The sequence below is a fragment of the Sporomusa sphaeroides DSM 2875 genome (genome assembly GCF_001941975.2).
GTDB lineage: Bacteria > Bacillota > Negativicutes > Sporomusales > Sporomusaceae > Sporomusa > Sporomusa sphaeroides.
Genome location: NZ_CP146991.1, coordinates 3,727,056 through 3,784,726, shown reverse-complemented (window position 1 = coordinate 3,784,726; position 57,671 = coordinate 3,727,056). Strand labels below are relative to the sequence as shown.

Sequence of the window (57,671 nt, the reverse complement as noted above, 5' to 3'; positions counted from 1 at the left end):
CCAGTTCACGGGTAGGCGCCAGGATAATTCCATAGATGGCGCCGGAAGCGGTTTTAATATTTTCCAGTAACGGGATACCAAAGGCAGCCGTTTTGCCTGTACCGGTTTGGGCTTGTCCGACTAAATCCTTGCCGGATAATAATGTGGGAATGGCCTGGGCCTGTATGGGGGTCGGCTCTTCGAAGCCCATATCACTAAGAGCGCGAATGATTGTATCACTAATACCTAACTCTTTAAATTTTTCCAATATGTATAGCCTCCTTTATTTTCACTGCGGCCTGTACCTTCACCAGCGGCTTGGTACAAGCCATTTTTTCTTTAGTATCGACAGTTTGCAACCGGTTGTATACACCCGGCCGCAGTGCTAAAATAGGGTATAGGGAATGAGGTGCAGCATTTATTATGGAAATAAAAATTGTTACCGCCAAGCAGACGTGGGAGTTGCGGCAAAAAGTTTTGTGGCCTGATAAAGATATTTCCTGTGTACAATTACCGGACGACAATGCGGGAACACACTATGGTTTGTATGACGGCGGCCGCCTGATAGCGGTGGTTTCAACCTTTGCGAAGCAGGGTGAGATTCAATTCCGCAAATTTGCCACAGACCAGGCATATCAGGGGCAAGGGTATGGCACAACTTTGCTGCAGCATGTTATTTGCGCGGCCGAGGCCGGCGGTGCCACGGCTATATGGTGCAACGCCAGGCTGGATAAGACGGCGTTTTACCAAAAATTTGGGTTGGAAAAAACTGCTGAAGCATATGAACGGGACGGATTACAGTATATCATAATGCGGAAACAATTGGTAGCTGTCAGGCTTAGTGAACGGCTGGAACAGCAAATTAAGTTTATCGTCGAGGTAGATAAACTAAAAAACATTTACCGCAAAAACCTGGTCATTGGCAGTGAACGACCCGAAACCGATGCCGAACATTCGTGGCATTTGGCCATGATGGCCATGCTGCTGGCAGAGCATGTTACCTCCTGCCGGATTGATGTGCTGAAGATTATCAAAATGGTACTTATTCATGATATTGTGGAAATTGATGCCGGCGATACCTATTGCTATGATCAACAGGCCGGGCTGGATAAAGCCGCCAGGGAACAAGCGGCAGCCGACAGGCTGTTTGGGCTTTTGCCTGCCGGCCAGAGCCAGGAATTGCGGGCCTTATGGGATGAGTTTGAACAAAAGCAAAGTCCGGAGGCACGTATGGCCGACGCTCTGGACAGATTGCAGCCGTTATTGCTGCACTATCATACAGGCGGAAAATCCTGGCTGGAAAATGGCATCAACGCCGACCAAGTCAGGGAACGCAACCGGCAAACCAGGGAAATTGCGGCAGAATTAGGCTTGCTTGTCGAGCAAATCATTGAGGATTCTGTCGCCAAAGGCTATTTGCCCAAATAGGCCCGGACAGCGGGTATAGTTGGAAGCCGCCACCGGTGCGATAGCACCGTTATGGCGTAATATTTCTTGGGAGAGAGGTTTAGACAATGGCAACAAAACCGGATTATAAACGTTACGGATTTATTCCTCAGCGTCAGCAAGGCTTGCTGCTTATGCGGCTGCGCAATCGAAGCGGTAATCTCACGGCAGCAGATTTGCGCAAGATGGCTGAACTGGCTGAGCGATTTGGCACAGGCGAAGCCCATGTGACCATCAGGCAGGGAATTGAGATTCCCGGTGTAAAAGAAGAAAGGTTTGAAGAGGCGCGCCAGGCTATCCTGGACGCCGGGCTGCTTCCCGCGGTTTGCGGGCTGCGCGTGCGGCCGGTGGTGGCTTGCCCCGGCACCGCTACTTGTCCCTATGGCTTAGTGAATACGCGGGCGCTCTCCGACCAATTAGACCGGCAATATGTTGGCAAAGACCTGCCGGCTAAAACTAAACTTGCCGTCAGTGGCTGTGCCAATGCCTGTACCAAGCCGCAAGCACATGACATCGGCTTTAGAGGCGCGGCTGAGCCGGTAATTGATCAGGAACTGTGTGTAAAATGCGGCGCTTGCGTAAAGCGCTGTCCGGCGGCAGCCATGACCCTTGATGACGATGGTTTAGCCATTGATTTGGATACCTGCCTGAGCTGCGGTGTTTGTGTTGCCACCTGCCCGAAGCAGGCGTTGGCCTATACACAAGTTGGCTACCATATATATATCGGCGGTAAAGGCGGCCGCTACACCAATACAGGCGAATGTATCGCCACTTTTGTGGCAGAAGAAGAAGTCATACCGTACCTGGAAGCCATTTTGGCCGCTTATCAGGAACTGGCAGACAAAGGTGAGCGGCTCAGCAAAGTGGTGGCCAGAGTGGGCTTAGCAACAGTCAAAGCTAAGATTGCAGATAAGCTGTCCGGTTAATCTCCGGTAAATAAAGAAAACACGGCTTTAAGAAAGTTATACTTTCTGTTAGGATAAAAATATTAAACGAGTCCTATTCCGGCGCGGAATAGGACTCGTTTAATTATCTTGCATTAATTTTTCCAGCCGGTAGGAGAGCGACCGGCGGGACAGACCCAGATAGGAGGCGGCAGCCGATTTGTTGCCATTGTGCATTTCGAGAGCCGCGACAATGATCTGGTCCACATAATCATCCAGTTTAAACGGCCTGGATGGGAGGGAGACCGGGGCATCCGGTATAAGGGTATTGGTCTGGGGGCCGGAACGAAGCGGTTCGTTGCTGGCTGTTATCTTTAGATGTTTGGCCCTGAGTTCTGTATCATCAAACATAAAGACCGACCATTCGACGACATTCTGCAGTTCACGGATATTTCCCGGCCAGGAATGGTGAAGCAAAATCTGGACGGCTTCGCTGCTCACAGAGCGGAAGCACTTACCCTTTTGCTTGGCAAAACGATGGAGAAACATTTCGGCAAGCGGCACAATGCTATTGCTTTGTTCTCTGAGAGGGGGGATAAAGATTTGCCCTACATTCAGGCGGTAGTACAGGTCGCGGCGAAAGGTGCCTGCTGCGACAGCCTGGGACAGGTTGCGGTTAGTAGCGCATACGATGCGCACATCGGATTTGATTTTTTTCAAGCCGCCCACGCGGTAGTACTCTTTTTCCTGCAGTACCCGCAGGAGTTTGGCCTGCATTTCCAGCGGCATTTCACCAATTTCATCCAGAAATAACGTACCGCCTGCCGCTAAATCCAGCTTGCCCTTCTGGCCCTTGGTAAGGCTGCCGGTAAAAGAACCTGCCTCATAACCAAATAGTTCACTCTCAAACAAACTTGGGGTCAAAGCCGCGCAATTAATGTCCACAAAGGGGGCGGCAGCCTCCTCGAACTCAGCATAGTGGATGAGTTTGGCAATCATTTCTTTGCCTGTACCTGTCTCGCCCTGGATTAAAACCGGGATAGACCGGTCGCGGTGATACATGAGGGCCTGGGCGTAGATATTCTGCATAACGGTACCAAAGAGGCCAATTTCGCCAATTCCTTCAGCTTTGGCTGCCAGCATGCGCAACCGGGAATTCTCTTTGGTGGTTTCCAGGGTGGCGGCTTGCACCTCCTGATCGAAGTGGTCGGTGAGGCGCCGGTTTTCGCGCAATAAGCCCTGATGTTCGGCTACCTTTTCGATAATAATGGATAGCTCCTGAATATTGATAGGCTTCAGCAGGTAGTCGAAGGCGCCCATGCGCAGGGCTTCAATGGCAGACTCCATAGAACCATGGCCGGTAAACAATACAATGTCGGTATAGGTGCCGCAGGGCATATCTTTAATATGTTTAAGCAAATCGATGCCGGACATGGCAGGCATTCTGATATCTGTTAAAATCATAGGGAAGCTTCCGGCTAAAAAGGCAGCCAGCGCTTCCTCCCCATTGCTGCACTCGGTTATTTCATGTCCATGCCGGCGCAGGAATTTGCCGACCGACGTACGGCTGCCGGTATCGTCGTCTACTAACAGGATATTCAACAGGCATCCTCCTCTTTTAGGTTATCCGATGCTTCAATCAGGGGAAAGGCCAGCCGGAAGGTGGCCCCGCCGCGCTCATTATTCATAATGGTTATCTGGCCGCCGTGAGAGGTAACCACCGATTTGACAATAGCCAGTCCCAGCCCCATTCCATTGTTTTTGGTTGAAAAAAACGGGGTGAATATTCTTTTGCGCAGTTCTTCAGTAATGCCTGTGCCATTATCGGAAATCTGCACAATGATTTTATCGTGCAGCAGTGTTTCGATTTCAATCTCTTTTACCGGTTGCTCTAAACCGGTCAGGGCGTCGATGGCATTACTTATCAGATTGAGAAAAACATGCTCCATATGTGCCAGTGAGCCGTACATTTCCAGCGGATCTTCGGCAAGCTTCAGCGTCAGGGATATATCGGCCGCGCCTGCTTGGGAAAAGGTCATTTTGACTGCATTGGTGATGGCGCCGGTGAGGCTGAAACTTTGATTGGTGCTTTGCTGGCTGGTGCGGATGAGGTCGCGGATATAATTGATGATATTGGCGATTCTGGCCGACTGTTCGGAGATGGTCTGCACATCTTCCAGGAACTCTTCCACCTGGTAGGTCTGCCCTTCCTTGTACCACATTAAGATACTGTCGGCAGTTACTTTGATGGAATTGAGCGGCTGATTAATTTCATGGGCAATGCCTGCCGCCATATTGCCTAAAAAGGCCAGTTTTTCGGTCCGGCTGATTCTGTTTCTGGCAGCCGAGAGTTCAGCCTCAGCCTCTTTCCGGTCAGAGATGTCGCGGGAAATGCAGAGCCCGACAAGCTCCTCGTTAAGGGCAAATATGTGCGCATTCACCTCCGAGGGGATGGGTCTTTGGTCCTTGGTTAAATGATCAAATTCAAAAATAGCCTGCCGTGAGGTCAGTAATTTCTCCATGTGTGAGGTGGCAGCAGCCTTTCCCTGGCCTGACATGGTATCCAGCATCGACAAGGATAAGAGTTCATCGCGGCTATAGCCCAGCCGGCGGCAGGCAATATCATTTACTTCGATAATTCGTCCGGGCAGGCCCTGGGGAGTGATTTTCCAAACAAAAATGGAATCCTGCACACTGTCAAACAATTGACGGTAACGCTTTTCCACAGCTCTTCTCGTAAATATTTCCTGAGCCAGTGTAGCATTTGCATTAGCCAACTGGCGGGTTTGCTCTTCGATGTTTTTTTCCAGCCGCCGGTAGGAGCGCTGCAATGCCTTATCGGCTTCCTTGCTGTCGTGAATATCCAGGCAGCAGCCAATATACCCGGCAAAGGAGCCATCCGGGGTCTGCCGGGGGATACCGATAAGCTGAACCCAGCGGTATTCGCCGTCATGGCGCAGCATCCGGCATTCATAGTCAAATTTTTCCCGGTTAAGCGGTTTGTCGGGGTGCTTCTCCTGGGGATGAAGGCGGCAGTCCCAGGAGATATCGCTGCCTTCTTCCCAGGTCAGGCCGGTATATTCCTGCCACTGTTTATTGACAAACACGCAGCGGCTTTCCCGGTCCTCCATCCACACCATGAAGGGGATATGGTTGGCCAGGTAGCGGAATAACTCCTGGCTTTCACACAATGCCTGCTGAGCCTGCTTGCATTCGTTGATGTCGGTCATTGTGCCAATGATGGCCGGCTTGCCGCCGATTTCAAAGTAACTGCTCTGGACCTTTACATAGCGGAGGCCGCCTGCCTGTGACAATAATCTGAGCTCATAGGTGACAGGCGCCGTCTGATTGGTTAGTTTTTGGTGGATAATTTTATGCACTGACGCCCTGTCATCCGGGTGGATATAGTCATATACGTTGGTGATGGCCAGCAGCTGCGCGCGGGAGTACCCGGTGATAGCAGTAAAGCCCTGGCTGACATATACCAGTTTGCTGCCTTGAATAACATAAATACCTGTCAGTGAGCTTTCCACTAAACTGCGGTATTTGACTTCGGCTTCGGCCAGCAATTCAGTAAAGCTTTGATGGCTTTGCAGATAGATAATCAGCCGGTGCAATAGTATTGTGCCGGCGATATGGCCGATAATTATGAACAGAAAAATATAGCCCCAGGAATTCAGGACTGTGCCGCCGTTTATTGCCGGAAAAGAAAGATATACATAGGCCAGTGAACACAGGCAGGCAAACAGGGCTGCCTGTCCCAGCTTCCGGCAGGTAAGCCGGTTGCCGAAGCGTTTGAGCATACAGGCTGTAATGAGTCCGCAAAAGGGCGAGCCCATTGCCCAGGGAACCCAGTCGACACTGCCAATGGCCAGGAAAATGGCAGTGGTGGTTAGGCCGACCAGCGCGGCTTCAATTAGCCCGACATGCACAGCTGTCAGCAAGACAGCAACCATGCTGAGGTTTGCGCCAAAGCTTTCTTTCGCCAATAGAGGGATGGCGGCAATAAGGGCCAGCAGCGAAAAAAGGAGCAGCCCGGGAAAATTGATTCTGGTGGTTGTACGGTAAATTGCCAGAGGAAACCAATGTAAAAACAGCAAAAGGATGGCCGCCATAGCGCCGATATTCTCTAATAATTGCAGGAGTGCAATTACTATATCTGTCATTCATAACACCTCAATATGCTTCTATTCGCGGTCATTCGTCAGAATCCTTGAGAAAATTGGCGAAATATAGAAATTGTATATCAGTCAATCTTGAGGTAACTAAAAAATAAGAATTGTCGCAATTTGCAGAAATGTATACTTTGACTTACGAATCTTGCTGTAATATAATAACAGTGCAATAGTGATAAAAATAACGTACTCGCAGGTGATTGTTTTGAGTAAAGACATTTTATTAACCAGGGAAGAACTGTGTGCCGGCTGCAACAAGTGTATAGCCAAATGTCCGACAAAAGCCAATATCGCTTATGAACTTAATGGGGAAAACAAGGTCAGGGTGGATCAGGAACGCTGTATTCACTGTGGGGAATGCCTGGATGTGTGTGATCATAAGGCCAGGGATTTTACCGACGATACGGAGCGCTTTTTTGCCGAGCTCAAGCAAGGGACAAGCATCTCGGTCATTGCCGCACCGGCTGTGCGTTTTAATTTTGGCAATTATAAACGCTTGTTTGGGTATCTTAAATCCTTGGGGGTCAAGGTGATTTATGATGTATCCTTTGGCGCCGACATTACCACCTGGGCCTATCTGAAAGCCATCAGAGAACAACAGCTGCGTTCGGTGATTGCCCAGCCCTGTCCGGCAATTGTCAACTATGTCCAGAAATTCCGGCCTGAACTTATAAACAGTCTGGCGCCCATTCACAGTCCCATGATGTGTACGGCTGTTTACTTGAAACAATATAAGAATGTCCAAGACAAGCTGGCATTTTTATCACCCTGTATCGGTAAAATTGATGAGATTCATGAAAAAAACACCAACGGCTTAGTGCATTATAATGTAACTTATGCCAAACTGGAGCAGTATCTGGAGAAAAACGGAATTAACCTGGCTAATTATCAGGAAGCCGACTTTGAAGACGCAGGCTGTGGTTTGGGCTTGACCTTCAGCCGGCCGGGCGGTCTCAGGGAAAATGTTGAATTCCATGTCAAGGATGCCTGGATACGGCAAATTGAAGGGCCGGGGCATGTGTATCATTATTTGGATGAATATGCCCGGCGCAACCGGCAGGGTAAGCCTGTCCCGCTGCTTGTCGATGTGCTTAACTGCCTGTGCGGCTGTAATATTGGCACAGGCACCAATAAGGCTATTGCTATTGATGATATCGACTATAAAATGAATGAGCTTAAACAAGCCAAGATAAAAGAGCAGAGCAAACATAAGCTGTTTAAGAAAGCCTACGCTTTATTTGAGCAGTTTGACAAAGAGCTGCGGCTAACGGATTTTGTCCGCCGGTATGAGAATAAGTCGGTTGCCACGGCTGCGGCAAATGCGCAGGCGCTGGAGCCTGTTTTTGCCAAACTGCATAAACCGGACGAGGCCTCACGCAGTGTCAACTGCTATGCCTGCGGCTTTGGCAATTGCCGTGATTTTGCCGCCGCTGTGGAGCAAGGCATCAATCATGTGGAAAACTGTATTGACTTTAACCGCAAAGAAGTGGAAATCGAGAAAAAACTGCTGGCGAAGAGCACCGAGGAAGTTCAGGACATGCTGGTTAAGACCAAGACCCTGGCGGAAGAGCGTGAACGTTCCGGTCAGGAACTCCGTGAGCGGGTAAAGGATATCCTTGACGCCATCAATGAAGTTTCGCTGGGCAGCAGTGAAAATGCCAAGAGTATTGAGAACATCAGCGGGGAAGTGCATTATATCTTCAAAACAGCCACCGAGCTGAGAGACAGTGTCTATGAAGTGGAAACCAAACTGACTGAATTCACTCAAGCATCAGACGAAATTGTGGGTATCGCCGGTCAGACTAATCTTTTGTCGCTGAATGCCAGAATTGAAGCGGCGCGGGCTGGTGAGCAGGGCAAAGGCTTTGCCGTTGTGGCTAACGAGGTTGGCGTACTGGCGGACAGAACCAAAACGGTGGTTACCTCGACTAAAAGCAGTGAAGGCGATATCAGGCAGCAGGTGGCTAAAATCATCAGTATTTCCGATGATTTGGAACAGAAGATGGAAACCGTCAATAATGAAATTACCAATATCTCAGCAACTGTGCAGCAGGTAACTGCCAAATGCCAGGAGATTGCCGCAACAACGGCAATGCTGAGATAAATGGATTGAGAGCCGGCATCCGGAACCTTGCGCTTAAGGTTCCGGATTCTTTTCTTTCAATACAAAGCCCGGCACAGGCGGCCGCTATGCAAACGGTGAAAGCAGGCAGAGCAGGGAAATGTTAACAAATGGAGAAGATAATAACAAACAAACCGGGAAACATAGACGGGGAGGATAACCTTGGAAACTGTAAAATTTAAGTATCTGCTGGATGACCATCTGCCACCTGCCGAAACGGCTGTGTATGGCTTGCAGTGGTTTTTGGTCACGGTTCCCTGCATTATTATCCTTGGGGCCATTGCAGGCGGCATTGCTGACGGTGATTCCGCTGCCGGGCAGCTACGGTATCTGCAAAAACTATTTTTTCTCACAGGCCTGATTATGCTGGTGCAAGTGCTGCGAGGACACCGGCTGCCGCTGATTGTGGGTCCGGCTGCCGTGCTGTTGAGCGGCATTGTGGCAACCCAGGCCACCACCGGTGGAGCGGCTTATTTCTCTATGGCGTTATGTGGCTTGGTATTGGCCGGCTTGAGCTGGTTTAAGCTGCTGCATCGCCTAAGCCGGTTGTTTACGGTGCGGATTGTCGGGATTGTGTTGCTGCTGATTGCTTTTACCCTGCTGCCGACAATTCTTAATCTAATTACGGCAGGGTCGGATAACCCATTTACCCAGCTGGCCTTTGCCATGATTATGATTCTGCTGCTGTTGTTAGGTCAGCGACTATTGCCTGATATCTTAAAATCGACTTTGGTAGCCTGGGCGCTGCTGGTTGGCAGCCTGGCGTATTACACCCTGGTTGCCGGTGCCTGGCCGCAGACAGCGCCGACGCCGGCAGCGGCCGGTGGCTGGCAGTTGGCTGTTGCCGGTTTTCAATTTGACTCTGTGGTTTTTATCTCTTTTCTCTTTTGTTTTTTGGCACTGACAGCCAATGACCTGGGCTCAATTCAAAGTATTGCCGGCTTACTGGGGGTTACTGATGCTGCCAAACGCAGTAATGACGGCTTGTTTGTGACCGGGCTGGGAAATGCGCTTGCCGGCTTACTGGGAGTTATTGGTCCGGTTAACTATTCGCTCAGCAGCGGCATTATGCTTGCTACCGGCTGCGCTTCCCGTTTCCCTCTGGCGGTGGCTGCGGGCGCGCTCATTATTGTCGCTTTTATACCGGCCATTATCAGTGTTTTCTCTTATGTGCCGCCGGTTGTAATCGGCAGTCTCTTATGTTTCATTATGTGTTCGCAGGTTGCGGCAGGGATGCTGGTATTGGGCAAAGATTTGGAGACGTCAGGGTTTGAGACCGGTATGATTGTAGGCTTGTCGCTGATGCTTGGCACCCTGGCGGCTTTTTTGCCCGCCCAGGTGACCACCGCTATTCCCGCAGTTGTCAGGCCGCTGGTCACCAACGGCTTTGTTGTCGGCATTACGGCGGCTCTTTTACTGGAACATGTGATATACGCCCAGACGGGTAGTAAAGCAAAGCAAAGGCGGTAACAGCATGGTAAAGCTAACCGATATTCCTGGCATCAAAATCGGGCATGCCCATGACCTGGCAGCCCCTACCGGCTGCACGGTCATCCTTTGCCCTGAGGGCGCAACCGGCGGGGTGGATGTGCGTGGCGGCGCACCCGGTACCCGTGAGACCGACCTCTTAAACCCGGTAAATTATGTGGATAAGGTGCATGCGGTATTGCTGGCAGGCGGCAGTGCCTTCGGCCTGGATGCGGCGGCCGGAGTTATGCAGTATCTGGAAGAACAAGGTATTGGTTTTGATGTCGGTGTAACCAAAGTGCCGATTGTCGCCGGTGCGGTGTTGTTTGATCTAACCTGCGGCAGCTATCTGGTCCGCCCGGACAAGGCGATGGGGTATGCGGCCTGTCTGGCTGCCGGCACTCAGGCTTTGAGTGAAGGCTCGGTGGGAGCCGGGGCGGGAGCCACTGTTGGCAAGGTGTTTGGCCTGGAGCATGCGATGAAGGGCGGGATCGGTGCCGCCTGTCTGACTGCCGGTGAGCTGATGGTGGGGGCGATTGTCGCCGTTAACTGTCTGGGCGATGTGGTTAATCCGGCTGACGGCAGTATCGTGGCCGGAGCGTTTCAACAAGAACCGTTTGCCTTTTTGCGCTGCGAGGACGGCATGTTGGCCAACGCGGAGCAAACAGGCAGCCGTTTTGCCGGCAATACCACCATTGGTGCGGTTGTCACCAATGCCGTCCTGACCAAGGCGCAAGCGACCAAGGTGGCGTCAATGGCGCACAATGGCTATGCCAGAACCATTCGTCCGGCCCACACCCTGTTTGACGGTGATACGATATTTGCCATCGGCACCGGGCAGGTGGCTGCCGATATGAATGCCATCGGCGTACTGGCGGCAAGAGCGGTGGAACAGGCTGTGCTGCGCGCGGTGACTCAGGCGACGGCACTGGCCGGGTTTAGGTGTTATCAGGATATCAGCCGTGAGTAACCAAATAAAAGGCGAGATTGCAGACTAATGTCTGCAATCTCGCCTTTTTAGTCCTAACAGAAAGTATAACTTTCTTAAAAGCAGGATAAGGGCAGCATCGACTTGTGCTGTCGCCAAAGGCTCGGCGCAAAGCCGTGTTTTCTTTATAATTTTACCATACCCTGGTAACTCCCGTGACCCTCCGGCCATTGCCGGGAAAAGCGTTCCGCAGGAGAAAAGCCGGGCAATATTCCGTTAAAAATCAGTACTCTTCGTCTCAGTATTACAGCCGCTGCTTCACAAACCGGCCGATTCGTTCCAAGGCTGTGGTCAGGTTGCTGATGGAGGAAGCATAGGAGCAGCGGACAAAGCCTTCACCGCTTTCACCAAAGGCATCACCGGGGACTACGGCGACTTTTTCCGCTTTTAGGAGCTCTTCGGCAAATTGCAGTGAGCCTAAGCCGGTTTCTTTGATGGAAGGAAAGATATAGAAGGCGCCTTTGGGCTCAAAGCAGCTTAACCCCAGGCTGCGCAGACCGTCGACCATCAGTTGACGGCGGCAGTTATACTCGGCCACCATTTTTTCCATATTGATTTTGCCGTTCCGGAGAGCTTCGACGGCGGCAAGCTGGGCGGTGATGGGGGCGCAGAGCATGGTATACTGGTGGATTTTGTTCATGGCGGCAATAAAATCAGGATTGGACAGCGCATAACCGATGCGCCAGCCGGTCATGGCATAGGCTTTGGAAAAGCCGTTTAACAGAATTGTGCGGTCACGCATATCAGGCAAACCGGCAAAACAGGTATGGGTGCCCTCATAGGTCAGGTCGGCATAGATTTCGTCTGAGATGACAATTAGGTCATGCTTTTTGGCAAATTGGGCAATGGCACTCAGTTCCTGTTTGGGCATAATGGCTCCTGTCGGGTTGTTGGGATAACCGATCAGGAGGGCTTTGGTGCGGGGGGAAACCAGCTTTTCCAGCTGCTCTACGGTAACGCGGAATTCATGCTCCATGCTTGTCGGTACAGGCACAGGGGTGCCGCCGGCCAGCAGGACACAAGCCTTGTAGGAAACATAGCAGGGTTCAGGAATGAGGACTTCATCCCCCGGGCTGAGGATGGCCCGAATGGCTAAATCAAGCGCTTCGCTGACGCCGACAGTAACCAGCGCTTCTTTGCGGGGGTCATAGCTAACCTTATAGGTATCATATATAGTGCGGGTAATTTCTTCTCTAAGCTCCAACAGGCCATAGTTGGAGGTGTAAGCGGTATATCCCTTGTGCAGGCCGTGGACGCAGCTTTCTCTGATATGCCAGGGAGTGACAAAGTCAGGCTCGCCGACACCCAGGGAAACGACGCCTTTCATTTCGGCGGCAATGTCAAAGAACCGTCTGATGCCTGAGGGCGGGATGGCTTTAACGGTAGGCGAGATTCGTTCAGCCCAGCTCATGGTGACACCACCAATCGATGGTCTTCTTCACGGTCATCAATAATAACACCGGCATATTTGTAAGGTTTGAGCATAAAGTGGGTGGCGGTGCTGAGAACACCGTCAATGGTGGATAATTTGGTGGCTACAAACTTGGCGACTTCTTTCAGTGATTTTCCTTCTACCATTACACTGAGGTCATAGCCGCCGGACATGAGATACAGGCTGGTAACCTCGGGAAACCGGTAGATGCGCTCGGCAATGGCGTTAAAGCCCACTTCCCGCTGGGGAGTGATTTTAACCTCAATCATGGCGGTTACTTTGTCGACACCGGCTTTTTCCCAATTGATGATGGGATGGTACTTGACAATGATTTTTTCTTCTTCCAGCTGTTTAATTTGTGAAGCTACCTCTTCTTTTGAACGGTTGAGGATGGCTGCTAATTGTTCCACCGGCTGGGCACAGTCTTTTTCTAAAAGCTCCAATAATTCTCTCACAGTAAATCCTCCTAATTTATGATTTGTGAAATAAAAAAATCCCGTCCTTGAAAAGGACGAGATTATTGTTCCCGCGGTACCACCTAAATTAGCCATACGGCTCACTTGATCCTGTTAACGCCAGGTACGGTAAAGCTTACTAAGTTTCAGCCCACAGCTCAAGGGTGGCTTTCCCAAAATTGTCTTCCGCCGGTTTTCACCCTAGCCGGCTCTCTGGTGGGTAAGACAGTTTTGCTACTTTCCCTATCATCACGTGTTCCTATGTTAAGTTTTTTATAGAATAGCATAAAAAATGGCCGAGAGCAAGCAAAATGTTAAGTTTTTTTAATTTTCTTACGCGATCTTGTCATGGGTATAATTTAGCCTTTCAGCAAGGGAGTAAGCCTGCCCTGATGGAAGATATGCAGGTAATACATGGCCCGGGACATGGCGACATAGAGCAGCTTGGCATCCTGGTAATCGGCGGTGAATTTCCTGTCAGAAGCATTCCAGATAATAACACCGTCAAACTCCAGTCCCTTAGCCAGCAGTATGGGGGCGACGGTGATGCCGCCATGGTAGCTCAACTCGCTGCTGGTAATCAGATGGAGATTGGCAAGCTGGGCAGCGGCGGCTTGCAGCCCCTCGTAGAGTTTGTGGCTGTCGGCTTCTGCTTTGGTCAGGATGCCGATAGATTTACAGCCCAGGCTTTGAAATTCTTCAATGGTCTGGATGGTTCGCTGCAGGGCGGTCAGGGCGGTGGGGGCCTCTTCAATAACCGGCTGCCGGCCGATCTCATAGACCGGAATGGCCTTAGAGCGGTCGGCAGGCATGACCTTGTTGAACAAATCGACAATTTCTTTGGCTGAACGATAGCTGAAATTGACTTCATAGTAGCGGCATTTGGCTTCGGCAAATACCTCTTTTAAAAGTGACTGCCAACTGGTAAGTCCCCGGTCGGTATGGATGGCCTGGGACATGTCGCCCATGATGGTAAAGGAGGTATTGCGGGAAAGGCGTAAGAGGATGAGGTACTCCAACAGGTTGATGTCCTGGCCTTCGTCAATGGCAATATGGTCAAACCGTTCCACATGGTTGAAGCCGTCCAGCAGGTATTTGAGATAACATAGCGGTGCCAGATCGTCGCGGTCGACCTGGCCGGACTCAAGGTTTGCCAGGGTGTGGGCTGTCAGTATATCGACGTTAACGCCAGGCGGTTTTACCTTGCGCCAGGCGGCTTTGTCCTGCATAAGTTCGGCATAAGCCGGTAATAATTCCAGAAACGGCCATTTGGTAAAATGCTTTTTATCAAATGCTTCACTTTCGGCAGCATAACGGGCTGCCGTTTTTTCGTCGGCGTGTGCTTCGCCCCGTTTATAGCGTGCTTCATAGACTTCCACAAAGTTTTTTAGCCGGAAGCGAATATATTTTTGCAGGGATTGCAGCCGCTCGTTATAGGGAACAGAAGCGCCTTCCAGAACTTTTTCCAGCTGCTGTTCCCTGGTAATGGTGAGCTGATTGTCAAACAGGCTCAGCGCTTTCAGTTTTAGGCAAAATTTTTCTAACCGTTTTTCCAAAAATATGTTCATTACCTTGATAAATTCCGGTGTGCCTTTCCACCTGGCTGCGGCGGCAAGCTCTTTGCTGTTAGGCGCTGTGTGGCTGATAACCGGAGCAAGCTGCATAATGGCGGCCGCCATGTCGGGAAACGTTGTCTGGTTGACATCCTGGGCATCAATTTCAGGCAGCAGGTCGGAAATATAGTCTAAAAAGATTTTATTGGGAGCCACAATGACCAGTTTTGCCGGGTTGAGCTTTTCATTGTACAACAGGTAGGACAAACGGTGCAGGCCGATGGTGGTTTTGCCTGAGCCAGCTACCCCCTGAATGATGGTGACTTGATTTAGCGGTTCGCGGATAATCTGGTTTTGTTCTGACCGGATGGAGGTAACAATATCTTTCAGGCGGTCGCCGGCACCCTGCAATAGCCGTTCAAGCAGAAACGGGTCGGCAATCAGCGATTCTTGCTGCCGGGACATGATTTTGCTTAGAATGTTGTCCTCCGACATGGAGATAAGCTGCCGGTCTTCAATCTTATACTGGCGTTTGAGGCTGACATCACCGGTGTAGGTGTAGCGGCCCAGCACTTCATAGCTGGCGCGTCCGTCCTGGGCTTCGTAGAAAATAGTGGATACCGGATCGCGCCAGTCGAACACCAGGATATCCCGGACACTTTCAATATCCAGTTTAGCCACTTTTGTCCGGCCGATGTAATACTGATCAAAAGTCCCGGCCCCGTCTTCCCGGAAATCCACCCGGCCAAAATAGGGACAGTCCAGTGCCTGGGCGATATCGGCAGCTTTACGTGCATGGTCGCTCTTCATGAGGGAGTGGACATAGGCGCTGACTTCATCTTTGGTGGACAGTGACTTGTTAATTTGGTGCACCCGGTTGTCCATATCGTTTTCCAGATCTTTAATAATCTGCTGCATGTTTTTGATGGTTTCGGATAAATGCTGTTGTTCATGGAGAAAATCAGGATGATTGCTCATGGCTGTTTACCTCGCGTTCGCTTCTTCAGTACCTTAACATTGTGTTTCAGGTCTGCTAAAATAGTATAGGACGATGGTATACTATTTAGCAAGTGGTTTTGTCTTGTCTGGGTAATTTGACAGGTCTGTATACCGATAATGAGAGGAGTAGCCGCGTGCAAGAAAGGCTGCAAGGTTATAGCTATTATAAATGGCTGATTTTTGGTGTTGTTGGCACCGGAACGTTCATGTCCACCCTGACTGCATCGATTGTTAATGTGGCTTTGCCGCCCATTACCACCGCGTTACATAGCAATATTGCCACAGCCCAGTGGGTGGTAACTGCGTATTTGCTGGTGATTACCAGCCTCTTGCCGCTGATGGGACGGCTGGGTGATGTACTGGGGCGCAGTAAACTGTTTGGCTATGGTTTTGCCGGCTTTACGGCAGCCTCATTATTATGCGGGACAGCCAGTTCCATTGGGATGCTGACCGCCTTTCGCGTGCTGCAGGCCATTGGTGCCTCTGTGTTAATGGCTAATGCCATGGCCATTGTCACCAGTTTTTTTCCGCCCAACGAACGGGGAAAGGTGCTGGGAATGATTGGCACTATCGTGGCGTTGGGCAGCCTGTGCGGACCGGGCTTAGGCGGCCTGCTGGTGGAAGCTTTTGACTGGCATGCTATATTCTTTGTCAATATTCCCGTAGGTGTGCTCGGTTATGCCGGAGCACGGCTGATTTTGCCTGTTGACCGGGAGCGGCGGCAGGAGACGATCGATTATTTAGGTGCCGCCCTGTTTGCGGCAGGCATGGCCAGCTTGCTGCTGGCCCTGAATAATGGCACCGAGTGGGGTTGGCTTTCGCTGATGACACTTGGCTGTATCCTGTTTTCCCTGGTCCTGTTTGTGCTGTTTATCCGGTATGAAAAGCGTGTAGCGCAGCCAATGCTGGAATTATCGATATTTAAGAACCGGGATTTTTCCACAGGCAATTTGGCAGGACTGCTCTCCTTCATGGCCATGTTCAGCAGCAGTTTGCTGGTACCGTATTTTCTGCATGATATAATGGCTTTTTCGCCGGGCAAGATTGGCCTTATTATGTCGGCCTTTCCTTTGGTTATGGCGGTGGTTGCCCCGCTCAGCGGCATGTTGTCGGACAAGGTCGGCCCGGTGGCGTTAACCACCTCAGGTCTGGGAGTGCTGGCAGCGGGGTTGGTGATTACGGCAAATCTGCAGGCTGGTTCGGGTTTGTGGTTGATTTTAGCTTCCCAGGCACTTATGGGTTTGGGTAACGGTTTGTTTCAGTCTCCTAATAATAATAGTGTGATGAGTGCTGTCGAGCCCCGGCAGTTGGGGGTGGCCGGCGGCATCAATGCCCTGGCGCGCAATTTTGGCATGGTCTGTGGCACCGCTTTGGCGGTAGCTATTTTGGAGCACCAGCGTATGGTCAGCCTGAGCGGGCTTAGCCAGCCAACACCGGCGCAGCAGGCGGCCGCTTTTATGGACGGGTATCAGGCGGCGCTGTTTGTCGGTGCCGGCCTGGCTGTCGCCGGGATGCTGATTTCCTGTAAGCGGGCCGGCAAGACGGTGTCAGGGCAGTAGAACTGGTGTTAAGCAAGGCCGGTGGATTGCGGGAATTTTGCTGTTAGGTTGGTGATAGTGTGAATAAGGGAGCACGCCTGTTTCAGTTTGGAGTCTGGCTGAAGCTTTTGCGGGATAATGGCATGATCTTATATTATGCCTGGCGGCATCCCCTGACTCCTAATTATCTTAAAGGCATATTGGCGGCGCTGGTTATCTATTTGCTTAGCCCGATCGATCTGCTGCCCGATTATTTGCCTTTGCTGGGCATTGTCGATGATGCTGCCCTGGCTACCGGTGCGCTGCTGTATTTGACCAGGCTGCTGCCTGCGCCGGTATTGGCGGAAAGCAGGCGGCAAAGTGAAAAATGGGGCAGACGGATGCCCTATATTATTGGCATCCTAGCCATAGCTGCCATAGGCTGGATTGTTTTGGTGATAGCCCTTTTCCGTAAGGTTTTCTTTGAATAGTGTAAACTGTATACAGGGATAGTGAGAAGAGTGTTTATTTACACCGATATAGTAGAGCAATTTTCCTGTCAAATGTGTGGCGCCTGCTGCCGCAATCAGTGGCAGGTTACCCTGAGTGAAACCAGCTACCGGCGAAATGAAGCGCTGTTTGCTGGTACCGGGCGCCAGGCCGAATTTGATCAGGCGTTTATCAGGCTGCAGGAGTCGGCAGGGTATGGTGAATATGCCTATATCGCCAAACAGGCCGGCGGCGGTTGCTGGTTTTTGGATACCGGCAACCGGTGCCGGCTGCATCGTGAGGCCGGTCACAGCCAGCTTGACGCTGTTTGCCAGACCTTTCCCCGCTACCCCATGAGCACGGCGCGGGGGATTGAACTGACGCTCAGCTTCAGCTGCCCGGCGGTTCTGAAACTGGCTGACCGGGAGGCGGCGCTGAGCATTGTCAAAGCGGAGAAACAGCCAACCGCAGTAGCCGATGACAGCTATGCGGTTGCGGTGTACCCTGTTCAGCAGCCGGCCAGGAAGCCGCTGCATTATTACTTTGAACTGGAAACCCATTTTATTGATATCCTGCAATACCGGGGGTTGCCGCTCAGTGAGCGGTTAGACTTTCTTGCCGATACCGTTAATGCGGTAAATGGCTTAGCCCGGGATGAGACCATCGGGAGAGCGCTGACAACCTTATTCCGCAGCAATTATGATTATTTGGACAGGCTGGCTGTTGCCCGGACGCCGTCTGTGACGGCGCCCGGAGCCGGGTTGCTTGAGAATTTTCTGGTGAGCTTTGTCTTTAAAAAGCCTTTTTATATTTACGGGCTGGACAAGACTCTCTATTTGCTGCAGCGCATGTGGCAGCAAATTGTGAATGCCGATGATATGACGGCGGCCATTAGGAAACTCGAGTTTCAATATGGCCATGACCGCAAGGTATTGTTGGGTTAGCCGGGAAAACCAGGGCTGTTACCTTGTATGCAAGGTATAGTTGTTCAGCACAGTTCCGTTTTGGTCGATGAATTTGATTTGGATGGGCTTGTTGAAGTTCAGGGATAACCGGTCAAGGGGAATCATTTCGTTGGTGACAGAGGGGAACCACATCCGGTTATCTGACGGGCTCTTGGTTCTGACACTGACAGTCAGGTCGTTGCCTGTCTGCACAACCCTTTCGATGGCAATGCCATAGCCTTGGTCGGCTACCGAGCCGATATGGGCGTACAGCACCAGCTGCCGGCCAAAATCAATGTCGGCGGCTTTTTCGATAATTGCATCAGGGATGCCGAGCGGATTGGCCGGATCAGGCTTTGCCAGCAGAACTCCCAGCTTCATATTGGCCGGGTAGCCGCTTTCCCGCCAGCTCCAATCGGTATAATTGCTGTTAAGGTACAAGATCCGCTCGCCGACCGGCACCACCGGCACGGCCGTGACTGAGGTCCGGTAACCGAACAGGCTGGCCGGACGATAGGTGGCAGGATACTGGCTGTTGCCGATGCCGCGAATGGTAGTAATCACCCACCTGGCACCGCTGCGTTCCAAATCAACTTTGAAGGTTTGGCCGCTGGTTTTTACCTGGACAACCGCCTTGTTGCCGGCTACCGATAATAAGCTGAAACGGTCTTTGACTTTGTCAAAGCCAAAGACGCCGGCATTGTCTCTTACCACCTCCACCGGATCACTGGAATGGATACCGCCGCTGACTATGGTTTTAACGCTGGTAATGCTCCATTGGTCCCTGGTTTTGTTTAACAGGACCTTGAAGGTTTTGCCGCTGGTGGTGTGCACGAGAACGACTGCTTCGGTTGAAGTGCTTGACTGCAGGGTAAAGTTGTCACGCCGGGCATCAAACCCATAGGTTGCGGCGGCTGCTTTAACCACTGCCACCGGTGAGCCGGAACCCTTGTGCTGCTCGGTGGGGCGGTCACGGTCTTTATCGCCTTGCTTATTGGGCTGTTCCTTATTTGGCTGCTGCTTATCAGGCTGTTCTTTGTTGGGGCGTTCCTTATTCGGCTGTTCCTTATTGGACTGCTCCTTATTGGGTTGTTCCTTAACAGGGGCGGGAGCTTTGCTTTCCTCAACCGTGGGGGCAGGTGCGGCAACCTGGGGGTTTTCGGCAGCATAGGCCGTGGTTATGGGGAGGCCTGGCAGCAAAGCCGAGCTTACAATAGCGGCGCCGGTAAGCGCGGCAAGTAAGCGTTTGTATTTACGCTTGGCACTTTTTCTGCGGCTGGTGTGCTTCATAACATGCTCCTTTCATTGCAAGGATTTGATAGGATTTTTATTATTGTCTGCGAAACTGTTTGAGAACAATCTAAGTATTTTATGGCTGATTATCCAGTTAAGTTTTTATCCCGCCAAAACCTGTGATCTTGACAAAAATAAAGTCCGGGTACTAAGCTAATAGTAAAACGATCAAGGAGGAAACCACTATGCCGCAACTGATTATCAAAGGCATGAATATCGAAACAATTAAACAGCTAAGCAAGCCGCTGGTTGACGAGTTGACGCAGATTATCGGCTGTCCGCGTGAATATTTTACTATCGAGGCCGTACAGAGTGTTTTTATCCAGGACGGCCAGGAACAGCCGATTACTCCGTTTGTGCAGGTGAACTGGTTTGACCGGGGGCAGGCAGTGCAGGATCAGGTGGCGCAGGCTATTTGCCGGCAGGCACAGCGCGCCGGCAGCCCGCAGGTGGAGACTTTTTTTGTAGTTTTAGAGGAAAGCAGGTATTACGAGAACGACAGACATTACTAAGGCGTCTTGGCGCAGGACAGGGAGGCTGGCCGGATGAAACAGTCGGAATTGCAGGAAATCCAGGATACTGTACGGCAATATGCCCAGATCATTTCCCAGGTTATTAAGGTCGATGTAGAGATTGTTGACAACTGTTTGGTACGGATTGCCGGTACCGGGATCTATCAGGACCGTATCAACGAAGATATGTCGGCAGAAGGTTTGGTGTACAAGCAGGTGCTGGCGACCGGTGAGCCGCAGGTTATTCAAACGCCGGGAGAGCATCCGCTCTGCGTGTTATGCCCCAAACATGGCTGTTGCAGTGAAGAAATGGAAATGTGCACCCCGATCAAACTGGGCAGCGAAATTATCGGGGTTATCGGCCTGATTTGCTCCACCCCGGAACAAAAACAAAATCTGCTGGGAGACTTTGAGACTTACCGCCAGTTTTTGCTCCAAATTGCTGAATTCATTAGTGCCAAGGTGTATGTGCAGCGGGAAAACGAACGTTACCAGGCCATGATGCAGCTCTTGAGCCAGGTTGTTGACGGGGTGGACAAAGGGGTGCTGGTGTTGGATTCTCACGGCCGGATAGCCCACAGCAACAGCACTGCCGTTAAACAGCTGCTGCTCAGGCCGGATACGATGCAGCAGGCCATCGGTATTGAAGCCACCGGCGACTCTTTGTTAGGGGTTGAGGAATATAAGGTTACTGTTGGCGACAGAACCTTTAAACTCATGGGTGAAATGCTGCTGCTGGAACCGGCATTGGCTCCCTTTGAAAGAATTTTTATCTTCAACGAAATGAAAAAATTTAAGTCAGGCATTTATGGCCTTACGAATGTAGGTCCCCATGTAAGTCTGCAGAATATTGTCGGTTCGTCGGAGGCTATTTGCCAAGTCAAAGACAAAATTCTTAAAATTGCCGACTCTAACTCTACTGTGCTTATTACCGGCGAGAGCGGCACAGGCAAGGAGTTGATTGCCCGGGCAATTCATGCGGAAAGCAGCCGGCATGACAAGCCGTTTATTGCTATAAACTGTGGCGCAATTCCGGACACACTCTTGGAAAGTGAGCTGTTTGGCTATGTGAAGGGCGCCTTTACCGGCGCCGACCCGCGTGGTAAAATCGGGAAATTTGAGCTGGCCAACAAAGGGATTATTTTTCTTGATGAAGTCGGCGATATGCCGCTGTATTTGCAGATTAAGCTTCTCAGAGTGCTGCAGGAGCGCAAGCTGGTAAGGATTGGTTCCAACCAGGTGATTGAACTGGATGTGCGGGTAATTGCCGCCACCAATCGAAATCTTAAGGCTTTGATCAGAGAAAATAAATTCCGCGAGGACTTGTATTACCGCCTGAATGTTATTCCGATCGAAGCGCCGCCGCTGAGGAACCGGCTTGAGGACATTCCTGCCATAGTGAACAGCATGATTGAAAAGTATAGCGGGTTGTTTAACAAAGCGATTAAGAAGATTACCCCGGAGGCCCTGGCTATATTAATGCAGTACTCCTGGCCGGGCAATGTGCGGGAAATGGAAAATACCATAGAGTTTATGATTAACATGGCTGATGAATCAGGCCTGCTGACAAAAGATACCTTGCCTAAGAATGTGATGGAGCTGGCCGAACCGGTGGCCGTGGATACCAGCCCTTCTATCCGCCCATTGCGGGAAATAGAGCGTGAACATATTTTGCGGGCCGTTAAGGTGTATGGCCCAACCACCCAGGGCAAACAATTGGCAGCCAAACAGTTAGGTATCGGTATTGCCACTTTGTACCGTAAACTAGAAGATATAACATAATCTGAATTTTTTATCAATATGATAAAAATGACGGAAAACGACAGAACAAACCATTATCAAAATGATATTTTTTATCATTTTGATAATGGTTTGTTCGCTGTTGTGCCAGGAAAAGAAGATGGCAAAGGCTAATTTACTGTGTCATTGCGGTAAAAGTATGGGATATTTTCCAAGGGCCTGCAGGGTGCCAACAGGCTTAAACGGCGGGAATTTATTGTGTTAATTTATGATGGATAAAAAAAATCCAATCTAATCATGCTAACAACAGGAAGAATTGGCATAAAATTTGCAATTAATGTTAGCCAGAAGCATGTGAAAGAGGTGTAATTTACAGACATGGAAACTAAAATTAAATGGGCAGCTAATACCAGGCTGGGAGGCAAGGCTTCCACCCATTTTCTAAGTCAGCAGGAAATTGAGAAGGTCAAAAAATTTCATCAGAGCTTTCCCGAATACAGCCGTACTCCGCTCCGCAATCTGAGCAATTTGGCTAAATACCTGGGGGTAGCCGGTGTTTATGTTAAAGACGAATCTTACCGGTTCGGCCTAAATGCGTTTAAAGTACTGGGAGGCTCCTTCGCGATGGCTAAGTATCTGGCACAGCGTTTGGGTAAGGATATCGCCGACCTGGATTATGCCACCCTGACTTCTGATGCCGTGCGGGCTCAGTTGGGAGAAATTACTTTTGTTACCGCCACCGACGGCAATCATGGCCGGGGTGTGGCCTGGACTGCCAACCGGCTCAAGCAAAAATCAGTGGTGTTTATGCCCAAAGGCTCCTCGCTTACCCGTCTGGAAAACATCCGGGCCGAAGGTGCGGAGGCGTCTATTATTGAAGGCAACTATGATGATGCCGTGCGTTTGGCTGCTGAAAATGCCGAGAAATACGGCTGGGTGGTAGTACAAGACACCGCCTGGGACGGCTATGAAGAAATTCCTGCCTGGATTATGCAGGGGTATGGCACTATGGCCGCGGAAGCAGATGAACAGCTGGCCGAATATGGGGTTGCGCAACCTACCCATGTATTTTCTCAAGCCGGCGTAGGTTCACTGGCAGGTGCCGTACAGGGATATTTTGCTGAGAAATATGGCGCAGATTATCCAACCACTGTTATTGTCGAACCCGACCTGGCCGATTGTTTGTATAAATCCGTGCTGGCTAATGACGGCAAACCGCATGCGGTAACCGGCGATATGCCGACAATTATGGCCGGTCTGGCTTGTGGGGAACCTAATACCATCAGTTGGGAAATACTCAGAGATTACAGCCATATGTTCTTCTCCTGTCCTGACTGGGTAGCCGCTAAAGGCATGCGTTTGCTAGGCAATCCGCTTGCCGGCGACGATAAAATAATCTCCGGCGAATCAGGTGCAGTACCGGCAGGCCTGTTGGCCCAGCTGCTGCTTTGCCCCTGCCTGGCGGAAGCCAAGGCCAAACTTGGTCTTAACGAAAAATCGCAAGTTCTCTTGATTAGCACCGAGGGGGACACCGACCCGGACAAATATCGCAGCATTGTTTGGGATGGCGAGTATCCAAGCTTTTAGGGAGCCGTTATATATTAAGAATGGAGTGATAATCATGATGACCAAAGAAAGAGAAAATGTCCTGGTGGCATTATGCCAGGAATTGATCCGTCAGCAAAGTTATTCAGGTGAAGAAGATAAAGTAGTTAACAGTATTGAGCATGCATTTAAAGAGCTGGGTTTCGATGATTGGACTGTCGATGATTACGGCAATGTAATCGGTCATATTAAAGGCAGCAAGCCTGGTAAAAAAATCTTGTTTGACGGTCATATCGACACCGTACCTGTTCCTGATGACTCCAAATGGCAGCATGCTCCCTTTGCCGGTGAGATTGCCGATGGCCGGATCTATGGCCGGGGCGCGTCCGATATGAAGGGGTCTGTCAGTGCCATGATTGCCGCCGCTGCCTTCTTTGCCCAGGACACCAAGCGCAATTTTGCCGGTGATATCTATGTGGCAGGCGTCGTTCACGAAGAAATATTTGAAGGTGTTTCCGCCCGCTTGATCAGCAAAAATGTAAATCCTGATTATGTGGTTATTGGCGAAGCCTCTGAGCTTAACCTCAAACGGGGGCAGCGCGGCCGGGCCGAAATTGTGGTGGAAACCTTCGGTAAACCCGCCCATTCAGCCAATCCCGACAAAGGCATCAACGCCGTATATAAAATGGCCGGACTCATTGAACGTATCCGCGGGCTTGAGACTACTTCCATGCCGGTTCTGGGCAAAGGCATCCTCGAACTGACTGATATCAAATCCAGCCCATACCCTGGCGCTTCGGTTGTACCTGACCACTGCCGCGCCACCTATGACCGTCGCCTGCTGGTTGGCGAGACCAGAGAATCTGTCATTGCCCCCATTCAAGAGCTCATTGCCAAGATGGAGCAGGAAGACCCTGAGTTTAAAGCCAAAGTTTCCTATGCCGTGGGTGTAGAAAAATGCCATACCGGAGAAATTATTGAAGGCGAACGTTTCTTCCCCGGCTGGTTGTATGACGAGCAAGACGAATTTGTTCAAGCTGCCTACAAAGGATTGAAAGAGGCCGGCATTAACCCTGAAATCACTCAGTATTCCTTCTGCACTAACGGCAGCCACTATGCTGGCGAAAGAGGGATAAAAACCATTGGTTTCGGTCCGTCCAGAGAGAATCTGGCCCACACTATTGACGAGTATATTGAAATTGAACAGCTGGTTAAAGGGGCCGAAGGCTTTTATGGCATCATGAAATCAGTATTAAAGCCAGAGTAGGTGAAAACATGCGAATACTTATAAAAAACGGTATGGTCGTTGACGGCACAGGCGCAAAAGCCTTTGCCGCCAGCGTAGCCATTGAGGGTGAAAAAATTACCGCCATCGGTCAAATCCCGGAGCAGCCGGGCGACAAAGTGATTGATGCTGCCGGTTTGGTAGTTGCCCCCGGTTTTATTGATACCCACAGCCACTCAGACTTAAAAGTGCTGGTGGACCCTTATGTTGAACCTAAAATCCGCCAGGGTGTCACCACCGAGGTGCTTGGCCAGGATGGCATATCTATGGCGCCGCTGCCTAAGCAGTATATCAGTCCCTGGCGCAAGAACCTGGCCGGACTTGACGGTGACAGTGACGACATCGACTGGACCTATGAAACCACAGCAGGCTATCTGGCACTCATGGAGCGCCAGGGGGTTGGTCTAAACCAAAGCTATTTGGTGCCCCATGGCAATATCCGCATGGAGGCCATCGGTCTTGGCAACTGTCAGCCCAACGCCGAAGAAGTCAAAACAATGTGCGCTATCACCAGACGGGAAATGGAAGCAGGAGCCTATGGCTTATCAACCGGTCTTATCTATATGCCTTGCGCCTATTCCGAGACTCAGGAAATTATTGAAATGTGCAAAGTGGTGGCCGAGTATGACGGTGTGTTTGTGGTTCATCAGCGCAGCGAAGCCGACACCATCCTTACTTCGATGGAAGAGGTTATTGAGGTGGGCCGCCAGTCAGGCGTAAAAATTCATTTCTCTCATTTTAAAGTGTGCGGCAAAAAGAACTGGCAGTATATTGACCAGGTCATTGAACTTCTGGAGCAGGCACAGGCCGAAGGCATCCGGGTATCGTTCGACCAGTATCCGTATGTGGCAGGCAGCACCATGCTGGGCGTTATTTTACCGCCCTGGGTGCATGACGGCGGCACTGACAAATTATTGGAACGCTTGCAGGACGCTGAGCTCAGACAAAAAATGATTTATGATATGGAACACGGAATACCCGGCTGGGATAATTTTGTTGATTTTGCCGGCCTTGATCAGATTTTTGTTACCAGTGTCAAAACCGCTGCCAATCAGGACCTTGTAGGAAAAAATCTGGTTGAGATTGGCAAAATCCGTGGTAAAGATCCATATCAGGCTACTTTTGACCTCTTATATCAGGAAGAAAATGCTGTGGGCATGGTAGATTTTTATGGTAAGGAAGAACATGTCATCCGTTTCCTGACCCGTCCTGAACAAAATGTCTGCACAGACGGCCTGCTGGCCGGCAAGCCCCATCCCCGCGTGTTTGGCTCTTTCCCGCGGGTTTTAGGCAAATATGTACGCGAGGAACAGGCGTTGCCGTTAGAAGCGGCTATCCACAAAATGACCGCAAAGCCCGCAGAGGTTTTTGGCTTTACCGGCCGGGGCCGCCTGATGGCGGACTATTACGCCGATATTGTCGTATTTAATCCGGAAACAGTAAACGATCAGGGCACATATATAGATCCTGTCCAGTATCCGGTAGGCATTGAGCATGTTCTCATCAACGGCAAGCAAGTGATTGAGAACGGGCAATACCATAAAGTGCTGGCAGGGAAAGTACTTCGCAAGTAAATGCGGCGCATTAAAATTGCGAATATTTAAAATGAGGTGTAAATATGGAAAATAAAGTAGCTCCAGTTGATGAAATGCTACCAAAAGGCCAGTTGTTTACTTATGGATTGCAGCATGTTATGGCCATGTACGCCGGTGCTGTCGCAGTACCGCTTATTATCGCCAATGCATTAAACCTGCCGCGTGAACAAGTAATTTATCTCATTCAATGCGACTTGCTGGTGGGTGGGATTGCTACTCTGATCCAGGCGCTGGGCTTTCTCAATATGGGGATTAAAAGCCCGATTATGCAGGGCGTATCCTTTGCCGCTGTCGCACCGATGATTCTGGTGGGGCAAACCCACGGTTTGCCGGGAATTTTTGGCGGCACGATTGCCGCCGGTTTGATCGGTTATCTGATAAGTCCCTTTTTTAGCCGGCTCATCCGCTTTTTCCCCCGGGTGGTAACAGGCACCATCATTACCCTGATTGGTGTTTCACTGCTGCCGGTTGCCGTGCGCTGGGCCGGTGGCGGCAATGCCGCCGCACCTACCTTTGGCGATTTGCCCAATATTGGCCTGGCCTTTACCGTGCTGGCCATTGTTATTGTCCTGTACCGTATGCTCAAAGGCTTCTGGAGCAATATTGCCGTGCTTCTGGGGCTGGTAATCGGCACAATTATCGCCATTCCGCTCGGCATGACCAACTTTGCGCAGGTTTCAACAGCCTCCTGGTTCCAGCTTGTTACCCCGCTTGCCTTTGGTATGCCGATCTTTGATATAACCGCCATTGTTGCCATGACCCTGGCGTTCCTGGTCATCATGACCGAGACCACCGGCGACATTATTGCCGTGGGCGAGATTGTCGACAAACCGGTCACGCGCGATGATTTGACCCGCGGTTTGCGCGCCGACTCGTTTTCCACCTTGCTTGGCGGCATCATGAACACTTTCCCGCATTCGGCTTTTGCTCAAAACGTAGGCCTTTTGGCCCTGACAGGTATCAGAAGCCGCTATGTCGTAGCCGCTGCCGGCATCATCTTAGCCGCACTTGGCCTGTTCCCTAAAGCGGCCGCCATAGTTGCCGCCATCCCTAATCCGGTGCTTGGCGGTGCGGGTATTGCCATGTTTGGTATGGTAGCCACCAGCGGTATCCGTACCCTGGCGAAAGTTAAGTTTGAAGGCAATCACAATGCCATGATTGTAGCCATTAGTTTGGGAGTCGGTCTTATCCCGCTGGCTGCTCCGACTTTCTATCATAAACTGCCGCAATTTGCCCAGTTAATTCTGCACAGCGGCATTACGGCCGGCAGCATTGCCGCCATCGCGCTCAACCTCTTCTTTAATGAACTTGGTACCAAAACTGCTGATGCTGAGCCTGTTGACTCGGAAACGGAATTCAGCAATGACCATAGCTAATTACGGGAAAGGGGAGTAAGTAGATATGGGAATTGTGCTCAGAGGCGGAACAGTCATTACCGCCGATAGTGAGTACCTGGCCGATGTCCGGATTGAAGGCAGCACGGTCAGTACCGTCGGTCAAGGCCTTGTCCGGTCCGGTGATACCGTGATCGACGCAGCTGGCTGTTATCTGCTGCCAGGTGGTATTGACCCGCATACTCATTTCGATTTGGATGTCGGCAGCACCAGGACCGCCGACGACTTTGCCAGCGGTACGCAAGCAGCCATCGCCGGCGGTACAACGACAATAATCGATTATGCTGCCCAAGCGCGGGGCGGAACACTGCACGCCGCACTTGCCGAGTGGCATGCAAAAGCTGACGGGAATTGTTATGCCGACTATGGATTTCACATGGGCATTACCGACTACAATCCTGCTGTTGCCGACGAAATGTCGCAAATGGTTGCTGCCGGTGTGACCTCATTTAAAATGTATCTGGCCTATAAGAGCTTAAAGGTTGATGACAAAACTGTCTTCCAGGCTTTACGGCGCAGCCGCGAAATCGGGGCGCTGGTGGGGTTTCACTGCGAAAACGGTGATGCTATCGACATGCTGGTGCAAGAAGCCATCGAAGCCGGTAATACTTCTCCCCGCTATCATGCCCTGACAAGACCGGCAATCGCCGAAGCGGAAGCCACTAACCGGGTTATTGCCCTGGCTGAAATGGCCGGCGCACCGGTATTTATTGTTCACCTTACTTGTAAGGGAGCATTAGAAGCTGTTATCAGAGCCAAATCCCGGGGCATCGCCGTGTATACCGAGACTTGTCCGCAGTATCTGCTGTTAGATGAGTCCTGTTATGCCGCCGACGGTTTTGAGGCTGCCAAATATGTTATGTCGCCGCCGCTGCGTACACTTACCGACCAGGCTGCACTATGGAACGGATTATCTGCCGGATTCTTTGATTGTCTGGCCACCGACCACTGCTCGTTTAACTACCAGAGACAAAAAGAGCTGGGACGACAGGATTTCAGCAAAATTCCCAACGGTGGCCCGGGTGTGGAACACCGGCTGGCGCTTATCTACACCTATGGCGTATTGACTGGTAAAATCACCCTGCAGCAAATGGTCGCACTTACCTCGACCAATGCTGCCAAACTGTTTGGCCTGTTTCCCAGGAAAGGAACCATTGCCCCCGGCAGTGATGCCGACATCGTGGTTTGGAATCCTGATGCGTCCTCAGTGATTACCGCCGCTGCCCAGACGCAGCGGGTGGATTATACCCCTTATGAAGGGTGGCGGCAGCGTGGCAGAGCCGAATATGTATTTCTGCGAGGCCGCGAAGTGGCAAAAGGCGGCACCATCCGCCAAGAGGCGCTGGGAGAATATCTTAGCCGCAAACCTTTCCCGATCAGAAGGGAGGATTAATTTATGTATACTTTTAGGCTTAACGGCCAGGAAACAACCGTTGACCAGGATATAAACCTAATGGAATACCTCAGAGATTACGCCCGGCTTACTTCGGTAAAAAACGGCTGTGGCGAAGGCGCCTGCGGCGCGTGCATGGTACTGCTTGACGGTAAAGCCATGCGGGCCTGTATTTTGACCACAGCTAAAACCAACGGCAAAACCCTGCTGACAGTCGAGGGCTTGTCGGAGAAGGAAAAAAATATCTACAGCTGGGCGTTCGCGACCGCCGGTGCGGTCCAATGCGGTTTCTGCATTCCGGGAATGGTCATCAGCGCCAAGGGGCTGCTGGACAAAGTGCCTGACCCGAGCCGCGCCGAAGTTAAAAAGGCGCTGCATAGCAACCTGTGCCGCTGTACCGGGTATGTAAAAATCGAACAGGCGGTGTTGATGGCTGCCAAAGCCCTGCGTGAAGGCTTTGAGCCGCCGGCCAGCACCGCCTACCGGGTGGGCGATAGAATGCTGCGGGTGGATGCCAAGGAAAAAGTGCTGGGTACTGCCGAGTATATTGACGACATGTATCTTGACGGTATGCTGCACGCCGCCATCTTACGCGCCCCCCGGGCCCGGGCATTAATTAAAAAAATCGATATTTCGGCGGCACTAGCCTTGCCGGGTGTGGAAGCCGTCATTACCGCAAAGGATATTCCCGGCCGCCGCGAACAGGGCCACATCATTCCCGACTGGCCGGCCTTTATTGCCGAAGGCGAAGAAACCCGCTATATTGGCGACGCGCTGGCCGCTGTGGCCGCCACCAGCAAAACAATAGCCCAGGAAGCTGTTAAGCTGATCAAACTGGACTATGAAGAACTGAAACCGCTGACTTCGCCGCGGGAAGCTCTGGCTGAGGATGCACCCAGGATTCATGCCAAGGGCAACCTGCTGGCCAAAACCGTGCTTACACGCGGCAATGTCGATGAAGCTATTGCCAAAGCCCAATATGTGGTAACCCAGCGGTATACCACGCCGGCAACCGAGCATGCCTTTCTGGAGCCGGAAAGCTCTGTTGCTGTGCCTAACGCCGACGGTACCCTGACAGTATATGCCGGCGGACAGAATGTTTACGACGATCACCATGGTATTGTTTCCCTGCTGGGTGTCGGGGACAGTCAGGTGCGGGTCATGGCTAAGATGATCGGCGGCGGCTTCGGCGGCAAAGAGGATTTGTCCGTACAGCACCATGCGGCGCTGCTGGCCTGGCATACCAAGAAACCGGTGAAAAATACCTTAAGCAGACAGGAAAGCATTAATGTGCATCCCAAGCGTCATGCCGCAGAAATGACTTTCACGACAGCTTGTGATGAAAATGGCATACTTACCGCCATGAAAGCCGAGATTATTGCCGATACCGGCGCTTACGCCTCCTTAGGCGGACCTGTGCTGCAGCGGGCCTGCACCCATGCCGCCGGGCCATACATAATCGAAAATGTCGACATTGTCGGCTTGGGCGTATATACCAACAACCCGCCTGCCGGCGCTTTTCGCGGCTTTGGCGTAACCCAGTCCTGCTTCGCCATGGAATGCAATATCAATATGCTGGCCGAAAAAGTCGGGATTTCTCAGTGGGAAATTCGCTGGCGTAATGCCATTGAACCAGGCAAGGTACTTCCCAATGGTCAGATTGCCGACGACAGCACGGCGCTGAAAGAGACTCTGCTGGCTGTTAAAGAAGTCTTTGAATCCAGTCCGTATGCCGGGCTGGCCTGTGCCATGAAAAATGCCGGCATTGGTGTTGGCCTGCCGGACATTGGCCGGGCTAAAATCAGAATCGAAAATGGTAAAGCTGTCATCCTGACAGGCGCCAGCTGTATCGGACAGGGGCTGATTACCGTCATGACCCAGATTGCCTGCGAGACAACCGGCCTGGACGACGAGCTGTTTACCTATATTATGCCGGACACGTATTTGACTCCCAATGCCGGCACCACCACTGCCTCCCGCCAGACGGTATTTACCGGTGAAGCCGTACGGCAAGCGTCCCTGCTCTTTAAGGAAGCTCTGGCAGCGGCAACCCTGGCAGAACTGGAAGGCAGGGAGTTTTATGGAGAATTTTCCGGCATTACCGATCCCATGGGCTCAGATAAGCCCAATCCGGTCAGTCACGTAGCCTACGGCTATGCCAGTCAGGTGGTTATTTTGGATGACGAGGGCAAGCTGGTGAAAGTGGTGGCCGCCCATGATGTCGGCAAACCCATTAACCCGACAGGTGTTGAAGGCCAGATTGAAGGCGGTGTTGTTATGGGACTGGGTTATGCCCTGACCGAAGACTTCCCGCTCAAAGACGGCGTGCCGATGATCAAATATGGCACACTTGGCCTGTTCCGCGCCGGCAATGTGCCGGAAATTGAGAACATAATCATCGGCAAAAATGAAGCCGAATTAGCCTATGGTTCCAAAGGCGTAGGGGAAATCACCACAATTCCGACAGCCCCGGCGGTTGCTGCCGCCTATTACCGCAAGGACGGCAAACTCCGCCCCGATCTGCCGCTGGCAGACACTCCCTACAGCCGCAAAAAATAAATTGCGCAACACAACTACTATATAACCTAAATCTTAAGGAGGTAATTTTACTATGAAAAAAGTTGTTAACACTGAGAAAGCACCGGCCGCCATCGGCCCCTATTCCCAAGCTATTAAAGCCAACGGTTTGATTTTTGTCTCCGGCCAGCTCCCGGTTAATCCGGCGGATGGCAGCATTCCCGCCGATGTGGAAGCCCAGGCGAAACAATCCCTGGAAAATGTGGCTGCCATCTTAGCCAGCGAAGGTCTTACTACCGACGATGTGGTTAAAACCACTGTGTTTATCAAGAATATGAATGATTTTGCCGCTATTAACGGTGTATACGCCCAATATTTCACCAAAGATTTCCCGGCCCGTGCCTGCGTGGAAGTGGCGCGTTTGCCGAAAGATGTGCTGGTGGAAGTAGAAGCCATCGCCTTGTGCAAATAAGGATAGAGCCCTACTGTTGACAGCAAGGTTGCCGCGTAACAGCGCGGCAATCTTACCCCGCCATATTATTATTAGGAGGAATCATACATGGGAGATTTAATGAGACCTGTCCCCTTGAAGGAGCTTGTTGCCCGGATTTTTGAAGAATATGCGGCCGAGCGCGCGGTTTTCGGACTGCCAGCCAGCCAGTTTTTCCAAAAAGATAATAATAAAACCTTCTCGCTCTTTGGTGAAACCATTGAAACCGCAGTAGGACCTGCAGCCGGCCCGCACACCCAGCTGGCCCAAAATATTGTTACTTCCTACCTTGCCGGTGCTAGGTTCATTGAGCTAAAAACCGTGCAGGAGCATGAACCGCCGGTTGCCAAACCGTGCATTGATGCCGATGATGAGGGGTTTAACACCGAGTGGTCCAGTGAGTATCCTGTGGAAAAAGCCTACGAAGAATATATTAAGGCCTGGGTATTGCTGCATCTGGTGGAGGAGGCTTTTGGACTTGCCAAAAGCGGCAAACGCTCCTTTATTTTTAACATGAGTGCAGGCTATAACCTGGAAGGCATTCAATCACCGCGTATGGACGCCTATCTTACCGATATGCGGGACGCTTCCCGGCATCCGTACTTCAAGCAATGTTTAGCCGAGATCGGCGAACTGATTGCCGACGGCAGTTTCTTAAAAGGCACCGGCTTTGAGTTCCGCCTGCCGGCACTGCAGGGCTTGCCTGAGCGCATTTCCCCCAATGTCTGTCAGTCCATTACCTTATCGACAATGCATGGCTGCCCGCCTGCGGAAATTGAGCGGATTTGCGTATATATGCTGACTGACAAGAAAATTGATATGTACGTAAAACTCAACCCCACCCTTTTAACCTATAAAGGTGTCCGGAACATATTGGACAGCATCGGCTTTGATTATGTTGAACTGTCGGAAGAAGCCTTTGATCATGACCTGCAATACACCGACGCTGTCCCGATGCTCAAAAGACTGAAAAAAATCGCTGCCGACAATAACCGTTTCTTCGGTGTTAAGCTGACCAATACCTTGGGTTCGGTCAACTTCAAGGGCAAACTGCCGGGCGGCGAAATGTACATGTCAGGCCGTGCCCTCTTCCCGCTGGCCATTAATCTGGCCGCCAAAATATCGGCCGAGTTTGACGGACAGATGCCTATCTCCTTCTCCGGCGGCATTACCGAACACAATGTGCGCGATGTATTTGCCACCGGTATTAAACCGGTAACTCTGGCGACAGAGGTGCTCAAACCCGGCGGCTATGCCCGGATGGCAGCCATTACCGCCAGTCTGGAGACGGAAAAAGGCTGGGAATTGGACAACATTGACGTAGCAAAGCTGAAAGATTTGGCAGTCAAAGCTTTGACTGCCGACTACTCGCAAAAACAGTACCGCGGCTATACCAAAGTCTTTATTAATAAAGAGCTGCCGCTGTTTGACTGCTATGCCGCGCCCTGTAAAACGGCTTGTCCCATCAACCAGGATGTACCGGAATACATCCGGCTGGTAGGAGAAAAACGCTATACCGAAGCACTGACGCTCATTTATGACAAGAATGCGCTGCCCGGCATCACCGGCGCAATCTGCGACCATGCCTGCCAGTACAACTGTACCCGTCTGGACTATGAAGGCTGTGTGCGCATCCGCGAGGTTAAGCGACTGGCTGCAGAGCAAGGCTGGGAAGAATACCGCAAAAACTATGCAATGCCCAAAACGAAAAATGGGGTAAAGGTGGCTGTTATGGGCGCAGGCCCGGCAGGACTGGCCTCCGCGTTTTTCCTGGCCCGCCAGGGCTTTAGCGTAACCGTGTATGAAACCCGTGAAAGTGCCGGCGGCACGGTGAAGCATGTGATTCCTCATTACCGCATCAGCCGTGACACCATTGAGCAGGATATCGACTTTATCAAAGAGCATGGGGTGGAATTTGTCTTTAACTCCAGCCCTGAGCTTACGCCGGCCCAGCTCAAAAAACAAGGCTACGACTATGTTATTGTTGCTGTAGGCGCAGGCGCCGACAAACCCTTCCAGCTTAAAGCCGAAGGCGACAAAAAGCCGCAGATCATTACGGCGCTGAATTTCCTGGCCCAGTTTAACAAAGATGCAGCCGCTCTTGATTTAGGCAAAACCGTTGTGACAATTGGCGCCGGCAATACGGCCATGGATGCCAGCCGCACCGCCTTGCGGATCGCAGGGGTGAAAACCAGCTCCATCGTCTATCGCCGATCCATTAATGAAATGCCTGCCGACCATGCCGAATACAACCTGGCTGTAGCTGACAACGTCGATTTTAACTTCCTGGTTAATCCGGAAAAAATCGATGCCCAGGGCAACCTGGTCTGCCAGGTCATGAAGCTGGGTAAAGCTGATGCCAGCGGCCGCCGCCAGCCTGAACCCACCGGCGAATTCAAAGTCTTTACAGCCGATACCATCATCATTTCTATTGGCGAAGACATCAATACCGCTTTGCTTGCCAAACTGGGCATTACCAGCAAAGACCAGCACCAGACAAACATGGAGAAGGTATATCTGGCCGGTGACGCCCGCCAGGGTGCTTCCTCCATCGTAAGATGCATAGCTGACGGCCGTAAGGTAGCTGATGCCATCTGCAAGCAGGAAAATATTGAACCGGCACCCAATGCCGGCAAACAAGGCAAAGCCAGCTGTGAACAAGCCAAAGCTATTGCCGCCAAGAAATTCGGACTGACCTATCCTTCAGACCTGCCGGCCGAAGGCCCGGGCAAGGTGGATCCGGCGACAGGCGACAGGGAATTCAATCGCTGCGTCGAGTGTAACTATATCTGCAACAAGTGTGTCGAGGTTTGCCCCAACCGTGCTAACCTGGCGGTTCGCATCGATAATGGTTTTACTAACTACAGCCAAATTGTCCATCTGGATGCCTTCTGTAACGAATGCGGCAACTGCGGCGGCTTCTGCCCGTGGGACGGCCGTCCGTACACGGACAAAATCACAGTATTCAGCCGCCGGGATGACTTTGACCACAGCGAAAACAACGGCTTCCTGGCAGACGGCAATACGGTAACCGTTCGCGCCAACGGCCAGGTTACCGAGCACAAACTGGAAAACAACCAGCTCAAAGCAACAGGCAACGACACCTTTGACCATATGGCCCAGGTATTTAATTACCTGTATACTAACCGGCCGGCGCTGTTCGGCCGCGTAGACGAATAAGGGGGGACAATTGTGCTAGTATTAAAAAACGCCACAGTTGTTGAATTTCATCCGGCTTCTATTCAAGCCGGTGTAGATATCGTCATCGACGGCAGCAAGATTGCTGCCGTCGGCGTGGGAGCCGCTGCCAAATATCAGGCCGCCCGGGTGCTTGATATGCAAGGCAAGCTGGTTATGCCAGGCATTGTTTGCAGCCACAATCATTTTTACTCCGGGCTGTCCCGGGGAATTACCGCCAATATCGCTCCCAGCCCCGACTTTGTTTCGGTGCTCAAAAACCTCTGGTGGCGGCTGGACCTGGCCATTGATGAGGAAATCCTCTATTACAGCGGGATGGTTTGCTCGCTGGAAGCCATCCGCTGCGGCACCACTGCCGTTATTGACCATCATGCCTCGCCGGCCTTTCTCAAAGGCTCATTGAAAACACTTAAAAAAGCCTTTGAAGAAACCGGTCTGCGCGGTATTACCTGCTATGAAACCACCGACCGCAACGACGGCCTGAAAGAAGTGGAAGCCGGCGTTCAGGAAAATGTCGATTTTGCCAAGCTGTGCGAAAGTGACAAGCAGGCAACCAGCGGCAACCACCTGGTAGAAGCCATGATTGGCGGTCATGCCCCTGTTACCATGCCTGACAGCGCCCTCAAATTAATGGCCGATGCCGTGCGGGAAACCGGACGCGGTGTTCACGTCCATGTCGCTGAGGACCGTTATGACGTCTCCCACAGCCACCATATGTATGGCAAGGATGTCATTGTCCGGCTCAATGATGCCGGGCTGATTAACGACAAGGCGCTGCTGGTGCATGGCGTATACCTGTCAGATGCGGATATTGAAATCATTAACGCCAAAGACGCTTTTCTGGCTCACAACGCCCGCTCCAACATGAACAATAATGTTGGCTACAGTACCAAACTGCCTATGTACAAAAACCTGGTACTGGGAACTGACGGCATGGGCAGCGATATGTGGGAAGAAATGAAATTTGCTTTCTTCAAGCATAAAGATGCTGCCGGTCCCCTGTGGCCTGACAGTTACCTGAAGTTCCTGTTTAACGGCAACGAGCTGTTGAAGCGTTATTTCGCTGCCGACTTTGGCCGTGTTGCTCCCGGTTACAAAGCCGATTTGACGGTGCTTGACTACCAGTCGCCCACCCCGCTTGTGCCTGGCAACATTGGCGGACACATTGCCTTTGGCATGGACTCCCGTGATGTAACCACCGTTATTATCAACGGCAAGGTGGTATTGGAAAACAGACAGTTTGCTTTTGATGTCAGTCCGATTTATGCCAACGCCCGTAAGGCCGCCCAGCGTCTGTGGGACAATATGGATAAACTGCCCCAATAGCTTATCAGGTTGATGAATTCCTATAAATTGCTTCAAGCTTAAAACCTTTCCGAGCAGTGAGCCAGGATTTTCCGGCTCACTGTTTCGGTCTTTATATTCATTTTTGCAATACTTTTTCAACTTTTAAAAATACTACTTTAATGCATGTTTCAAGATTGTCAGGCATCATAGCTTTGCATTTTTGCAAAGCTATGATGCCTGAATTTATTATTATCAAATGAAAAACCCTTATTATATATAGTAATTTTACAAAAAAATGAATTGGCACACTACTTGCATTATTAATTAGCAAGTGCACACATAATTAAGTTCAGTCGACGGCACCGCAAGGAAAGGAAGTGTCGCCAATCTTCCTAAAAATATTGTATGTTATCGCATGTAAGAAATAAAAAAAGGAGTGGGTAATCTATGCGTGACAATAAAACCTCTCAGGCAGCAAGTGAGTATGATGCAAATGTCCACAAAACACTGCCACGGTATCATTTATTTCATACAGAAAGCCTTGATCTAGTTAAAGCCGCTATGCCAAAACCTGAGGCCTGGTTTGATACCGGCTGCGGAACAGGAACCTTTATCCTGCAAGCCCTTGAATGTTTCGGGGAGATGAAAATTGTAGCAGCAGACCCGTCAGAAGAAATGCTGAGTATGGCTAAAAAAAAGCTGGCCGATTTTCAGGTAACCTATATGCAGGCAGGCAGTGAAGAATTAGTCTGTACAGACGACTTTGATGTTGTGACCGCGATTATGTCCCATCATTATTTGCCTGAGGAACTGCGTAAACAGGCAACGAAAAATTGTTACAAGCTGCTGAAACAAGGCGGTGTTTATATTACCTTTGAAACCATTAGGCCAACAAGCAGGCTGGGAACGCAAATAGGCCTTGAACGCTGGAAAAATGCCCAATTGTTGAGTGGAAAAGATGCGACTGCAGTAGAAAAGCATATCAGCCGGTATGGAATTGAGATTTTTCCCATTACTATCCAGGAACATATTGATATTTTACAAAAAGCCGGTTTTTCGACTGCCGAAGTGTTGTGGGTTTCCTGTATGCAGGCAGGATTTTATGCCATAAAATAGTGGTTTATCGCCTGAAAAGTCCAATGCAGAAGGATAATACTACATATCTGCAGCTTTTTTAACGCTAAATGTAGAAATTTTGCGCACAGAAGGGAGAAAAGCTCGAAGAGTATTCGAGCTTTTTTTTGTTTACCATTGCCGTTTTTTGGCGGGCAATGCAAATCCTGCAAAGAATGTGTATACCGCATTACCGGATAGCAACGCTTAATGCGTAATTGACTGAATAACATTTTATTGGTTTTGTATAATATTGATGATATGGGTTAAGAGTATCTACCAGGTTAGTTTTATCAGTGATTTTTGCTGTTTATCTATATATGAAATAGCGGCAATTGTATATTTGCATTATAATTGTATTAGAAAGGATTGGTAAACATTAATGGCAGAAGGCATAAAAATCATAAAAGGTAATATCGTTTTTACTCCCAGTTTTGGTCAACTGGAAGTTTTTGAAAGTAGTTTTATACTTATCGAAGGCAAAACGGTTAAAGGAATTTATCGTGAGCTGCCGGCAGAATACACCAATATGGCTGTAACCGACTACCAAAATACATTAATCATTCCCGGCTTTGTCGATTTGCATTTCCATGCGCCGCAGTTTGCCAACAAAGGCCTTGGGCTTGATCTCGAACTTTTGCCCTGGCTGGAAAGATATACGTTTCCGGAGGAGGCGAAATATACAAATATAGCCTATGCGCAAGCGGTTTATAAGCAGGTGGTCACAGAACTTTGGAAGTGGGGCACAACCCGGGTGGCATGTTTTGGCACCATTCATAAAGCAGCAACAGCCAAACTGCTGGAGCTATTAGCACTGGCCGGTCTCGGCGGATATGTCGGCAAAGTAAATATGGATAGAAACTCGCCTGATATTCTCATTGAGACTACCGAACAATCGCTGACCGATACCGAAGACTATATCAAAGCTACTGTTGACAGGTACGAATTGGTCAAGCCAATTATAACGCCAAGGTTTGTGCCTACCTGTTCGCCGGAATTAATGACCGGTATTGCCAAACTGGCCCAAAAGTATAATTTGCCGGTCCAATCCCATTTATCGGAAAATGCCGGTGAAATTGCCTGGGTTAAAAAGCTTCACCCTGAATGTCAAAACTATGCCAGTGTATATCACCAATTCGGACTATTTGGCCAACAGCCGACCGTAATGGCTCACTGCATCTATAATGATGATGCAGAGATTGCTTTGATGGCGAAAAGCAAAGTACATGTTGCTCATTGCCCTTATTCGAATAATAACCTGGCAAGCGGGATAGCTCCCATCAGGAAGCACCTTGATAACGGTATCGCCGTAGGTTTAGGATCAGACGTAGCCGGCGGCCATGAGGTATCCATAGCCAGGGTCATGACTATGGCTATACAGGTTTCCAAGCTGAAATGGCTGGCAACCGATAAAAGCGAGAAGTTTTTTACTATACCGGAAGTATTTTACCTGGCGACAAAAGGCGGAGGAAGCTTCTTCGGCAAAGTAGGCAGCTTCGAAGCAGGCTACGAGTTTGACGCCCTGGTTATTGACGACAGCAGCCTGGAAGTCTCGGCCTGCAATCAATATTCTGTCGAAGACAGGTTAAGCAGGTTTATTTATATTGGTGATTATCACAATATTGTTGCAAGGTATGTAGCCGGCGCTAAAATTGAACAGCCGCAATTATAGCAACACCGTATTTCACATCTGTTTTTACGCTGTCTGCTGTAAACGCTGTTTTATGTAGGCCCAGCATGATATAAGTGTCATTATGCTGACGACTAGTTCCATATTGACTTGTGCCGGGCTTATCAAGATGCTGATGCGAATATATTTGATGAAAATTCCTAAACTCTTTTTCCGTTAACTTACTGAATGTGAGTTAACCTTGTAATTTAGGGTAAAAAAGACGTTATCTTTTCATTTTTGCAATAATTTTTTTGATTTTAAAAAAGACTACTTTAATGCAGGTTTAAAGATTGTCCAGGTGTCATAGTTTTGCATTTTTGCAAAACTATGACACCTGGATTTGTTGTTATCCAATGAAAAAACCTTATTATATATAGTAATTTTGTAAAAAGAATGAATTGGCACACTAATTGCATTAATAAGTAGTAAGTGTACACGTATATGTCCGGACGCGGACTTAAAAAAAAGGAGAGTGGCTAAAATGGGAGCTAACATCAAAAAGATCGTCACACAAAAGGAAACCATCTATTACGATGGCTTTAAAGGAGTGGAAAAGCCGATAACCCGGGTCGTCGTTGCTGCTGTTATTGACAATCCTTGCGCAGGTAAATATGTGGAGGATCTCTCTGAGCTTATCGCTATTGGCGAAGAGCTGGGTGGCAAGCTGGCGAAAATTGGCCTTGAGACATTACCTGGTGCAGTGGAGAACTATGCTAAGGGAGCCATTATTGGCACCAATGGTGAGTTGGAGCATGGCGGTGCCGTTCTTCATCCCAAGCTAGGCTATACCATGCGCAAGATTATTGACTTACCTTGCAGTGCCCTGATTTCCTGCAACAAAAAGGTTGCAGGCCCTGGTGCTACCATTGATATTCCGCTAATGTTCCGTGATGAGGCTGCCATCCGCAGTCATTATGACACCATTCCGAACTTTGGTATTCCAGGTGCTCCAAAAGCCGATGAGATGGTTGTTTTGATTGCCATGACTGATGGCGGCCGTCCTCATCCTCGTTTGGGCGGACTGACCATGGAAGAATATGAGAAGAGAAAAGCTGAAGCTGCTAAAAAGTAATAAGCGCAATAGTCAAACCTGGCAGGAGAGTCTAGGCATACGGGAATGACTGCAGTTGCAGGCTCTCCTTCCAATAGTCATCACATAGCTAAAGAGATAACAAAAGCACACGGATAACCTGTGCGTGAATAATTCAGAAAAAGAGGGATCGCTTTATGGCCAAAATTTTACTGAAAAATATAGGCTGCCTGTATTCCGGAGATATTAATGAGCCTGTTATTAAAGCAGACTCCATTTTGATCGAGGATGGCAAGATCATAGAGGTCGGCAATAATCTTGCATCCAGCGACGCCAAGGTGGTTGATGTAAAAGGCACCACCGTTATGCCTGGCCTGCTTGACAGTCATACCCATCCGGTTATTGGTGAGTGGACTCCCAGGCAGAATGCCATGAGTTGGATTGATCCGTATGTACGCTCCGGCGTAACAGGCCTAATCAGTGTCGGTGAGACTCATATTCCCGGAAAACCGAAAAATGCCGAGGGTATGCGTGCACTGGCTACTGTTGCCAAACAAACCTTTGACAATGTTCGTCCCGCCAAGATGAAACTATATGGCGGCGCTTATATAATGCATAAAGACGCTGCGGAAGCGGATTTTAAGAAATTTGTCGACATGGGCTGCAAATGCACCGGTGAGATTGGCCTGGGCAGTGCAATTACAGTCGAAACAGCAGGACCGATGATGAAGTGGGCCAAAGATGCCGGTTTGAAGGTCACCATACACCGTGGTGCATCCTATCTGCATGGCTCCAACACCATCGACCCCGAAACTATCATTGGGCTGCAACCTGATGTCATATGCCATGTTTCGCTGGGGAGAGTTCCGGCAGATGAGATCCACCGCTATTTTGATGAGACAAAATCCCATATTGAGATTACCCGTCCGCAACTGGGCAGCCTTGATGCAAATGCTGAGGTCATCCATTATGCCAAGAAGAAAAACGCACTGTACCGCGTAGTGTTTGGCAACGACTGCCCGTCCGGATTCGGCGTCTTCCCGCACGGTATTTGGGAGTTGGTTCTGTTTGCCTCGGTCTTCTGTGATGTAAGTGTCGGTGAAGCCATTGCCATGGCCTCAGGCAATACCGCACAGGCGTTTAATTTACAGAATACCGGTATTGTCAAGGCCGGAAACTGGGCAGACCTTGTAATTTGTGATGCGCCTGCCGGTTCTGCGCTTAAGGATGCAACGGCTGCCATTTCGGACGGCACCCTTCCGGGTATCAGCATGGTCATGATTGATGGTGAGATCGTAGCACAAGGTGCTGGCGTCAACACCGCTCCAGCCAAAAACCAAGTTTGCTAAGAACGGATTGTGTACCGTATCTCAGAAATAAAATGGGAGCTGAAACAGTATGAAAAAAATATATATTAAAAATTTAGGAACCATTGCAAGCGGCGATGTGAATAACCCGATTCTGGATGCAGAGGTTATTTACGCAGAAAACGGCGTAATCCAGTATGTAGGTGCTGCGAAAGCAGACCTTGAAGCTGCAGCCACGACTGTTGTTGATGCCAAGGGGCTGGATGTTGGCCCGGCCTTGATTGACGCCCATGCACATCCGCCGATGAACGACTATCTGGTCGAGTTTAAGGCTACAGACTTTGCTACTAATTTTATGGCCGGCGGCACCGGCAGTATGATTTCTGTCGGCAGCAGTATGCCTGGTATGCCCTATACCGTAGCTGGCGTAAAGGCAGTCGCTGTTGCCGGAAAACAGATTTGGGACACTTACCGTCCGTTAGGCTCCAAGGTATATGGCGGTGCGTTGATGCTGGTTGACGGTCTTAAGGACAGCGACTTTGCGGAGATGGCGGCCGAAGGCATCAAGGTTGTAGGCGAGGTCGGCAAGAGCCCTGTGCAGGATGTTGCTAAAGCGGCCGAACTGACCAAAATGGCGCGCAAGCACGGTATGGTGGTTACAGCCCACTCCGGCGGCCCGGTAAAAGCTTGCTGCGCGAGCTACAATGCCGATGATTTACTGAAAATAAACCCTAATGTCATTTGCTCGTTAAACGGCGGCCCTACACCCATGAGTGATGCCGATATCGAAAAGGTACTCAAGGAAGGCGATTTCTATTACGATATGCTGGCCCATGGCAATGTGCGTATTCTGCGCAATGTCTACAAGCTGGCTAAATCACTCAATAAGGTTGATAAGTTAATGTTTGGCACCAATGTGCCCTCCATGTCCGGTTACTCGCCGTTAGGCCTGTGGCTGAGCATAGCCGCCTTAAGCAATACTTATCAGGATGTTCATCCTGCCACCTTCATTGCCATGGCGAGCGGCAATGTGGCGGACTGCTATGGTTTGGACCACGGCAAAATCGCAAAAGGCTACAAACTTGACATAATTTTCCTGGATGGCTTCGGCTATGATACTTGCCCGTTTAAGACGCTGCAGTCCGGTAATATGTGCAGCACAAGCTTTGTCATTCTTGACGGCGAACTGCGGATGCCGCATTGCAAGAACGTGCCCGGCGCTTCCAGAAAGCCTGAGTTCATCACCAAATAAGTAAACTGCTGTATTCCCCTGCATGCTGCAATGCCGGAATTTCCCTGGAGGTTCCGGCATTGCACGGGGTGGGGGTACAACAAGATAAGCAATAGAAAATGTGCCTTAATTAGGGGGAGTAGAATTATGGAACTCGGATTTATCGGATTAGGTGCAATGGGCTCTAAAATGCTTGCAAATGTTATTAAGGCTGGTCACAGTGTTACAGTATTTGATATTGGACAGGCGGCGGTAGATGCGGCAGTGGCACTTGGCGCCAAGAAAGCAGCCAATGCGGCAGAGACTGCGCGAGGCAAGGAAATTGTATTATTGTCGTTGCCGAACTCGGCTATTGTAGAGTCAACAGTCCTGGGGCCCGGCGGTATTCTGGAGGGTGCCGAACAGGGTCTTTTGATTGTAGATTTGAGCAGTATTACACCGCAGTCTATTCAAAAAATTGCAGGCATAGCTAAAGCAAAGGGCGTAAACATCATTGATGCGCCGGTCAGCGGTGGTACTGCAGGGGCACAAATGGGTACTCTGAGCATCATGGTTGGCGGCGAACAAGCAGATTTCGAACGTGCTCTCCCTGTTTTACAGTCAATTGGCAGCAAGATCGATCATGTGGGCGCAATCGGTGCAGGCGACACCGTCAAGCTTGTTAACAACCTGTTGCTTGGAGTGAATATGGTGGCAGTTTCCGAGGCACTATGTCTGGGGGTCAAGGCAGGCATTAAGCCGGAGGTACTTTATCAGATTATCAGCAACAGTTCAGGCAACTCTTATGCATTGACGGCAAAGTATAAGAAGTTTATTGCTGCAGGCAACTTTGAACCAGGCTTTATGATTGATTTGCAATATAAGGATCTCCAGTTGGCAGTCGATACTGCCAAGGGATTAAAAGTACCGTTGGTTTTGGGCAATATCGCGCAGCAGGCCTATGAGATAGCACGTGCCAGCGGGTTGGGTGCCGAAGATATCTCAGCTGTGATTAAGCTGGGTGAAGCCTTGTGCGACATCAAGGTTCGCGAGGAGGCCCAGTAATGAATGTCATAGAAAAAATCCTTGCCAAAAAGGCCGGTCTTGATCATGTCAAGCCAGGGCAGGAAATCACCGTCAAGGTGGATTTGGTCATGGCCCATGATGTGACCGCGCCCATTGCCATTGAACAGTTTCGGAAAATTGGTGTTTCCCGGGTATATGATCCCGAGAAGGTGGTATTATTCATTGATCATAATATACCGTCCTCTACCGTTGAGTCCCGCCAGCAGCACCGGACGATGCAGGCGTTTCATGAGGACTTTGGTGTTCAGTTCTACAAGAGGTCGGACGGTGTCCTGCACCAGGTGGCGTATGAAGAGGGGCTGTATAGCGCAGGCGATATCATTGTCGGCGCAGATTCCCACACCTGTACTGCCGGTGCACATGGCGCGGTGGCAATTCCGCTCGGTTCCACTGAGGCGGCTGCTGTTATGGCACTTGGCGAGCTTGATCTGGAGGTGCCGGAGACGCATATCATCCGCATTAACGGCAAGCTTAACCCCTTTGTCTATGGTAAAGATATCGTCTTACATATAATAGGAAAGTTTACAACTAACGGCTTTACTGACTGTGCGGTGATTGTCACCGGAGATGCCATTGTTTCGCTGCCGTCGGAGGAAAAGATGACAATCGCTAACATGATGATTGAGTGCGGTGCCATGATTGGCTACATCGACCAGGGCAATGGCGATCCGGGGCCTGGTGCGGCAGAGTACGATATTGATGCCGCAGAGATTGTTCCGGTTGCGGCCTGCCCCTCTTCGCCAGGCAATGTCAAGCCGCTTAGTCAACTGGTTGGCACACGGATTACCCAGGCTGTGCTGGCAAGTTGTACCAATGGCCGTTATTCGGATATGGAGATTGCGGCGTCTGTTCTGCAAGGCCGCAAGATTGCCTCCCATGTTAACTTGGTGGTTGTTCCTGCATCCCGCAGAATCCTTGAGCAGATGGAGGAAAACGGTCTGGTGAAGGTGTTCCGTGATGTGGGGGCTATTGTCATGAATCCGGGCTGCGGCCCTTGCTTCGGTTCACATCAGGGGCTGTTGACCAAGGACGATGTGGCTGTATCTTCTACCAACCGCAACTTCCCGGGACGTATGGGTGACAAGGCCGCGCAAGTGTACCTGGCATCGCCGCGCGTGGTTGCTGAGAGCGCTGTGGCCGGATACCTTGTGCTGCCTGGTACCATAACAAAGGAGGTGTAACTATGGACGGAACAGGCAGAGCTTTTTTTCTTGGAGACAATGTGGATACAGATCAGATATTGCCTGGTTACGCCATGTCGCTGCCGCCGGAGCGCCTCGGCGAGGCGGCCTTGGGCGGCAGTGCAATCCCCAATTTTGCCAAAATTGCCGCTCACGGTGATATTCTTGTCGCTGGTGACAATTTTGGCTGCGGCTCATCGCGCGAACAGGCACCTGTGGCGTTAAAAGCCTGCGGTATACGCGCGGTTGTTGCCAAATCCTTTGCGCGCATTTTCCGCCGGAATGCCATAAATATTGGGCTGCCGGTTATCACTTGTGATTGCATTGACCAGATTACGGCTGAGGCAAAAGACAATGATGTTTTCGAAATTAACATTCAGGCTGCAACACTTACGAATTTGACCCGGAAAACCGGCTATGTGCTTAAACCGTTGGCGGCATCAAGCTTGCAAACACTACATGCCGGAGGGCTGATTAATCGTGTGCGCGAAAAGCTGTCAGAACGTGGTGAGCAGTTGCAGTCTGGCCAACTAACGGGAGGGGAATAGGTAAATGGATCAAAAATCAATTCGCACCGTCATTATGCGTGGCGGCACCAGTAAGGCCATGTTTCTTCGTGAGGAGGATCTGCCGCAGGATAAGGCCAAGAGGGATCAGATTATTCTAAAGGTATTCGGCAGTCCTGATGTCCGCCAGATTGACGGACTTGGCGGCGCGGACCCATTAACAAGCAAGCTTGCCATTATCGCAAAGTCAGACAAGCCTAATGCCGATGTAGAGTATACCTTCGGCCAGGTGTCCTACGTTGCGCCCCTCATTGATTATTCCGGCAACTGCGGCAACATCTCGTCCGCCGTAGGACCCTATGCCGTTGATGAAGGCTTAGTACAGATTGAGGAGCCGGTAACCACTGTACGGATTCTAAATACCAATACCGGAAAAATGCTGTATGAGAAGGTACAGGTCGAGGGCGGCAAGGCCAAGGTCAAGGGCGATTATGTTATTGCGGGTGTTCCCGGATCAGGCGCAGAAGTAGTCGTCGACTTTTCCGACACAGCAGGTTCGGCAACCGGCAAGCTCTTGCCAACCGGCAATGTGCTTGATGAAATCGAAGTCGCAGGTTTCGGCAAAATCCAGGCATCACTGGTGGATGCCGCTAACCCGGTGGTGTTTGTACGTGCTGCTGACCTCGGTATGACTGGTATCGAAACGCCCAAACAAATTGACGAGAATGGCAAGCTGCTGGCAGCACTGGAGGAAATTCGCGGCAAGGCTGCTGTTATGATGGGCCTGTGCGGCAAGTGGGAGGATGCTGTCAAAGAAATTCCCGCTTTTCCGATGGTGGCTTATGTGGCACCTGCTCAAGGCTACAATGATTTCACAACAGGCAAGGCTATCGCCGAAAGTGATGTGGATTTTGTTTCGCGCCTCTTATTTATGCAGGTGACGCACAAGACCTATGCCGGTACTGCCACAACCTGCACAGGAGCGGCTGCCCGTATTGAGGGTACCGTTGTGCACCAGGCAATGATGGCGAAAGACCGCGGTAAAGACATTGCGGTGCGCATCGGGCATCCGGCCGGTGTCATTGCCCTGAATGTCGCAGCCGAACAAAGAAATGGCGATTGGACGCTGACGCGCGCTGAGGTTAACCGTACCGCCAGGCGCATTATGGAAGGAACCTGTTATTACATAGACTCAGAATGATGCTGGGTTCGAATTCATAGTAATCAAAAGCCATAAAGGCGGAATGGAGACAGACAATGAAACAAAGAAAAGTACTCAGAGAGCTTCTGCGTGATAAAGCCATCCTTGTCGCGCCTGGTGCGCATGACGCATTGACTGCGCGTGTTGTGGAAAAGTGCGGGTTTTCAGCAGTGTATATGACCGGATATGGGCAGGCGGCAAGTGCGCTGGGCAAGCCTGATATCGGCCTGCTTTCGATGACAGAAATGCTTGACCGCGCCCGCAAGATGGTAAGCGCCGTAAATATTCCGGTGATTGCAGATGCCGACACCGGCTTTGGCAATGCCGTTGGCCTGATGCGCACGGTAGAAGAGTATGAGGCTGCCGGTGTGGCGGCTATTCAGCTTGAGGATCAGGTCGCGCCCAAGCGCTGCGGGCATATGTCCGGACGGAAAGTTGTCTCACTGGAGCAAATGGTAGGTAAAATAAAGGCTGCTATTGCCGCGCGCAAGGATGTGGATATGTGCATCATCGCCCGCACTGATGCCCGCACCGTACACGGCATTGATGAGGCGCTGCGCCGTGCAAAGGCATATGAGGCAGCAGGTGCCGACATCATCTTCGTGGAGTCTGTAGAGTCTGTAGAAGAAATGCGTCTGGTCAACAGCACAATAAAAATACCGTCACTGGCTAACATGGTCGAGGGTGGCCGCACACCGCTGATTCCCAATAAGGAATTGCAGGAAGTGGGTTACCGTCTGGTGATTTATCCGACGGCTTCTACCTATGTCACAGCTAAAGCCATGTTCCAGCTTATGCAGCAGCTGAAAGCTGATGGAACTACAGCTACAAGCATGGACAATATGATCGTATTTTCAGAGTTTAACCAGCTGGTCGGCCTGCAGGATTTTGGGAAGATTGAGGATCAGTTTGTTTGCGAATAAAAAATAAATACCCGCGGGAAAGGGGTTAGTAAGTTGCCGACGTTGAAGAAAAGGCTGGAAGTTTTGCAACCTGTTACCATGGGACAAATGATTGGCCTGGCAAAGGAGTTTGCCGTTTCTGTTGTCGATGTTGTATTGGCCGAAGCAGAGCTGCAGACAGGGAAATCGCAAGAAGAGATTCTTGCGGATGTTATGGAGCAGTACCGCCATAATTTGCAGGCCATTGAAATCGGGCTAAAGGACGGCGAAAGTATCCTGCTTGGTACGGTTGCGTCACAGCTGGGAAAAATCGAGGGTCCCAAGTGCTTTGACGATAAGTTCCTTGATGATGTTTTGCTGTATACACAGGCTGCACAGGTGGGCAATCACTGTATTGGCCTCAGACCTTGCGCCGGAACCGGGGATTCCTGTCCTTATACAGGCTATATCATGGCCATGATGCGTGCCGGTTACAGTGAGCGAGAAGTCGCAGAGATTGCTGCCCTGTTTTTAAAAATCGGCGGACTGTTCCGTGCCGGCAAAGTGACGACAGGCTGCAATATGGAGGGTTTTGGTGCTGGTGCACCCTGTATAGCAGCCGGTACGGTCGCATTGATGAAAGGAACACCTGAGCAGATGGAAAAAGCCATGGTATTGGCACTATCTCCCACCATCGGTGTTCCGTGCACACCGCGCGTGCTGGTCCCGGCTCTGTGTACAACACACATTGCCGGTGCTGTTATGATCGGTATGTACTCCGCCAAGCTGCTCTTGCGGGTAGACATTGATGTTAATGTGCCGATTGATGTGATGTTTGCCATGGCCAGCCAGGTTCACGTCCAGTCAGGCAAGCATTTGGTGCCGACTGTGGTGGACTTTATGGAGCCGTTTTTTAAACGCAAGCCCCAGGTAGAAGATTTGGTGGAACAGCATGTCAAGGATGCCGAGCAGGCCAAAATTGAGCAAACACTGAAAAATGCCGATGCCATATCGCAAAATTTTGCCAAGCAAACTTTGCCAATTACCAATACCTTGGGTGAGGCTGTTGTCGGCGGCAGCAGCCAGGCTGTCGGTTCGCCGACTAATGCAGCGCGTATTGCGCATGAACTGGCTCAGGGGACGATCCGAAAAATAACGGTGGAATTGTATCCGGAACTGTTTGCACGCCGGGCCATCAACATTCCCGGGGTATTGATGGGTGCTGCCTTTGGCAGTTCGACCGCAGATTACGAGATGTACAATGTGGCCGTTCAAAAGGTTCGCGAAGCAGGGATTGAAGTAAACATCGTTGAGGGTACGGAAGCTTACATCCAAAAGATAACCATTGAGACAGATCAAATGACCTGTTGGGTTGACACCTTAAATCGCGGTGGCGGCAGGGTTCATTTGCGCGATGCTTCGCCTTCGTTGGAGCAGGCAGCAGAAGCGGCCAGGCGGTTGGGCATTGTCTTAGCCTAACATAGTAATAACATTAAAGCTTGTAGTAATAATTACTACAAGCTTTATGTTATTGTTTATTCCTAATAGTGGAACAACCTTGTATATCTATACATACGTAGATTTATTATGTTAAAATAGCCCTATGGGATTACTTGATTCTAGTGAAGTTTTGGTAATATCCTGTAATCTATGTAAATTACTGTTCGGGCATTGCCGGACCGGGGTTTACATAGATTGGATAACTTAAGGGAGGACTGTTAATGTACGACGAGCAAACCAAAATCTTACTCGAAGCGTTGCCGATGATTGCAAAAATCACTGGGGGATATGCGACCTTAACAGACTCCAACGGAGTCATGATTACCAATTATGATTACAAGGGAGAAGAACTTTCCCAGTTTAAGAACCAGGTGTATGAGATGGCCACCCGCTGTATTAAGGAGAAGCGGCCGCTGATTGGACCGGCGCGCTATGACCAGAACTGTATGGCCTGGGCAGTTCCTATTAATAACTATGTCCTGGTCAGTACAGATACGCAGCGCATTCGCAACGAGGAAAATTTAAAAGAAGCCATGAAGAAAGCACTGCCGGGTATAGCAAGGATTGCGGGCGGTTATGCGACCATGTGTGACAAAATGGGTCAGCGGATTATCAGCTTTGACTCCAATGGGCAACAGGTTGAAGTAGCAGGCGACTTTGAGCAGGCCAGGCGGTCCATCACATCCAAGGAACCTATTGTCACCATGTCCACCCATGCTGAGGGTGTTTATGTCGCATATATCCCGATTACCAGTGACTGCTGCCTAATCCTGAACAATGCCACTACCTCTAAGAAAAGTATAAAGCTGATGCAGGAGGTCAAACGCCTGCAGAATACTAAGTATAATATCTGTGATATCATCGGTGAAAGTCAGGCCATTAAACGCACCTTGTCGGAGACTGTGCGAATTGCCCGCAGCAATTCGACAGTTTTGCTTGTCGGTGAAACTGGAACCGGCAAGGAAATGTTCGCGCAGGCCATTCACAATGCCAGCCATTCAGGCGGGCCGTTTGTGGCCATAAACTGTGGTGCGCTGCCAGATTCTCTGATTGAAAGCCATCTGTTCGGTTATGAGGAAGGTGCATTTACCGGGGCAAAAAAGGGTGGAATGCTAGGTTCGTTCGAGCAGGCCGATGGTGGTACAATCTTTCTTGATGAAATTAATGAACTGGATTTTAACTTGCAGAGTAAGCTGCTGCGTGTGCTGCAGGAAAAGGAAGTTACCCGCATCGGTGGCAGCAAGCCTATTCGTGTGAATACGCGTGTCATAAGCGCGACAAATAAAAATTTGCGGGAATTAGTCAAGGAGAAGAAGTTCCGTGAAGATCTATACTATCGGCTGGATGTAATCCGAATTACCATCCCGCCTCTGCGCGAGCGAGAGGGAGATGTACCTCGGCTTGCAGAGTATTTTTTAAATAAATACAACACGAATCTTGGCAGAGTAATCAAGCAGATTAGTAACGAGGCGATGGATGCCCTGCAAAAGTACAATTGGCCAGGTAACGTCCGCGAACTGGAAAATACTATAGAATTTGCGGTGAATGTTGCAGAGTATACGGAAATGGAGATTCTACTGCATCATCTGCCGCAGCATATCATATTGCATAACCAGAAAATCAAGGAAGTCAGCAAGGCCAGCCTTTATGAAAATGGTCGCACATTGGATGATTATGTTATGGAGTATGAAAAAGAAATCATAAAAATTGCATTAGAAAATGCAAAATACAAATCCAGTTTGGCGGCAAAGCGTTTGGGGGTTAGCGTGAGTACACTATGGCGCAAAATGCAGAAATATGGAATTGATGTCTAATAAGGCGCTTCTAAAGCCCCTGGGCAGAATCCAGAGGCTTTGGAAGCGATTTTAAGTGTAAAAAGACATTATTTTTGCACTTTTGCAAAAATTTTTTTAATTTTAAAAAAACCAACTTTGATGCATGTTTAAAGAAGGTCCAGGCATTATATCTTTTCATTTTTGCAAAGTTATGATGCCTGGATTTGTTATTAGCAGATGAAAAAGTGCTAAATATGTAATAAGTTTGTGAAAAAACTGAATTGGCACGCTAATTGCATTAATAATTAGCAGGCGTGTACGCTATATGTCCGGACGCGGACTTAAAAGAGAGAGCGAATGAAAGAACATCAATATTAAAAAGATTGTCCTAGGAGACAATGCCCGGGTGATAATGTTTTTGTTTTTAGCGGCCGGGGGCTAAGGGAGGAATAGAGTGATATGCAGAAAAAGACAAAAGAAATTATTATTGCTGACCAGGAGCGTGTGCGGGCTTACGAAAAAGTTTTTAAGGTGCCCATGCCTCAGGTGACTAAAGATGGAGATGTAACCGGCCTTCCTGACCCATATCCGCGTGTGGTAGCCGGAGTAGAACGCAGCGGTTATCGTATTTGGGAACTGGCGCAAAAAGCGGAGCAGACAGGTATTCCGGTAATGAATCCCATTCTTGGCCGTAATTCGGCAGAGGAAACCTATAAAGAATCGCTTGACATGTACAAAATGGCCGAACAATTTAACGAGACTATCTTCCAATTTGTCCATTCTGAGGCTACGCGTCACATCGATCCGCTTAACGGGGCTGAGCTGATTGAGCAGTCACGCGGCAAAGGTGGCATTACGCCTGCCGGGGAACGGGAATTGGTCCAATTGGGCGGAGGCAGCAAACATCCTATGCGGATTAATGCTACTGGCGATACACCGCACTTATCCATTATTAATGCACTGATTGCCGGCTTTGACGGTACCGATATCGGCCCTGTCATTCACGTCCATTTCGGCGGACGCGGCATTCATGATTATAAAACCAAGGTGCTTAACGGCTACCGGGCACTGCAAATTTGTGCAGAAAATAAAATATTTGTCCAGACCGATTCTCATAAGCATTTAAATAATATCGGCGGAACAGACGGCATGGCGCTGGCTATGTGCCTGCTGGCAGAAGGTTTGGCTGTTTTGGCCGGTTTGCCTAAAGAGCTGAGCGGTCTGCAGATGAATGTCGCCGGTATTAACCTGCTGGCCGATCTGGCAGCCATGCGGGCCTTTAAAGAGACGATGTGGAGCGATTCCTTGATTGTAGTACCGGAAACCTTCCAAAATCCGCCGGCCGATCTTATCGTAGAGCAGGCACATTTTGCCCGTATGGCTATTAGTGCGCGGTTAGGCAAAGCCAATTTCTACCGTCCCAAGGCAGCCGAGTCTGTTGGCATACCGACAGGTGCTTCCATGGCCAAGGCCATGTGGGCTTCCTATAATGTATTTGACAATACGGCAGATATAGATATACAGAATGCTGCTATTGATGCACGCAAAGAAGAAATTATTGCCGAGGCCATGGCGGTGCTGTCTGCCGTATTAGGGCGGGATGGAATGCTGGCACCTCAGGATATTACCCCGAATTTCTGGCGCAGTTATGGTGATGCAGAGCTGATTGATCTGATTGTTTCGGCAGGTAAGAACGGCATCATGGATTCACCGCGGGCCGGCGGCTGGGACCTTAAACGCGGCGTGCGTACACACCGGGATAAAGACGGTATCCGCCGGTATGTTCCGGGCTATGGCCCAACCAGCATTGACGAACAGTACCTTACTTTTACAAGCGAGCCGGTACAGGTCCAAAAGCCGGTAGAAATCAGCAAGAAGACCAAGGTTGTACTGGCAACAGTGGGGGCTGATGCCCATGTGGTGGGCATAAATACCATTCGTGAAGCATTTGAAAAGGATGGGTATGAAGTTATTTACCTCAGAGGCATGAACCTGCCGGAAACAGTGGCAGAGGTTGCCGCAGAAGCCAAAGCTCAGGTTGTCGGTGTGACAAACCTGCTTGGCTTGGGAACAGCGCTGTACCCACGGGTGAGTGCCAGAATGGAAGAGCTTGGAATAAGAGCGGAGACTGCTTTAATTTCCGGCGGACGCATTGCCGAAAAAGAGGAAGAGCATGCGGCGGTAAACCAAAAAATTGAGCAGGAAGGTACCGGCTTTCTGGGAGTGGATGCCCATTTTGGCCCAGGGACAGAACCGGCAGATGTGGTTCAATGGGTGTATGAACACGCAGAGCAGGCAACTGGCAAGAGCGAGTAAGTGGCGGGGGCATGAGTATAGTGAGCGAAAAGTTGATTGATACAATCTTGTTGGATGTCGGCAGCACTTTTACTAAAGCGACCGCAATTGACAGTATAGATGGTGAATTAATATGGCTGGCCAGAGCGCAGGCACCTACCACTGTAACGGATATTAATCAGGGCTTGGGTTCGGCCTTGCAGGGACTGGCTGCAGCGTGCAAGGTTAACAGCATCGCGGCCTGCAACATCCAGGCGTCAAGCAGTGCTGCCGGTGGTTTGCGGATGGTAGCTATGGGCTATATGCCGCGTGTGACGGCTAAAGCGGCCAAAGAAGTAGCCATGAATGCCGGAGCCAGAGTGCTGGAGGTCATGTCTTTTGAAGATAAACCGGAAAACAAGCTGGAAATGTTATGTGAGATTCAGCCGGATATTATTCTGTTAGCCGGTGGTACAGACGGGGGCAATCAGGCATCGCTTATAGAAGATGCGCAGTTGATCGTAGACAGCAAGGTGAAAGCAGTGGTTGTTCTTGCCGGAAATGTCAGCATACAGCCGCAAGCCGAAGCCCTCCTTCAACAAGCAGGCATTCAAACCATCCGTGTTCCCAATGTTATGCCGACCATTCACAGCTTAAATGTCAAGCCTGCACGCGAAGCCATTCATGAACAGTTTATTCATCAGATTACCGAGGCCAAAGGGCTAGGCAAGTTACTTGACCGTTTAACAGTTAATAAGGTTATTCCTACGCCGGGAGCGGTACTTTTAGCCACAGAGTTGTTGGCTAAAGGCACGCGTGAGGAGAAGGGACTGGGTAATCTGGCTGTTGTTGATCTTGGCGGAGCAACAACCGATATTCATTCGGTTCTGCCGTATATGGAAGAATTGTCAATAGAAGAAAAAGGCTTGGTGGTAACCAATGAAAAGCAATTGTCGTATCGCACTGTGGAAGGTAACTTAGGGTTACGGGTAAGTGCACGGGGCATCATTGAGGCTGCCGGGGAAAAGGCCATTCTCGCCGGTGTCGGCCTTGCAGGAGAAGCCTTGGAAAAATCCCTGCACTGCTATGCGATCCAGTTGGAGGCAAATCCTGAATACCTGGCTGTGTCTGATCAGGATAAGCTGTTTGACCATGCCATGGCAAGAGCGGCTGTGGAGGTTGCTTTCAAACGCCATGCCGGTTATATCGCGCAGAGCTTTGACCCGGTTATGGGTATTGTGCCAGGTACTCCGGTTGGCAGAGATTTGCGCAGAGTAAAAACGGTGATTGTTGTCGGCGGTGTTTTTACCGGCTTATCAACCGATGAAGCAATGGCCGTTGTCAGAGAGGCTTTGCAGAATCCAGGCATATCCTTATTGCCTGCACAAGACAGCAGGATAATTATTGACAAATCGTATCTGTTGTATGCCATCGGCTTGCTTGCCGAATACAGGCCCACACAAGCACTATTGTTGGCCAAGCGGCATTTCAGCATGTCGGACTAAGCGATAAAAGTTGTCCTCCATAATTCGATACTATGTGCCCAGAGGGCAGCTATATTGAAATGAGGGGATTTTGTGGAAAAGCATGATATCACGGCTCTTGTTACGGCAAGGCTGGATAGACTGCCCTTATCAAGATACCACTACAAGATGATAGGAATTTGCGGTGCTACCTGGGCTTTTGATGCTTTTGATATTGCATTGATTACCTTTGTGGCGACAGCACTTGCCCAGGCGTGGAACTTAAGTCCCGGCGAGATGGGGATTGTCTTAAGCTCAGGTCTGATCGGGATGATCGCAGGCGCTTTTTTGGGAGGCATTGCCGGTGACCGCATGGGCCGTAAAGCGGTTTTAAAATGGACTATGTTAGTATTTTCCATTGCATCACTGGGTTGTGCTATTGCCTGGGATATATATTCATTGGTATTTTTCCGTTTCATTGTCGGCCTGGGGCTGGGGGGATTGCCGCCGATAATCTATACCTTGATGGGCGAGATTACTCCTGCCAGGGACCGTGGGAAAACCCAGGGACTACTGACTACCTTTTGGACAGTCGGCTGGATACTGGCTGCGCTGCTTGCCTATTTTGTCATTGCCGGTCTGGAAGATGGCTGGCGGTGGGCTTTTGTTGCCGGGGCTACACCGGCGCTATACCTCTTCATTGTTCAGCGTTACATTCCTGAATCGGCCAGATGGCTGGCCATGAAGGGCAGAAAAGAAGAAGCACTGGCCATTGTTGATGATATTGAACGGCAAGTCGCCAAAACTGATGTGATTCCGCCTCTGACGGAAGATATGATTAAAAAAGATGTGATTGTTGAACAAAAGCCGTCCTTCGGGGCATTGTATTCTGTGAATTACAGGCGTGTAACCATCATGCTGATGATCCTCTGGTTCCTGAACATGTTTGGCTATTACGGGCTTTTCTCCTGGCTGCCTTCGCTCTTAATGAAGAGCGGCCGTACGATGGAGCAATCCTTCCTGTACAGTATTTTCCTGCAGTTGGCGTATCTGCCAAACCAGGTGTTAGTTGCCTTCCTAATGGATAAGTATGGCAGAAAGCCGGTGCTGATCGGAAACTTGCTATGCGGCTTCTTAGCTACGCTGGCATTTGGCTGGGCATTAGGCTTACCTACTCTTGAATCATTCCATATTATTGGGCTTGGCGTAGTAACCTCATTCTTTATCTCCGGTATTATCGCGGTAAGTTATACTTACACACCAGAGCTTTACCCGACTGCTTTTCGCGCAACAGGAGCAGCCATGGGTTCTGCCTGTTCACGGGTAGGAGGCATGGTTTCGCCGATAGCCATTGGCTATGCCATGGGTATTATCGGTATTACCGGTGCAGTGTCATTAGTTGCCGGGGCGTTTATCCTGGCTGCTGTTACCGTAGGAGTTATGGGTATTGAAACCAAAGGCAAGGCGTTATAAAAAGATTAAAGGGGAGCAAATTTATGTACGAGAGCAAAACATATCAGGTAATAACCGAAAAATGTGTCGGCTGTAGAATATGTGCCAAGAATTGCCCGACAGATGCCATAGCCATCAATGACAAAAAAGCAACGATCGGCGAGCTGTGTGTTGGCTGCGGCGTTTGCTTCAAGCTCTGCAAGCCTGCTGCAATTGAAGTAACCCAGGCATCTCCTGAGGCCGTTGTCTGTGAAACCTGTCCGATACATTGCAGCATTCCGCCAATGCGGCTGGGTGCCTGCCAGCGGTATCAAAATGTCAATGGCAGGCTGGAGCGCACCGAGCCCTATAACATTGTGGATCCGGCCACCATTTCGATTGATCCGTCCACCAAGCTGCCTACCTTTCCGCTGATGCTGGGCTTTGGCGCAGGCTCCAACCTTTATTCCGCTGACGTGCCTGCTAAGGTAATTTCTTCGGCTGTCATTGATGGCGTGGAAGTGGTATCCTGCGTTACTGAGACGGTACTGTCCTTCAATGGTGCCCGCGTAAAGGTGGACACCGATGAATTTCTGGGCGATAACGGTACACCGGTACGACGTGAAGGCATTATTGTCGGTTACATTAACACCGCTGAATATGGCTCACAGATGATTTATATTGGCGGTTCACATCTTAATACCAGTCCGGGCGGTCACATGGTAATGCGTACAACCTGCGACCTGCTCAATAAAAAAGCAGTTACCTTGCGTACCGAATCAGTCAAGGAGCTGGTACTGCAGCATGGCAAGCCGCCGATTATTGACGGCGTGCAGGCAGAGCGCATGCGCATTGGCTGCGGGACTGTCGGTGCCACAACCTTTACGCTGGAGCGCTGGGGCGAGCAGATTGTAGATGAGGTTATCACCATCGACTATGATATTACATCCAAGATGACTGCCCATACCACCGCCGGTTTGCGCTACGGCTATAAGGACAGCGGTATTACTCCGGTAGGCACCTACAGTTCTCCAGGGCGTTATTTCGGCATTCCCGGCAGCGGTTGGGGCGGTTCTAACGTAATGGAAGCCAGGGATGCCATCAAATCCATTGACAAGAATGTTGCCTGGCCCGGTCTGCGCCTGGTGATTACCGAGCCGACGGCTGTGCGCGCTGTATATTTTGAGTTGAATGAGAACCTGGAACCTGTCGAGAAGCCCCTACCGCCCAAGGTTGCGAAGGTTATCCAGTATATTCGCGATAATTGTGAGCCTTGCAACTGTCATGTGTCGGTTGTCGCCGGGTTCGGCGGCGGTATCCGTGACGTCATTTCACGTGAACG

Annotated in this window: 42 protein-coding genes and 1 other annotated feature (2 of these 43 cut by a window edge); of the genes, 35 read left to right on the top strand and 7 right to left on the bottom strand. The window is 50.3% G+C overall.

Features of this window, described 5'->3' with window-relative positions; all coding sequences use genetic code 11:
- Window positions 1–247, bottom strand: the 5' portion of a protein-coding gene (locus tag SPSPH_RS17635; RefSeq protein ID WP_269147950.1) for a DEAD/DEAH box helicase. Its footprint begins 1,169 nt before the window's first position; only the first 247 of its 1,416 coding nucleotides appear in the window; its start codon is at window positions 245–247; its stop codon lies off the left edge, out of view.
- A gap of 155 nt (window positions 248–402) precedes the next feature.
- Between SPSPH_RS17635 and SPSPH_RS17630 the strand changes: the two genes are divergently transcribed.
- Window positions 403–1,407, top strand: a complete 1,005-nt coding sequence (locus SPSPH_RS17630; protein WP_083945646.1) for a GNAT family N-acetyltransferase — start codon at window positions 403–405, stop codon at window positions 1,405–1,407.
- A gap of 86 nt (window positions 1,408–1,493) precedes the next feature.
- Complete coding sequence (locus SPSPH_RS17625) at window positions 1,494–2,351, top strand: 4Fe-4S dicluster domain-containing protein (RefSeq protein WP_075756951.1); 858 nt, start codon at window positions 1,494–1,496, stop codon at window positions 2,349–2,351.
- Between the two features lie 99 nt (window positions 2,352–2,450).
- Here SPSPH_RS17625 and SPSPH_RS17620 read toward each other — a convergent pair whose 3' ends face one another.
- Entirely contained in the window at window positions 2,451–3,911 is a 1,461-nt protein-coding gene (locus SPSPH_RS17620; RefSeq protein ID WP_075756952.1) for a sigma-54-dependent transcriptional regulator, read from the bottom strand.
- On the bottom strand, window positions 3,908–6,475 hold the full coding sequence (locus tag SPSPH_RS17615) for a PAS domain S-box protein (protein WP_075756953.1): 2,568 nt from the start codon (window positions 6,473–6,475) through the stop codon (window positions 3,908–3,910). The genes SPSPH_RS17620 and SPSPH_RS17615 overlap by 4 nt, the downstream gene beginning before the upstream one ends.
- Before the next feature lie 214 nt (window positions 6,476–6,689).
- On the opposite strand from SPSPH_RS17615, the gene SPSPH_RS17610 reads away from it, so the two are divergent.
- From SPSPH_RS17610 to SPSPH_RS17600, 3 genes are all read left to right on the top strand, one after another.
- Window positions 6,690–8,588 (top strand): [Fe-Fe] hydrogenase large subunit C-terminal domain-containing protein, encoded by a 1,899-nt coding sequence (locus SPSPH_RS17610; protein ID WP_075756954.1) that lies wholly within the window; start codon window positions 6,690–6,692, stop codon window positions 8,586–8,588.
- A gap of 180 nt (window positions 8,589–8,768) precedes the next feature.
- A complete protein-coding gene (locus SPSPH_RS17605; RefSeq protein WP_075756955.1) occupies window positions 8,769–10,076 on the top strand; it encodes a uracil-xanthine permease family protein in 1,308 nt (435 codons plus the stop codon).
- 4 nt (window positions 10,077–10,080) lie between these two features.
- Window positions 10,081–11,043: a P1 family peptidase gene (locus tag SPSPH_RS17600; RefSeq protein ID WP_075756956.1), complete on the top strand. Its 963-nt coding sequence runs from the start codon at window positions 10,081–10,083 to the stop codon at window positions 11,041–11,043.
- A 262-nt stretch (window positions 11,044–11,305) separates the two neighbouring features.
- Here SPSPH_RS17600 and SPSPH_RS17595 read toward each other — a convergent pair whose 3' ends face one another.
- The 3 genes from SPSPH_RS17595 to SPSPH_RS17585 form a co-directional block, all read right to left on the bottom strand.
- Window positions 11,306–12,472: an aminotransferase class I/II-fold pyridoxal phosphate-dependent enzyme gene (locus tag SPSPH_RS17595; protein WP_075756957.1), complete on the bottom strand. Its 1,167-nt coding sequence runs from the start codon at window positions 12,470–12,472 to the stop codon at window positions 11,306–11,308.
- Complete coding sequence (locus SPSPH_RS17590) at window positions 12,469–12,948, bottom strand: Lrp/AsnC family transcriptional regulator (protein ID WP_075756958.1); 480 nt, start codon at window positions 12,946–12,948, stop codon at window positions 12,469–12,471. The genes SPSPH_RS17595 and SPSPH_RS17590 overlap by 4 nt, the downstream gene beginning before the upstream one ends.
- Before the next feature lie 49 nt (window positions 12,949–12,997).
- Window positions 12,998–13,207, bottom strand: a binding site (T-box leader).
- Between the two features lie 100 nt (window positions 13,208–13,307).
- The gene (locus tag SPSPH_RS17585) at window positions 13,308–15,479 is read right to left on the bottom strand and encodes a HelD family protein (RefSeq protein ID WP_075756959.1); all 2,172 of its coding nucleotides are present in this window, start codon (window positions 15,477–15,479) and stop codon (window positions 13,308–13,310) included.
- A 155-nt stretch (window positions 15,480–15,634) separates the two neighbouring features.
- Between SPSPH_RS17585 and SPSPH_RS17580 the strand changes: the two genes are divergently transcribed.
- The 3 genes from SPSPH_RS17580 to fliB are packed head-to-tail and all read left to right on the top strand — an operon-like array spanning window position 15,635 to window position 18,450.
- The gene (locus SPSPH_RS17580; RefSeq protein ID WP_075756960.1) at window positions 15,635–17,059 is read left to right on the top strand and encodes an MFS transporter; all 1,425 of its coding nucleotides are present in this window, start codon (window positions 15,635–15,637) and stop codon (window positions 17,057–17,059) included.
- A 59-nt stretch (window positions 17,060–17,118) separates the two neighbouring features.
- The gene (locus tag SPSPH_RS17575; RefSeq protein ID WP_233139137.1) at window positions 17,119–17,508 is read left to right on the top strand and encodes a YkvA family protein; all 390 of its coding nucleotides are present in this window, start codon (window positions 17,119–17,121) and stop codon (window positions 17,506–17,508) included.
- 30 nt (window positions 17,509–17,538) lie between these two features.
- Window positions 17,539–18,450 carry a flagellin lysine-N-methylase gene (gene fliB / locus SPSPH_RS17570; RefSeq protein ID WP_075756961.1) on the top strand — a complete coding sequence of 304 codons (912 nt, stop codon included), beginning with the start codon at window positions 17,539–17,541 and terminating at the stop codon, window positions 18,448–18,450.
- Between the two features lie 18 nt (window positions 18,451–18,468).
- On the opposite strand, the gene SPSPH_RS17565 is transcribed toward fliB, so the two are convergent.
- Window positions 18,469–19,740, bottom strand: a complete 1,272-nt coding sequence (locus SPSPH_RS17565; RefSeq protein ID WP_075756962.1) for a hypothetical protein — start codon at window positions 19,738–19,740, stop codon at window positions 18,469–18,471.
- A gap of 188 nt (window positions 19,741–19,928) precedes the next feature.
- On the opposite strand from SPSPH_RS17565, the gene SPSPH_RS17560 reads away from it, so the two are divergent.
- The 27 genes from SPSPH_RS17560 to SPSPH_RS17430 form a co-directional block, all read left to right on the top strand.
- Window positions 19,929–20,255, top strand: coding sequence for a DUF1904 family protein (locus SPSPH_RS17560; protein ID WP_075756963.1), 327 nt, complete (start codon window positions 19,929–19,931; stop codon window positions 20,253–20,255).
- Window positions 20,256–20,288: 33 nt separating this feature from the next.
- Entirely contained in the window at window positions 20,289–22,037 is a 1,749-nt protein-coding gene (locus tag SPSPH_RS17555) for a sigma 54-interacting transcriptional regulator (RefSeq protein ID WP_075756964.1), read from the top strand.
- A 336-nt stretch (window positions 22,038–22,373) separates the two neighbouring features.
- On the top strand, window positions 22,374–23,582 hold the full coding sequence (gene dpaL, locus SPSPH_RS17550) for a diaminopropionate ammonia-lyase (RefSeq protein ID WP_075756965.1): 1,209 nt from the start codon (window positions 22,374–22,376) through the stop codon (window positions 23,580–23,582).
- 34 nt (window positions 23,583–23,616) lie between these two features.
- The gene (locus SPSPH_RS17545; protein ID WP_075756966.1) at window positions 23,617–24,807 is read left to right on the top strand and encodes a YgeY family selenium metabolism-linked hydrolase; all 1,191 of its coding nucleotides are present in this window, start codon (window positions 23,617–23,619) and stop codon (window positions 24,805–24,807) included.
- Between the two features lie 8 nt (window positions 24,808–24,815).
- Window positions 24,816–26,399 (top strand): N-acyl-D-amino-acid deacylase family protein, encoded by a 1,584-nt coding sequence (locus SPSPH_RS17540; RefSeq protein WP_075756967.1) that lies wholly within the window; start codon window positions 24,816–24,818, stop codon window positions 26,397–26,399.
- A gap of 44 nt (window positions 26,400–26,443) precedes the next feature.
- Window positions 26,444–27,796, top strand: a complete 1,353-nt coding sequence (locus SPSPH_RS17535) for a nucleobase:cation symporter-2 family protein (protein ID WP_083945648.1) — start codon at window positions 26,444–26,446, stop codon at window positions 27,794–27,796.
- 25 nt (window positions 27,797–27,821) lie between these two features.
- Entirely contained in the window at window positions 27,822–29,207 is a 1,386-nt protein-coding gene (gene hydA / locus SPSPH_RS17530) for a dihydropyrimidinase (RefSeq protein WP_075756968.1), read from the top strand.
- Window positions 29,208–29,210: 3 nt separating this feature from the next.
- Complete coding sequence (gene xdh, locus SPSPH_RS17525; RefSeq protein ID WP_075756969.1) at window positions 29,211–31,766, top strand: selenium-dependent xanthine dehydrogenase; 2,556 nt, start codon at window positions 29,211–29,213, stop codon at window positions 31,764–31,766.
- A 52-nt stretch (window positions 31,767–31,818) separates the two neighbouring features.
- On the top strand, window positions 31,819–32,196 hold the full coding sequence (locus SPSPH_RS17520) for a RidA family protein (RefSeq protein ID WP_075756970.1): 378 nt from the start codon (window positions 31,819–31,821) through the stop codon (window positions 32,194–32,196).
- An 87-nt stretch (window positions 32,197–32,283) separates the two neighbouring features.
- A complete protein-coding gene (gene ygfK / locus SPSPH_RS17515) occupies window positions 32,284–35,394 on the top strand; it encodes a putative selenate reductase subunit YgfK (protein ID WP_075756971.1) in 3,111 nt (1,036 codons plus the stop codon).
- A 12-nt stretch (window positions 35,395–35,406) separates the two neighbouring features.
- Window positions 35,407–36,738: a putative aminohydrolase SsnA gene (gene ssnA, locus SPSPH_RS17510; protein WP_075756972.1), complete on the top strand. Its 1,332-nt coding sequence runs from the start codon at window positions 35,407–35,409 to the stop codon at window positions 36,736–36,738.
- A gap of 408 nt (window positions 36,739–37,146) precedes the next feature.
- A complete protein-coding gene (locus tag SPSPH_RS17505; protein ID WP_075756973.1) occupies window positions 37,147–37,815 on the top strand; it encodes a class I SAM-dependent methyltransferase in 669 nt (222 codons plus the stop codon).
- Window positions 37,816–38,194: 379 nt separating this feature from the next.
- Entirely contained in the window at window positions 38,195–39,484 is a 1,290-nt protein-coding gene (locus SPSPH_RS17500; RefSeq protein WP_075756974.1) for an amidohydrolase family protein, read from the top strand.
- 481 nt (window positions 39,485–39,965) lie between these two features.
- Window positions 39,966–40,556, top strand: coding sequence for an amino acid synthesis family protein (locus SPSPH_RS17495; protein ID WP_075756975.1), 591 nt, complete (start codon window positions 39,966–39,968; stop codon window positions 40,554–40,556).
- Window positions 40,557–40,711: 155 nt separating this feature from the next.
- Window positions 40,712–41,863, top strand: coding sequence for an amidohydrolase family protein (locus tag SPSPH_RS17490; RefSeq protein WP_075756976.1), 1,152 nt, complete (start codon window positions 40,712–40,714; stop codon window positions 41,861–41,863).
- Between the two features lie 49 nt (window positions 41,864–41,912).
- Entirely contained in the window at window positions 41,913–43,073 is a 1,161-nt protein-coding gene (locus SPSPH_RS17485; protein ID WP_075756977.1) for an amidohydrolase family protein, read from the top strand.
- A 126-nt stretch (window positions 43,074–43,199) separates the two neighbouring features.
- The gene (locus tag SPSPH_RS17480; RefSeq protein ID WP_075756978.1) at window positions 43,200–44,096 is read left to right on the top strand and encodes an NAD(P)-dependent oxidoreductase; all 897 of its coding nucleotides are present in this window, start codon (window positions 43,200–43,202) and stop codon (window positions 44,094–44,096) included.
- Window positions 44,096–45,298 (top strand): 3-isopropylmalate dehydratase large subunit, encoded by a 1,203-nt coding sequence (locus SPSPH_RS17475; protein WP_075756979.1) that lies wholly within the window; start codon window positions 44,096–44,098, stop codon window positions 45,296–45,298. The genes SPSPH_RS17480 and SPSPH_RS17475 overlap by 1 nt, the downstream gene beginning before the upstream one ends.
- Window positions 45,299–45,300: 2 nt before the next feature.
- Entirely contained in the window at window positions 45,301–45,846 is a 546-nt protein-coding gene (locus SPSPH_RS17470; RefSeq protein ID WP_075756980.1) for a 3-isopropylmalate dehydratase, read from the top strand.
- Between the two features lie 4 nt (window positions 45,847–45,850).
- Window positions 45,851–47,005, top strand: coding sequence for a 2-methylaconitate cis-trans isomerase PrpF family protein (locus SPSPH_RS17465; protein WP_075756981.1), 1,155 nt, complete (start codon window positions 45,851–45,853; stop codon window positions 47,003–47,005).
- 56 nt (window positions 47,006–47,061) lie between these two features.
- Complete coding sequence (locus SPSPH_RS17460) at window positions 47,062–47,928, top strand: isocitrate lyase/PEP mutase family protein (protein WP_075756982.1); 867 nt, start codon at window positions 47,062–47,064, stop codon at window positions 47,926–47,928.
- 33 nt (window positions 47,929–47,961) lie between these two features.
- Window positions 47,962–49,365 carry an L-serine ammonia-lyase, iron-sulfur-dependent, subunit alpha gene (locus SPSPH_RS17455; RefSeq protein ID WP_198930972.1) on the top strand — a complete coding sequence of 468 codons (1,404 nt, stop codon included), beginning with the start codon at window positions 47,962–47,964 and terminating at the stop codon, window positions 49,363–49,365.
- Window positions 49,366–49,607: 242 nt separating this feature from the next.
- The gene (locus tag SPSPH_RS17450; protein WP_075756983.1) at window positions 49,608–51,200 is read left to right on the top strand and encodes a sigma-54 interaction domain-containing protein; all 1,593 of its coding nucleotides are present in this window, start codon (window positions 49,608–49,610) and stop codon (window positions 51,198–51,200) included.
- 420 nt (window positions 51,201–51,620) lie between these two features.
- Entirely contained in the window at window positions 51,621–53,477 is a 1,857-nt protein-coding gene (locus tag SPSPH_RS17445; RefSeq protein WP_075756984.1) for a cobalamin-dependent protein, read from the top strand.
- A 20-nt stretch (window positions 53,478–53,497) separates the two neighbouring features.
- A complete protein-coding gene (locus SPSPH_RS17440) occupies window positions 53,498–54,940 on the top strand; it encodes a glutamate mutase L (protein ID WP_198930974.1) in 1,443 nt (480 codons plus the stop codon).
- A gap of 72 nt (window positions 54,941–55,012) precedes the next feature.
- Window positions 55,013–56,371 (top strand): MFS transporter, encoded by a 1,359-nt coding sequence (locus SPSPH_RS17435; RefSeq protein ID WP_198930976.1) that lies wholly within the window; start codon window positions 55,013–55,015, stop codon window positions 56,369–56,371.
- A 23-nt stretch (window positions 56,372–56,394) separates the two neighbouring features.
- Window positions 56,395–57,671: the 5' portion of an indolepyruvate ferredoxin oxidoreductase subunit alpha gene (locus tag SPSPH_RS17430; protein ID WP_075756986.1), read on the top strand. Its footprint extends 304 nt past the window's final position; the window shows 1,277 of its 1,581 coding nt (coding positions 1–1,277); its start codon is at window positions 56,395–56,397; its stop codon lies off the right edge, out of view.

Excerpts from the sequence above, each read along its gene's own strand:
- SPSPH_RS17505 (WP_075756973.1), top strand. The coding sequence starts at position 37,147 with ATGCGTGACAATAAAACCTCTCAGGCAGCAAGTGAGTATGATGCAAAT.
- SPSPH_RS17470 (WP_075756980.1), top strand. The coding sequence starts at position 45,301 with ATGGACGGAACAGGCAGAGCTTTTTTTCTTGGAGACAATGTGGATACA.
- xdh (WP_075756969.1), top strand. The coding sequence starts at position 29,211 with ATGTATACTTTTAGGCTTAACGGCCAGGAAACAACCGTTGACCAGGAT.
- SPSPH_RS17595 (WP_075756957.1), bottom strand. The coding sequence starts at position 12,472 with ATGAGCTGGGCTGAACGAATCTCGCCTACCGTTAAAGCCATCCCGCCC.
- SPSPH_RS17585 (WP_075756959.1), bottom strand. The coding sequence starts at position 15,479 with ATGAGCAATCATCCTGATTTTCTCCATGAACAACAGCATTTATCCGAA.
- SPSPH_RS17495 (WP_075756975.1), top strand. The coding sequence starts at position 39,966 with ATGGGAGCTAACATCAAAAAGATCGTCACACAAAAGGAAACCATCTAT.
- SPSPH_RS17560 (WP_075756963.1), top strand. The coding sequence starts at position 19,929 with ATGCCGCAACTGATTATCAAAGGCATGAATATCGAAACAATTAAACAG.
- SPSPH_RS17625 (WP_075756951.1), top strand. The coding sequence starts at position 1,494 with ATGGCAACAAAACCGGATTATAAACGTTACGGATTTATTCCTCAGCGT.
- SPSPH_RS17600 (WP_075756956.1), top strand. The coding sequence starts at position 10,081 with ATGGTAAAGCTAACCGATATTCCTGGCATCAAAATCGGGCATGCCCAT.
- SPSPH_RS17480 (WP_075756978.1), top strand. The coding sequence starts at position 43,200 with ATGGAACTCGGATTTATCGGATTAGGTGCAATGGGCTCTAAAATGCTT.
- SPSPH_RS17540 (WP_075756967.1), top strand. The coding sequence starts at position 24,816 with ATGCGAATACTTATAAAAAACGGTATGGTCGTTGACGGCACAGGCGCA.
- hydA (WP_075756968.1), top strand. The coding sequence starts at position 27,822 with ATGGGAATTGTGCTCAGAGGCGGAACAGTCATTACCGCCGATAGTGAG.
- SPSPH_RS17475 (WP_075756979.1), top strand. The coding sequence starts at position 44,096 with ATGAATGTCATAGAAAAAATCCTTGCCAAAAAGGCCGGTCTTGATCAT.
- SPSPH_RS17555 (WP_075756964.1), top strand. The coding sequence starts at position 20,289 with ATGAAACAGTCGGAATTGCAGGAAATCCAGGATACTGTACGGCAATAT.
- SPSPH_RS17545 (WP_075756966.1), top strand. The coding sequence starts at position 23,617 with ATGATGACCAAAGAAAGAGAAAATGTCCTGGTGGCATTATGCCAGGAA.
- SPSPH_RS17485 (WP_075756977.1), top strand. The coding sequence starts at position 41,913 with ATGAAAAAAATATATATTAAAAATTTAGGAACCATTGCAAGCGGCGAT.
- SPSPH_RS17445 (WP_075756984.1), top strand. The coding sequence starts at position 51,621 with ATGCAGAAAAAGACAAAAGAAATTATTATTGCTGACCAGGAGCGTGTG.
- ygfK (WP_075756971.1), top strand. The coding sequence starts at position 32,284 with ATGGGAGATTTAATGAGACCTGTCCCCTTGAAGGAGCTTGTTGCCCGG.
- SPSPH_RS17460 (WP_075756982.1), top strand. The coding sequence starts at position 47,062 with ATGAAACAAAGAAAAGTACTCAGAGAGCTTCTGCGTGATAAAGCCATC.
- SPSPH_RS17630 (WP_083945646.1), top strand. The coding sequence starts at position 403 with ATGGAAATAAAAATTGTTACCGCCAAGCAGACGTGGGAGTTGCGGCAA.
- SPSPH_RS17500 (WP_075756974.1), top strand. The coding sequence starts at position 38,195 with ATGGCAGAAGGCATAAAAATCATAAAAGGTAATATCGTTTTTACTCCC.
- SPSPH_RS17565 (WP_075756962.1), bottom strand. The coding sequence starts at position 19,740 with ATGAAGCACACCAGCCGCAGAAAAAGTGCCAAGCGTAAATACAAACGC.
- dpaL (WP_075756965.1), top strand. The coding sequence starts at position 22,374 with ATGGAAACTAAAATTAAATGGGCAGCTAATACCAGGCTGGGAGGCAAG.
- SPSPH_RS17535 (WP_083945648.1), top strand. The coding sequence starts at position 26,444 with ATGGAAAATAAAGTAGCTCCAGTTGATGAAATGCTACCAAAAGGCCAG.
- SPSPH_RS17490 (WP_075756976.1), top strand. The coding sequence starts at position 40,712 with ATGGCCAAAATTTTACTGAAAAATATAGGCTGCCTGTATTCCGGAGAT.
- SPSPH_RS17520 (WP_075756970.1), top strand. The coding sequence starts at position 31,819 with ATGAAAAAAGTTGTTAACACTGAGAAAGCACCGGCCGCCATCGGCCCC.
- SPSPH_RS17465 (WP_075756981.1), top strand. The coding sequence starts at position 45,851 with ATGGATCAAAAATCAATTCGCACCGTCATTATGCGTGGCGGCACCAGT.
- SPSPH_RS17450 (WP_075756983.1), top strand. The coding sequence starts at position 49,608 with ATGTACGACGAGCAAACCAAAATCTTACTCGAAGCGTTGCCGATGATT.
- SPSPH_RS17615 (WP_075756953.1), bottom strand. The coding sequence starts at position 6,475 with ATGACAGATATAGTAATTGCACTCCTGCAATTATTAGAGAATATCGGC.